The 56,374-nt window shown below is 61.2% G+C and carries 54 protein-coding genes (2 of these 54 only partly in view); 31 read left to right on the plus strand and 23 right to left on the minus strand.

Features of this window, described 5'->3' with window-relative positions:
* From HU722_RS00485 to HU722_RS00500, 4 genes are all read left to right on the plus strand, one after another.
* A protein-coding gene (locus HU722_RS00485; protein WP_186754423.1) for a sbcc family protein crosses the window boundary here: on the plus strand, positions 1–49 show its end. Its footprint begins 4,559 nt before the window's first position; only the last 49 of its 4,608 coding nucleotides appear in the window; the start codon falls outside the window, past its left edge; it ends in the stop codon at positions 47–49.
* Positions 50–121: 72 nt separating this feature from the next.
* The gene (locus tag HU722_RS00490; protein WP_065880307.1) at positions 122–1,114 is read left to right on the plus strand and encodes an AraC family transcriptional regulator; all 993 of its coding nucleotides are present in this window, start codon (positions 122–124) and stop codon (positions 1,112–1,114) included.
* 147 nt (positions 1,115–1,261) lie between these two features.
* Complete coding sequence (locus tag HU722_RS00495; RefSeq protein ID WP_065880308.1) at positions 1,262–2,299, plus strand: histone deacetylase family protein; 1,038 nt, start codon at positions 1,262–1,264, stop codon at positions 2,297–2,299.
* On the plus strand, positions 2,296–3,387 hold the full coding sequence (locus tag HU722_RS00500; protein ID WP_065880309.1) for a polyamine ABC transporter substrate-binding protein: 1,092 nt from the start codon (positions 2,296–2,298) through the stop codon (positions 3,385–3,387). Before HU722_RS00495 ends, HU722_RS00500 begins: the two co-directional genes overlap by 4 nt.
* Here HU722_RS00500 and pdxR read toward each other — a convergent pair whose 3' ends face one another.
* Positions 3,388–4,926: a MocR-like pyridoxine biosynthesis transcription factor PdxR gene (pdxR, locus tag HU722_RS00505; protein ID WP_065880310.1), complete on the minus strand. Its 1,539-nt coding sequence runs from the start codon at positions 4,924–4,926 to the stop codon at positions 3,388–3,390. It lies immediately after the preceding gene.
* 87 nt (positions 4,927–5,013) lie between these two features.
* Here pdxR and HU722_RS00510 point away from each other — a divergent pair, with 87 nt between their 5' ends.
* Genes HU722_RS00510 through HU722_RS00520 form a run of 3 tightly spaced genes read left to right on the plus strand, consistent with a single transcriptional unit; the run spans position 5,014 to position 6,777 of the window.
* Complete coding sequence (locus tag HU722_RS00510) at positions 5,014–5,652, plus strand: FMN-binding negative transcriptional regulator (RefSeq protein ID WP_065875527.1); 639 nt, start codon at positions 5,014–5,016, stop codon at positions 5,650–5,652.
* Positions 5,649–6,095: a GNAT family N-acetyltransferase gene (locus tag HU722_RS00515; RefSeq protein WP_065875528.1), complete on the plus strand. Its 447-nt coding sequence runs from the start codon at positions 5,649–5,651 to the stop codon at positions 6,093–6,095. The genes HU722_RS00510 and HU722_RS00515 overlap by 4 nt, the downstream gene beginning before the upstream one ends.
* A gap of 10 nt (positions 6,096–6,105) precedes the next feature.
* Positions 6,106–6,777, plus strand: coding sequence for a GNAT family N-acetyltransferase (locus tag HU722_RS00520; protein ID WP_065880311.1), 672 nt, complete (start codon positions 6,106–6,108; stop codon positions 6,775–6,777).
* A 303-nt stretch (positions 6,778–7,080) separates the two neighbouring features.
* On the opposite strand, the gene HU722_RS00525 is transcribed toward HU722_RS00520, so the two are convergent.
* Positions 7,081–7,977, minus strand: coding sequence for a homocysteine S-methyltransferase family protein (locus HU722_RS00525; protein WP_065880312.1), 897 nt, complete (start codon positions 7,975–7,977; stop codon positions 7,081–7,083).
* Positions 7,978–8,091: 114 nt separating this feature from the next.
* On the opposite strand from HU722_RS00525, the gene HU722_RS00530 reads away from it, so the two are divergent.
* From HU722_RS00530 to HU722_RS00540, 3 genes are all read left to right on the plus strand, one after another.
* Positions 8,092–8,913, plus strand: coding sequence for an ABC transporter substrate-binding protein (locus HU722_RS00530; RefSeq protein ID WP_065880313.1), 822 nt, complete (start codon positions 8,092–8,094; stop codon positions 8,911–8,913).
* Entirely contained in the window at positions 8,910–9,734 is an 825-nt protein-coding gene (locus tag HU722_RS00535) for an amino acid ABC transporter permease (protein ID WP_065875532.1), read from the plus strand. Before HU722_RS00530 ends, HU722_RS00535 begins: the two co-directional genes overlap by 4 nt.
* 188 nt (positions 9,735–9,922) lie before the next feature.
* Positions 9,923–11,206, plus strand: a complete 1,284-nt coding sequence (locus tag HU722_RS00540; RefSeq protein ID WP_065875533.1) for an autotransporter outer membrane beta-barrel domain-containing protein — start codon at positions 9,923–9,925, stop codon at positions 11,204–11,206.
* A 73-nt stretch (positions 11,207–11,279) separates the two neighbouring features.
* Here the strand turns inward: HU722_RS00540 and oadA are convergent, their stop codons facing one another.
* On the minus strand, positions 11,280–13,088 hold the full coding sequence (gene oadA, locus HU722_RS00545) for a sodium-extruding oxaloacetate decarboxylase subunit alpha (protein ID WP_065875534.1): 1,809 nt from the start codon (positions 13,086–13,088) through the stop codon (positions 11,280–11,282).
* A gap of 11 nt (positions 13,089–13,099) precedes the next feature.
* Complete coding sequence (locus HU722_RS00550) at positions 13,100–14,515, minus strand: acetyl-CoA carboxylase biotin carboxylase subunit (protein ID WP_049710865.1); 1,416 nt, start codon at positions 14,513–14,515, stop codon at positions 13,100–13,102.
* A 195-nt stretch (positions 14,516–14,710) separates the two neighbouring features.
* On the opposite strand from HU722_RS00550, the gene HU722_RS00555 reads away from it, so the two are divergent.
* Positions 14,711–15,685, plus strand: a complete 975-nt coding sequence (locus tag HU722_RS00555; RefSeq protein ID WP_065875535.1) for a LysR family transcriptional regulator — start codon at positions 14,711–14,713, stop codon at positions 15,683–15,685.
* Here HU722_RS00555 and HU722_RS28755 read toward each other — a convergent pair.
* The 3 genes from HU722_RS28755 to HU722_RS00565 form a co-directional block, all read right to left on the minus strand.
* Positions 15,615–15,812 (minus strand): PA3496 family putative envelope integrity protein, encoded by a 198-nt coding sequence (locus HU722_RS28755; protein WP_082224397.1) that lies wholly within the window; start codon positions 15,810–15,812, stop codon positions 15,615–15,617. The two genes, HU722_RS00555 and HU722_RS28755, sit on opposite strands and share 71 nt — an antisense overlap.
* 161 nt (positions 15,813–15,973) lie before the next feature.
* Positions 15,974–16,840, minus strand: coding sequence for a transcriptional regulator HexR (gene hexR / locus HU722_RS00560; protein WP_010168370.1), 867 nt, complete (start codon positions 16,838–16,840; stop codon positions 15,974–15,976).
* A 158-nt stretch (positions 16,841–16,998) separates the two neighbouring features.
* Positions 16,999–19,875 (minus strand): EAL domain-containing protein, encoded by a 2,877-nt coding sequence (locus HU722_RS00565; protein WP_065880316.1) that lies wholly within the window; start codon positions 19,873–19,875, stop codon positions 16,999–17,001.
* A gap of 247 nt (positions 19,876–20,122) precedes the next feature.
* On the opposite strand from HU722_RS00565, the gene uvrD reads away from it, so the two are divergent.
* The 3 genes from uvrD to HU722_RS00580 all read left to right on the plus strand — a co-directional run bounded on the left by uvrD (position 20,123) and on the right by HU722_RS00580 (position 23,909).
* Positions 20,123–22,306 carry a DNA helicase II gene (gene uvrD / locus HU722_RS00570; RefSeq protein WP_065875538.1) on the plus strand — a complete coding sequence of 728 codons (2,184 nt, stop codon included), beginning with the start codon at positions 20,123–20,125 and terminating at the stop codon, positions 22,304–22,306.
* A 189-nt stretch (positions 22,307–22,495) separates the two neighbouring features.
* Positions 22,496–23,365 (plus strand): Tim44 domain-containing protein, encoded by an 870-nt coding sequence (locus tag HU722_RS00575; RefSeq protein WP_065880317.1) that lies wholly within the window; start codon positions 22,496–22,498, stop codon positions 23,363–23,365.
* A 136-nt stretch (positions 23,366–23,501) separates the two neighbouring features.
* Entirely contained in the window at positions 23,502–23,909 is a 408-nt protein-coding gene (locus HU722_RS00580) for an SMI1/KNR4 family protein (protein ID WP_017739032.1), read from the plus strand.
* Positions 23,910–23,927: 18 nt separating this feature from the next.
* On the opposite strand, the gene HU722_RS00585 is transcribed toward HU722_RS00580, so the two are convergent.
* Positions 23,928–25,691 carry a cation:proton antiporter gene (locus HU722_RS00585; RefSeq protein WP_065875539.1) on the minus strand — a complete coding sequence of 588 codons (1,764 nt, stop codon included), beginning with the start codon at positions 25,689–25,691 and terminating at the stop codon, positions 23,928–23,930.
* Positions 25,692–25,980: 289 nt separating this feature from the next.
* On the opposite strand from HU722_RS00585, the gene HU722_RS00590 reads away from it, so the two are divergent.
* The gene (locus tag HU722_RS00590; RefSeq protein ID WP_003177014.1) at positions 25,981–26,466 is read left to right on the plus strand and encodes an acyl-CoA thioesterase; all 486 of its coding nucleotides are present in this window, start codon (positions 25,981–25,983) and stop codon (positions 26,464–26,466) included.
* Positions 26,467–26,469: 3 nt separating this feature from the next.
* On the opposite strand, the gene HU722_RS00595 is transcribed toward HU722_RS00590, so the two are convergent.
* Complete coding sequence (locus HU722_RS00595) at positions 26,470–27,501, minus strand: hypothetical protein (RefSeq protein WP_065880318.1); 1,032 nt, start codon at positions 27,499–27,501, stop codon at positions 26,470–26,472.
* 82 nt (positions 27,502–27,583) lie between these two features.
* Positions 27,584–28,456: a pyridoxal kinase PdxY gene (pdxY, locus tag HU722_RS00600; protein ID WP_049710858.1), complete on the minus strand. Its 873-nt coding sequence runs from the start codon at positions 28,454–28,456 to the stop codon at positions 27,584–27,586.
* A gap of 116 nt (positions 28,457–28,572) precedes the next feature.
* Between pdxY and HU722_RS00605 the strand changes: the two genes are divergently transcribed.
* Positions 28,573–28,968 (plus strand): DUF3301 domain-containing protein, encoded by a 396-nt coding sequence (locus HU722_RS00605; RefSeq protein WP_015886608.1) that lies wholly within the window; start codon positions 28,573–28,575, stop codon positions 28,966–28,968.
* On the opposite strand, the gene HU722_RS00610 is transcribed toward HU722_RS00605, so the two are convergent.
* From HU722_RS00610 to zigA, 3 genes are read right to left on the minus strand one after another with little or no spacing between them, the layout of a single operon-like run.
* Positions 28,962–29,924 (minus strand): CobW family GTP-binding protein, encoded by a 963-nt coding sequence (locus HU722_RS00610; RefSeq protein ID WP_186753150.1) that lies wholly within the window; start codon positions 29,922–29,924, stop codon positions 28,962–28,964. The two genes, HU722_RS00605 and HU722_RS00610, sit on opposite strands and share 7 nt — an antisense overlap.
* Positions 29,925–29,967: 43 nt before the next feature.
* A complete protein-coding gene (locus tag HU722_RS00615) occupies positions 29,968–30,612 on the minus strand; it encodes a DUF1826 domain-containing protein (protein WP_065875542.1) in 645 nt (214 codons plus the stop codon).
* Positions 30,612–31,820, minus strand: coding sequence for a zinc metallochaperone GTPase ZigA (zigA, locus tag HU722_RS00620; RefSeq protein ID WP_065875543.1), 1,209 nt, complete (start codon positions 31,818–31,820; stop codon positions 30,612–30,614). Before zigA ends, HU722_RS00615 begins: the two co-directional genes overlap by 1 nt.
* Before the next feature lie 142 nt (positions 31,821–31,962).
* On the opposite strand from zigA, the gene HU722_RS00625 reads away from it, so the two are divergent.
* A complete protein-coding gene (locus tag HU722_RS00625; RefSeq protein WP_065875544.1) occupies positions 31,963–32,331 on the plus strand; it encodes a glutamine synthetase in 369 nt (122 codons plus the stop codon).
* Here the strand turns inward: HU722_RS00625 and HU722_RS00630 are convergent.
* Positions 32,328–33,530 (minus strand): N-acetylmuramoyl-L-alanine amidase, encoded by a 1,203-nt coding sequence (locus HU722_RS00630; protein WP_065875545.1) that lies wholly within the window; start codon positions 33,528–33,530, stop codon positions 32,328–32,330. The genes HU722_RS00625 and HU722_RS00630 overlap by 4 nt on opposite strands.
* Positions 33,531–33,657: 127 nt before the next feature.
* Between HU722_RS00630 and folE2 the strand changes: the two genes are divergently transcribed.
* From folE2 to HU722_RS00660, 6 genes are read left to right on the plus strand one after another with little or no spacing between them, the layout of a single operon-like run.
* The gene (folE2, locus tag HU722_RS00635) at positions 33,658–34,548 is read left to right on the plus strand and encodes a GTP cyclohydrolase FolE2 (protein ID WP_065875546.1); all 891 of its coding nucleotides are present in this window, start codon (positions 33,658–33,660) and stop codon (positions 34,546–34,548) included.
* Positions 34,545–35,213: a metal ABC transporter ATP-binding protein gene (locus HU722_RS00640; RefSeq protein WP_049710851.1), complete on the plus strand. Its 669-nt coding sequence runs from the start codon at positions 34,545–34,547 to the stop codon at positions 35,211–35,213. Before folE2 ends, HU722_RS00640 begins: the two co-directional genes overlap by 4 nt.
* On the plus strand, positions 35,213–36,079 hold the full coding sequence (locus HU722_RS00645; RefSeq protein ID WP_065880322.1) for a metal ABC transporter permease: 867 nt from the start codon (positions 35,213–35,215) through the stop codon (positions 36,077–36,079). The genes HU722_RS00640 and HU722_RS00645 overlap by 1 nt, the downstream gene beginning before the upstream one ends.
* A gap of 11 nt (positions 36,080–36,090) precedes the next feature.
* A complete protein-coding gene (locus tag HU722_RS00650; protein WP_065875549.1) occupies positions 36,091–36,969 on the plus strand; it encodes a metal ABC transporter substrate-binding protein in 879 nt (292 codons plus the stop codon).
* On the plus strand, positions 36,966–37,526 hold the full coding sequence (locus HU722_RS00655; protein WP_065891390.1) for a gamma carbonic anhydrase family protein: 561 nt from the start codon (positions 36,966–36,968) through the stop codon (positions 37,524–37,526). The genes HU722_RS00650 and HU722_RS00655 overlap by 4 nt, the downstream gene beginning before the upstream one ends.
* A 3-nt stretch (positions 37,527–37,529) precedes the next feature.
* On the plus strand, positions 37,530–38,867 hold the full coding sequence (locus HU722_RS00660) for a dihydroorotase (protein ID WP_065875550.1): 1,338 nt from the start codon (positions 37,530–37,532) through the stop codon (positions 38,865–38,867).
* Here HU722_RS00660 and HU722_RS00665 read toward each other — a convergent pair.
* Entirely contained in the window at positions 38,864–39,385 is a 522-nt protein-coding gene (locus HU722_RS00665) for a DUF3617 domain-containing protein (RefSeq protein ID WP_065875551.1), read from the minus strand. The two genes, HU722_RS00660 and HU722_RS00665, sit on opposite strands and share 4 nt — an antisense overlap.
* Before the next feature lie 130 nt (positions 39,386–39,515).
* Here HU722_RS00665 and cls point away from each other — a divergent pair, with 130 nt between their 5' ends.
* On the plus strand, positions 39,516–40,955 hold the full coding sequence (gene cls / locus HU722_RS00670; RefSeq protein WP_065891296.1) for a cardiolipin synthase: 1,440 nt from the start codon (positions 39,516–39,518) through the stop codon (positions 40,953–40,955).
* 111 nt (positions 40,956–41,066) lie between these two features.
* Complete coding sequence (locus HU722_RS00675; RefSeq protein ID WP_225930662.1) at positions 41,067–41,534, plus strand: hypothetical protein; 468 nt, start codon at positions 41,067–41,069, stop codon at positions 41,532–41,534.
* Here HU722_RS00675 and cfaB read toward each other — a convergent pair.
* From cfaB to hflK (HU722_RS00715), 8 genes are all read right to left on the minus strand, one after another.
* Positions 41,525–42,706 carry a C17 cyclopropane fatty acid synthase CfaB gene (cfaB, locus tag HU722_RS00680; RefSeq protein WP_065891295.1) on the minus strand — a complete coding sequence of 394 codons (1,182 nt, stop codon included), beginning with the start codon at positions 42,704–42,706 and terminating at the stop codon, positions 41,525–41,527. The genes HU722_RS00675 and cfaB overlap by 10 nt on opposite strands.
* 87 nt (positions 42,707–42,793) lie before the next feature.
* Positions 42,794–43,582 (minus strand): HvfC/BufC N-terminal domain-containing protein, encoded by a 789-nt coding sequence (locus tag HU722_RS00685; RefSeq protein ID WP_065891294.1) that lies wholly within the window; start codon positions 43,580–43,582, stop codon positions 42,794–42,796.
* Positions 43,573–44,418 carry an MNIO family bufferin maturase gene (gene bufB / locus HU722_RS00690; protein WP_186753149.1) on the minus strand — a complete coding sequence of 282 codons (846 nt, stop codon included), beginning with the start codon at positions 44,416–44,418 and terminating at the stop codon, positions 43,573–43,575. The genes HU722_RS00685 and bufB overlap by 10 nt, the downstream gene beginning before the upstream one ends.
* A gap of 63 nt (positions 44,419–44,481) precedes the next feature.
* Positions 44,482–44,733, minus strand: a complete 252-nt coding sequence (gene bufA2, locus HU722_RS00695; RefSeq protein WP_065875556.1) for a BufA2 family periplasmic bufferin-type metallophore — start codon at positions 44,731–44,733, stop codon at positions 44,482–44,484.
* A 117-nt stretch (positions 44,734–44,850) separates the two neighbouring features.
* A complete protein-coding gene (locus tag HU722_RS00700) occupies positions 44,851–46,737 on the minus strand; it encodes a cation-translocating P-type ATPase (RefSeq protein ID WP_065891293.1) in 1,887 nt (628 codons plus the stop codon).
* Positions 46,734–47,768: a protease modulator HflK gene (gene hflK, locus HU722_RS00705; RefSeq protein ID WP_065891292.1), complete on the minus strand. Its 1,035-nt coding sequence runs from the start codon at positions 47,766–47,768 to the stop codon at positions 46,734–46,736. Before hflK (HU722_RS00705) ends, HU722_RS00700 begins: the two co-directional genes overlap by 4 nt.
* Positions 47,765–48,745 (minus strand): protease modulator HflC, encoded by a 981-nt coding sequence (hflC, locus tag HU722_RS00710; RefSeq protein ID WP_065891291.1) that lies wholly within the window; start codon positions 48,743–48,745, stop codon positions 47,765–47,767. The genes hflK (HU722_RS00705) and hflC overlap by 4 nt, the downstream gene beginning before the upstream one ends.
* A 12-nt stretch (positions 48,746–48,757) precedes the next feature.
* Positions 48,758–50,662: a protease modulator HflK gene (gene hflK / locus HU722_RS00715; RefSeq protein WP_065891290.1), complete on the minus strand. Its 1,905-nt coding sequence runs from the start codon at positions 50,660–50,662 to the stop codon at positions 48,758–48,760.
* Between the two features lie 246 nt (positions 50,663–50,908).
* On the opposite strand from hflK (HU722_RS00715), the gene HU722_RS00720 reads away from it, so the two are divergent.
* The 6 genes in view from HU722_RS00720 to HU722_RS00745 are tightly spaced (at most 10 nt apart) and all read left to right on the plus strand, a layout consistent with a single transcriptional unit that may run on beyond the window.
* Positions 50,909–51,526 carry a CDP-alcohol phosphatidyltransferase family protein gene (locus HU722_RS00720; RefSeq protein WP_065875561.1) on the plus strand — a complete coding sequence of 206 codons (618 nt, stop codon included), beginning with the start codon at positions 50,909–50,911 and terminating at the stop codon, positions 51,524–51,526.
* Between the two features lie 10 nt (positions 51,527–51,536).
* Positions 51,537–53,291 (plus strand): bifunctional alpha/beta hydrolase/class I SAM-dependent methyltransferase, encoded by a 1,755-nt coding sequence (locus HU722_RS00725; RefSeq protein WP_065891289.1) that lies wholly within the window; start codon positions 51,537–51,539, stop codon positions 53,289–53,291.
* Positions 53,292–53,293: 2 nt separating this feature from the next.
* Positions 53,294–54,592 (plus strand): phosphatase PAP2/dual specificity phosphatase family protein, encoded by a 1,299-nt coding sequence (locus tag HU722_RS00730; protein ID WP_065891288.1) that lies wholly within the window; start codon positions 53,294–53,296, stop codon positions 54,590–54,592.
* Entirely contained in the window at positions 54,582–55,025 is a 444-nt protein-coding gene (locus HU722_RS00735) for a hypothetical protein (protein ID WP_065891287.1), read from the plus strand. Before HU722_RS00730 ends, HU722_RS00735 begins: the two co-directional genes overlap by 11 nt.
* A 9-nt stretch (positions 55,026–55,034) precedes the next feature.
* Positions 55,035–55,655, plus strand: a complete 621-nt coding sequence (locus tag HU722_RS00740) for a lysophospholipid acyltransferase family protein (protein WP_065875565.1) — start codon at positions 55,035–55,037, stop codon at positions 55,653–55,655.
* 1 nt (position 55,656) lies between these two features.
* Positions 55,657–56,374 carry the 5' portion of a phosphatidate cytidylyltransferase gene (locus HU722_RS00745; protein WP_049710831.1) on the plus strand. It continues 215 nt past the right edge of the window, so the window shows 718 of its 933 coding nt (coding positions 1–718); it begins with the start codon at positions 55,657–55,659; the stop codon falls past the right edge of the window.

Below are 56,374 nucleotides of genomic sequence, written 5' to 3' on the forward strand. Positions count from 1 at the left end.
GGCACGCCAGCTGTTTTTCGAGAACACCGAGCTGGCGACTCAACCCTGACCGGCAACCCGCGTCAGGGCACGCGGCACACAACTTGCTCCATTGCCCCCTATACCCCGGCGCCGAGTTCCTATGCTGCATTCACACCTGACCACCCTCAATGCCGTCTCGCTGGTGCTGGCGACCTTCAAGGACCTGGGCTTGCCCAGCGAGGCTCTGCTCGCCGGCAGCGGCATAGGCACCGCAGACTTGAGCCACGCCGACACGCGCATCACCACCTTCCAGGAGATGCAGGTGTGCGCCAACGCCGTGGCGCGCAAACGTGACATTGGCCTGGATCTGGGCCGGCGCATGCATGTGTCAGCCTACGGCATGCTCGGTTACGCCCTGCTCACCTGTGCCACCTTCGGTGACGCTTTGAGGTTGGCGCTACGCTACCCGGCGCTGTTGGGAACACTTTTCGAACTGAGCCTGGAGGCGGATGGGGAATGTATCTGGCTGACCGCCAGCGACTACCGGGAAAACCCGGCCCTGACCGCGTTCAACGTGGAACTGTGCCTGGTGTCGCTCAAGGTGATCTGCGATGACCTGCTAGGAAGGCCCCTGCCGTTGCTGGGCGCACGTTTTGAGTATGCGGCGCCGAACTACCAGGCCCGTTACGCCGAATCATTCGATTGCCGGCTGCAGTTCAATGGGCCGTCCAATGCCTTTGCCTTCAACCGAAGCTGGCTCAATCAACCGCTGCCCCTGGCCGACACCGTCACCCATCGCGCCATGGCTGAGCGTTGCCGTAAACAGAACACCGAATTCACCGGGCGCCAAGCCTGGCTCGGGCGCGTGCGCCACCTACTCGGCGCGCAACTGCATGCGGCGCCGGGCCTGGAAGGGCTGGCCGGGCAGATGAACTGCTCACCACGCACCCTGCGCCGACACTTGCACGCCCTCGGGTGCAGCTACCAGGAACTGCTCGACGAACTGCGCTTCGAGCGCGCCAAGCAATGGCTGGGGGAGGATCAACTGCCGATCTGGCGCATCGCCGAGCAACTGGGTTTCAGTGAGACCGCAAGCTTTCGCCACGCCTTCGTGCGCTGGAGCGGCGTGGCCCCGAGTCACTTCCGCCCTTGATCAGCGCACGGGCGCACAAGCAAGGGGCGAATAACGGACACACCCGTTGGCCACTTCGATCCCCTTTTGGCCGCTCCTGCCGTTCTCTGGAAGCCCGCGCCCCGCAACACTGCCAGCATCCCACTGAGCCTGCGGAGAACAACAACAATGCTGACGATCTATTCCGACGATCACCATTTGCACCACGGCCGCTGTGAACTGATGGATGGGCAACTGATGCCCTGTTTCGAGATGCCGTCGCGTGCCGACCACGTGTTACAACGGGTCAAGGACCGCGAACTCGGCCCGGTGCAGGCGCCGCAGGATTTCGGCCTGGCGCCGCTGCAACGTATCCACAGCCGCGACTACCTGGAATTTTTCAAAGGTGCCTGGGCGCGCTGGACTGAATTCGCCACCGACGGCGATCTGCTGCCGTATACCTGGCCAGCCCGTACGTTGCGCCGGGTATTGCCGACCAGCCTGCACGGCCAACTGGGTTACTACAGCTTCGACGGCGGCGCACCGATCACCGCCGGCACCTGGCAAGCGGCGTACAGCGCGGCGCAGGTGGCGCTGACCGCGCAACAGGCAATCCAGCAAGGCGCACACAGTGCCTTTGCGCTGTGCCGCCCGCCGGGGCATCACGCCGCCAGCGATTTGATGGGCGGTTATTGCTACCTCAACAACGCCGCCATCGCGGCCCAGGCATTTCTCGACCAGGGCCACAAGAAGGTCGCAATCATTGACGTGGACTACCATCACGGCAACGGCACCCAATCGATTTTCTATGAGCGCAGCGACGTGCTGTTCACCTCGATCCACGGCCACCCGGAAGCGGAATTTCCGTTCTTCCTCGGCTATGCCGACGAGCTGGGCGAAGGCGCGGGAGAAGGCTTCAACTTCAACTATCCGCTGCCTGCCGGTTCGGGTTGGGATCAATGGAGCGCGGCGCTGGACGAGGCCTGTAAGGAAACCGAACGCTATGACGCCGACGTCATCGTGGTGTCTCTGGGCGTAGACACGTTCAAGGACGATCCGATCTCCCAGTTCAAACTCGACAGCCCAGACTATTTGGCCATGGGCCGGCGCCTGGCTCGCCTTGGCAAACCCACGCTGTTCGTGATGGAAGGCGGCTACGCGGTGGAAGAAATCGGCATCAACGCCGTCAACGTGCTCGAAGGTTTCGAACAAGGAGCTACCCGATGAAGCTGCTCACTACCCTCGCCTTATGCGCCACGCTCTTGAGCGGCGCGGCCCTGGCCGAAGAAAAAACCCTCAAGGTCTACAACTGGTTCGACTACATCACCCCCAAGGCGCTTGAGGATTTCAAGGCGCAGAACCCGACCATCAAACTGGTCTACGACATCTTCGACACCAACGAAGCCCTGGAAGCCAAGCTGCTCACCGGCAACTCCGGCTATGACGTGGTAGTGCCGTCCAACGTGTTCCTGGCCAAGCAGATCGAAGCCGGTGTGTTCCAGCCCCTCGACCGCAGCCAGTTACCCAACTGGAACCACCTCGACCCCAAGCTGATGAAGCTGATCGAAGCCAACGACCCCGGCAACAAATTCGCCGTGCCCTACATGTACGGCACCATCCTGATCGGCTTCAACCCCGACAAGGTCAAGGCCGCATTGGGGCCGAACGCACCGGTAGACAGTTGGGACCTGATCTTCAAGGAAGAAAACCTCAGCAAGCTCAAGCAATGCGGCGTAGCCTTTCTCGATTCGCCCTCGGAGATCCTGCCACTGGCCTTGCAGCACCTGGGCCTGGACCCCAACAGCAGCAACCCCAAGGACTACGTCAAGGCTGAAGCGCTGCTGATGAAGATCCGCCCCTACATCACCTACTTCCACTCCTCCAAGTACATGGCCGATATCGCCAACGGCGACATCTGCGTGGCCGTGGGTTACTCGGGCAGCTTCTCCCAGGCCGCCAACCGCGCCAAGGAAGCCAAGAATGGTGTGACGGTGGACATGCGCCTGCCTAAAGAAGGCGCGCCGATCTGGTTCGACATGCTCGCTATCCCCAAGGGCGCGCAAAACCCGCAGGACGCCTACACCTTTATCAACTACCTGCTGCAACCCCAGGTGATCGCGCCGGTGAGCGATTTCGTGGGCTACCCCAACCCGAACAAGGATGCGACCGAGTTGGTCGACCCGGCGATTCGCAACAACGCAAACCTGTACCCCACCGAGGCGGCGATGGCCACGCTGTACACCCTCAAACCGCTGGGGCGTGATGCCGAACGCGCGCGGACGCGGGCCTGGACCAAGATCAAATCGGGCACCTGATCAGCATCGCCAGGCCTGGCGCAACCGCGCCAGTGCCGCGGCGATATCGGCTTCGGACACCGCGGCAAACCCCAACACCAGACCAGCGCGTTGGTCCGCAGGCGTGGTCGACTGCGCCAGCCAGTAGCTGCTCAAGCCGTTGACCTCGACATCCACCGCGTGTGCCTGCGCCAGCAATTGCTGCTCGCGGGCCAAGCTGTCGACACGCACCGTCATATGCAGCCCCGCCGCAACGCTGGGCAGTTCTCCCACACCGGGCAGGCCGCTGGGCCAACCCGCCAACAACACATTGCGCCGGCTCAACGCGGCCCGGCGCATGCGGCGAATGTGCCGCTGGAAATGCCCGGCCGCCATGAATTCAGCCATCACCGCCTGGGTGCTGACCTCGGAGTGGCGCATGTCGACGGCGCGGCGCCGGGCGAAGGCGTCTACCAACGCCGGTGGCAATACGAGGTAACCGAGGCGCAACGCCGGAAAGGCCACTTTGCCAAAGGTGCCGACGTAGAGCACCCGCCCGTTGCGGTCCAAGGCGGCCAACGGCGAGAGCGGCGCGCCACTGTAGCGATACTCTCCGTCGTAATCGTCTTCGATGATCCAGCCATCCGTGCGTTCGGCCCAGGCCAGCAATTCCAGGCGCCGCGCCAGGCTCATTACCACGCCCAACGGATACTGATGTGAAGGCGTGACATAGGCCACACGGCAATCCTGCAAGCGGTTGAGCACCTGGCAATCGATGCCCTCGCCGTCCACGGGCACACCGTGCAGCTTCCCGCCGGCCAGGGCGAACGCATGCCCTGCGGCGCGGTAGCCGGGGTTTTCCACCGCCACGCCATCGCCGGGCTCCACCAGCAGCTGTGCACAAAGGCTGATTGCCTGCTGCGCGCCACTGGTGATCACAATTTGTTCAGCTGAACACTGCATGCCCCGTGAACTGCGCAGGTACGCGGCGATCAGGCCACGCAAGCGGTCGTCTCCCGCCGGATCGCCATAACAGAGTTTTGCCAAGTCGGGCTTGCGCCAGAAAGCCCCATTCAGCTTGGCCCATACCTCAAATGGAAACAGATCGAATGCTGGAACACCGACCCGAAACGCCCGTGGCGGCCCGGGAGGCGGCGCCGGTAAATGGTGAGTTTGCACACGCCCCAAAGCGGGCCTGTGGATAACTTCACTGGCGGAATTAACCGGCAAATCCAACCAATTTGTGGATAAGGCTGGGGATAAGCCTGTTGAAAACCCTGTGGATACTTTTGTGGATAGTTTTTTTGCCGTAGGCAATTGAGCGACGTAAGTGCCATCGCCTACTCGGCTTTCAATAAACCCTTCTGCGTACAGCTGATCGTAGGCGCGCACCACGCTATTGCGCGAGATCGACAGTGCAGCCGCCAAGTCACGACTGGCGGGAAGGCGCGTGCCGCTGACCAATCGCCCGTCCAGCACGCGTTGACGCAGCGCTTCATACAGCTGGCGCGTCAGCCCTTGACGGCGATCCAGCTCGATACCGGCAGGGTTGAACGACAACGGCGGCGTAATGGGCGGCATATTGGACCTATGAAATTAGCGCTAGATGGCTCTTACAACGAACCATTAGCCTGCCTAGGATGCAGGCATTCGCCAAGGAAAATTTCTATGTATACGCCCCGTGCCTTTGCCCTCGAAGACTTGTCCGAATTGCAGCAATTGATCCAGCACACCCGCTTGGCGCAGTTGGTGACCGTAGGCGAGCAAGGCCTGCAAGCCAGCCATTTGCCGCTGCTGCTCAACCCCGATGAAGGCCCTGATGGCACACTCTACGGGCACCTGGCTAAGGCCAACCCGCAATGGAAGGACCTGCAAAACGGCAGCGAAGCCCTGGTGATCTTCGCCGGCGCCGAGGCGTATATCAGCCCGTCGTTTTACCCGGCCAAGGCCGAGCACGGCAAAGTCGTGCCCACCTGGAATTACATCGCCGTGCATGCCTACGGCAGGGCCGAGGTGTTTACCGATGCCGAGCGTTTGCTTGGGGTGGTCAGTGCATTGACCGATCGCCATGAAGGCAGCCGCGCTCAGCCGTGGAAAGTCAGCGACGCCCCGGCCGACTACATTGAAGGCATGCTCAAGGCCATTGTCGGCTTTGCGTTGCCGATCGAGCGCCTGATCGGTAAACGCAAACTCAGCCAGAACCGCAGCGCCGCCGACATCGCCGGCGTGCGCGAGGGTCTGGCCGCCAGCGTCGACGTACGCGACCAGACCCTCGCCCGCTTTATCCCCCAAGGAGTCCCAGAATGAGTCAGATCGACATCCGCCAGGTCACCGCCGCTGACCATGGCGCCTGGCTGCCACTGTGGCAGGCGTACCTGAAGTTCTACAACACCGAACTGCCGGACGCCGTCAGCCAAAGCACCTGGCAGCGCCTGATCGACGCCAACGAGCCGACCTATTCCGCACTGGCCTGGCAGGACGGCAAGGCGGTGGGCATGGTCAACTTCATCTACCACCGCTCCAATTGGAGCATCGAAAACGCCTGCTACCTGCAAGACCTGCTCGTAGACCCCGCTCAACGGGGCACCGGCGTGGGCCGCAAGCTGATCGAGTTTGTCTACGCCACCGCCAAGGCTGACGGCTGCTGTAAGGTTCACTGGCTCACCCACGAGACCAACGCCACCGCGATCCAGCTGTACGAACGCATCGCCGAACGCCCTGGTTTCATCCAATTTCGCAAAGGTCTTTAAGGAGCGCAGCATGTCCACTTCCCTCGCCGACTGGAAAGGCGTCCCGGCGCCTACCGTGCAACTGCTTGAAGGGCGTTTTATCCGCCTGGAAAAACTCGACCCGGCGCGCCATGGCGATGACGTGTGGCAAGCCCTTGAAGGCCCCGGTGCCGATCCCAAGCTGTGGGACTATTTACCCTACGGGCCTTTTCCTGAGCGCAGTGCGTTCAATGACTGGTTGAACAACCACGCTCAACACAACGAGCCGTACTTCTTCAGCGTGGTCGACCTCAAGACGGGTCAGGTGCAAGGCATCCTCAGCCTGATGTCCATCGTCCCGGCCCAGGGCCGTATCGAAATCGGCCACGTCACCTTTGGCGCGCCGATGCAGCGCTCACCGAGAAGCACCGAAGCGGTATACCTGCTGGCCAAGTATGCGTTCGAGCAGGGCTATCGTCGGCTGGAATGGAAGTGCAATAACGGCAACGCCCGCTCCAAGTACGCCGCAGAGCGCTTGGGGTTCAGTTTTGAAGGGGTGTTCCGCCAGCACATGGTGGTCAAGGGGCAGAACCGGGATACCGCATGGTATTCGATCATCGATACCGAATGGCCGGCGATTGGGGCGGGGTTTGAGGCCTGGTTGTCCGAGACTAACCAGACAGATTCAGGCCAGGTGAAAAGCCTGGCGCAGTGCCGGGCTTAATACCTACAGGCACTACAAGATAAAGGTGGGAGCTGGCTTGCCTGCGATGGCGGTGGATCAATGGACACATCCATTGCTGAAACACCGCTATCGCAGCATAAGTGTCTACACATTTTCACTGTGATAGTGCGTAGCAGCTGTCGAGCCCCAGCGAGGCTGCGTTTGCGGCCTGTCTGACACACCGCGGACGCAGCCTCGCCGGGGCTCGACAGCTGCTACGCCAGGGTATGACTAAAGATATGTAGATACCTATGGCTATCGCAGGCAAGCCAGCTCCCACACTTTTGATCTGTGTTGTCTTAACTACCCCAGCTTCTGGGCCAACACCGCAATGTGCTCAGGCCCGATCCCGCAGCATCCGCCCAAATGGCTGGCACCGCGAGCCTGCCAGTCCGCTGCCCAATGCAGGTAACCCGGCGGGTCCAGGTCCTCACGCAATGGGTCAAGACCATCGTTGGCCGTAGCTTCCTTGGGCTGCGGCGGGAAGGCATTGGCGTAGGCGCCCACCTCAATCTGCACGCCCAGGCGCTCGAACGTCTGGCGCGCTGCGTCAATGGCATCACCGATCACTTCCGGCTGGCTGCAGTTGAACAACAGCACTTGCACACCCAACTGCGCCGCGGCTTCGGCCGCATCCGCCACCGGTTCGCCGGAGCGCAGGCGCGGTACGTCGTCGGTGTCTTCGTCCTTGAGGGTAAACGACAGCCAGAACGGTTTGCCGTCCTCGGGTAAACCGGCGTGGATCGCACGGGCTTCAACGATCGAGCTCTGGGTTTCCGCCAGCCACACGTCAACAAAAGGCGCGAGACCTCGCACCAACGGTGTCAGCAATTCGGATACGCGCTGGGGCTCGAACAGGTCGGGGCGATACGAACCAAACAGCGGCGGCAGCGAACCTGCCACGCGCACGGCCTTGCCGGATGCGTCTACGGCTCGCCTTGCCAGCTCACCGGCAAGCGCCGCCAGGGCTTCGCCCTCCTCGGCAAACCGCGCCTCGCCGATATGGAACGGCACCACCGCGTAGCTGTTGCTGGTGATCACGTTGGCACCACTCTGAATGTACGCCGCATGCACCGCCTCCACCGCTTGGGGCGCTTCGCTCAAGGCCAACGCTGACCACTCCGGCTGCCGGAACGGCGCGCCACGGCGTTGCAGTTCACGGCCCATGCCGCCATCAAGAATTACTGTTGCTGTGGCCATATGCTTTTTACTCATAAGCTTATGAAAATAACTCACTATGAGAGTCGTTCTTATAACTATTTAATACGTCCAATCCGTTTCATAACAACTCTTTTTTCATTCAGGTACCGATCCATGAAATTGAAACCGCTGCTGGCCTTGGGCCTGACGATGCTGGCCGCTTCAACGCAAGCCTTTGGCGGTGCCACGCTGGACCGTATTGAGAAGAAAAAAGAACTGGTGGGCGTGCTGATGGAAAGCTACCCGCCGTTCTCGTTCCTGAATGAGCAAAACCAACTCGATGGCTTCGACGTCGACGTGGCCAAGGCCGTGGCGCAAAAACTCGGTGTGAAGCTGCGCCTGGAGACGCCCTCCTGGGACGTGATCGCGGCCGGCCGCTGGAGTGGCCGCTACGACATCTGCATCTGCTCCATGACCCCGAGCAAGGCCCGCGCCGAAGTGTTCGACTTCCCGGTGGAGTACTACGCCTCGCCGGCGGTGATCGTGGTCAACGCCAAGGATGATCGCATCCACAGCGCCAAGGACCTGAGCGGCAAGAAAGTCGGCCTGACCAGCGCCTCCAGCTATGAAAGCTACCTGAACAAAAACCTGGTGATTGAAGGCGCCGAAGACACACAGTTGCAGTATCCATTCGACAACGTACAGATCGCGCCCTACGACACCGACAACGTAGCCTTCCAAGACCTCGGCCTGGGCGCCGGCGTGCGCCTGGATGCAATCCTCACCAACCTGGTCACCGCTCAACCGCGCCTGACCGAGGACAAGCGCTTCAAGCTGGCCGGCGAGCCGCTGTACTCCGAGCCCAACTCGGTCGCCATCGAAAAAGGCGACGCTGAATGGGACGCCAAGGTGCGTGAAGTCTTTGCCCAGTTGAAACAGGACGGCACCCTGAGCAAGCTGTCGCAAAAATGGATCGGCGCCGACATCAGCCAATGACTGCGTTTCCCACACCTCCCAAGCTCAAGGAGTCGCGGCTGCAGCGGCTCTTCGGCTTTCGCACGCGGCTTTACCTGACCTGGGCCGCGCTGTTCTGCCTGTTCGCCAGTTTCTTCCTGAGCTTTGACCTGAAGTTCTCGATCATCCTCGACAAGCTGCCCAACCTGGTGGGCGTGCACCTGGCGCCCAACGGCTTCCTGCAAGGCGCGGCGCTGACGCTGTTCTTGTGCCTGTGCTCGATCGGGATATCGTCGGTGCTGGGGTTTGTCACCGCACTGGGACGCTTGTCGAAAAGCGCCGTGGCCTTTGGCATCGCCAGTTTTTATGCATCGTTCTTTCGCGGCACGCCGCTGCTGATCCAGATCCTGCTGATCTACCTCGGCCTGCCGCAACTGGGCCTGGTGCCGGGCGCCATCGTCGCCGGGATCATCGCGTTGTCGCTGAACTACGGCGCTTACTTGAGCGAAATCTTCCGCGCCGGCATCCTCGGTGTCGCCCACGGTCAGCGTGAAGCGGCACTCGCCCTGGGCATGCGTGACAGCGTGATCTTCTGGCACGTCACCCTGCCCCAGGCCATGCGCACCATCATTCCGCCGACCACCAACCAGTTCATCTCGATGCTCAAGGACTCGTCCCTGATCTCGGTGATGGGCGTGTGGGAGGTCATGTTCCTGGCGCAGTCCTATGGCCGCTCGAGCTATCGCTATATCGAGATGCTGACCACGGCGGCGATTATTTACTGGGTGCTGTCGCTGGGCCTGGAGCTGATCCAGGCGCGGATGGAACGGCATTATGGCAAGGGGTATGTGCGCCGTAGTTAAGCTCCAAAAGCTGCATTAACATGCATATTGGTGTGCTTTTAGGAGCGTGATTACGCAATAAAATGCAGACGTCTCTTATCGCCGACCGATAGCGACAACTCCCGCGCACCGCGACTCCGTGGCCTGACAGTTATCCCTCCTTCACGTCGCTAAATTCCCCGCCTCATTCACCAAGAGGTTGGGAATTCATGCCCACTACACTCCGCAGAATCGTACTTGCCTTCAGCCTTATCGCTACGGCCAACCTTCAGCATGCACAGGCGCGCGGCGATATCGAATACATGCCGTACTGGTATCAACCCTACGACGCACCGGCTTTTGAGTCGTTCGGCCTTCCCGAAGTTGAAGCGGCGCCCATCGACGGCTATCTAACTGGACAAGCGACCACCCACAATGGCCGGCAGGTGGCGAAGGTGCTCGAGCCTGCACTGACTCGCCTGCTGGAGTCCGGCGAGCTGAGCTCCGAGCAAATCAAGGCCCTGGAAAAACTCAACGCCGAACTCGCGCAGAAACCCGGTGCGTTCGGCGCGGCGCTTGAGCAACTGGCCGGCAGTCAAAACGCGAACCTGGCGGCAGCAACCCAGAACACCACCCAGCAACTCAGCAGCCGAGTGCTCTCGACCCTGCGCGAATTGCCCACCGACTCTGACGGCCACTTCTGGGTAAAAAACCTTGGCAGCGAAGGCAGTCTCGACAGCCAGCGCGGTACTGCCGGTCTGAATACGGCCAACCAAGGCGTTTTAATGGGCGCAGATTGGTCGGTCGACCCTGCGTGGCGCGTCGGTGTGCTAGGGGCAAAGTCCAGCAGCCATTTCGATACGCAGCGCTTTAACGCAGACCTGGACAGCTGGCATCTGGGCGGTTACGCCGTGCGCCAGGACGGCCCGTTGGCGTTACGCTTGGGGGCGATCTACAGCAGCCATGCGGGGCAGAACAAACGTGGCGTGGATATCCTGGGTTACAAGGACACGCTCAAGGGCAGCTACACCGCCAACAGCCAGAATGTCTTCGGCGAAATGGGCTACCAACTGGGCAGTGGCGACATCAGCATCGAGCCGTTTGCTGGCCTTGGCTACCAGCGCTACAGCCGTGACAGTTTCAAGGAACACGGCGGTCCGGCCGCGCTGAACGTCGATGCGCAAACCCAACAGAACCTGAGCAGCACCTTTGGTCTGCGCCTGGCCAAACTGTTCCGGTTCGACAACCAGATGACCCTCACACCCCATCTGAGTACGCACTGGAAACACCTCTATGGCGACGTCGACAGCCAGGTGCGCCAGTCCTTTCGCCACGGCGGCATTGACGGTTTCACCCTTCAGGGCACGTCCCTCGACCGCAACAGCCTGAACCTGCAGGCTGGGCTCGATCTGGCACTCTCAGCCAACCACACCGTCGGCCTGGCCTACAGCGCGGAAAACGGCACTCAAAGCAGCAGCCAAGGCTTGATAGGCCAGTGGCGGATACGTTTCTAAGCAAACTACAGGCGAAAAAAAAGGGGAGCACCTGCCCCCCCCCGAGGATTAAACGGTCGTGTCGAAGGCTGTGTCAGCCTTCGATTTCAATCAGGATTTCGCCAGGGTTGACCCGGTCGCCCTTGGCGACATGAACGGCGGTCACCTTGCCGGCAATCGCTGCCTGCACTTCGGTTTCCATCTTCATGGCTTCGGTAATCAGTACAGCCTGGCCGGCCTTGACCACGTCGCCTTCCTTGACCAGCACGTCGACGATATTGCCCGGCATCGCGGTGCTGACATGGCCTGGCTCGGTGGCCTGCTTGCGCTTGCTGCTGCCTCCGCTGACAAACTCGTTGAGCGGTTCGAACACCACTTCTTCGGGCATGCCGTCGATGGACAGGTAGAAGTGGCGCTTGCCTTCGGCCTTCACGCCGACACCGGTGATGTCGACGCGGTAGCTCTCGCCGTGCACGTCGATGACGAACTCGGTCGGTACGCCTTCGCCACCGGCACGGGCCACGCCGCCCGCTTCAGGAATCGGCAACAGTACTTCCGGCGCCAGGGTGCCGGCGTCGCGCTCTTCGAGGAACTTGCGGCCGATGTCCGGGAACATGGCGTAGGTCAGCACGTCTTCTTCGGACTTGGCCAGCGCGCCGATTTCGCCACGCAGCTTGGTCATTTCCGGCTTGAGCAAATCGGCCGGGCGTACGTCGATCACCTCTTCGCTGCCGATGGCCTGGCGGCGCAGTTTCTCATTCACGGTGCCCGGCGCCTTGCCGTAGCCGCCTTGCAGGTAGAGCTTCACTTCGTTGGTGATGGTCTTGTAGCGCTCGCCGGCCAACACGTTGAAGAACGCCTGGGTGCCGACGATCTGCGAAGTCGGGGTCACCAGCGGCGGGAAGCCAAGGTCTTCACGCACACGCGGGATTTCGGCCAGCACTTCGCTCATGCGGTTGAGGGCGCCCTGCTCTTTCAACTGGTTGGCCAGGTTGGAAATCATACCGCCTGGCACTTGGTTGACTTGCACACGGGTGTCGACGGCGGTGAATTCGCTTTCGAACTGGTGGTATTTCTTGCGCACGGCGTAGAAGTACAGGCCGATCTCTTGCAGCAGTTCCAGGCTCAAGCCGGTGTCGAACTCACTGCCTTTAAGGGCGGCGACCATCGACTCAGTGCCCGGATGGCTGGTGCCCCAGGCAAAGCTGGAAATGGCGGTGTCGATGTGGTCGGCACCGTTCTCGATGGCCTTGAGTTGGCACATCGCGGCCAAACCAGCCGTGTCGTGGGAGTGGATAAAGATCGGCAGGTTCTGTTCGGCTTTCAGCGCCTTGACCAGTTCGCCGGTGGCGTACGGGGTCAACAGGCCGGCCATGTCCTTGATCGCAATCGAGTCGCAGCCCATGGATTCGAGCTGTTTGGCCTGGGCCACAAACGCTTCGACAGTGTGCACCGGGCTGGTGGTGTAGGCGATAGTGCCCTGGGCATGTTTGCCGGCGGCCTTCACCGCTTCGATGGCCACGCGCAGGTTACGCACGTCGTTCATGGCGTCGAAAATACGGAACACGTCGATGCCATTTACGGCGGCCTTGGCCACGAACGCTCTTACAACGTCATCGCTGTAATGGCGATAGCCCAGCAGGTTCTGGCCACGCAGCAGCATTTGCAGGCGTGTGTTGGGCAACGCGGCACGCAGTTTGCGCAGGCGCTCCCACGGGTCTTCTTTGAGGAAACGTACGCAAGCGTCGAAGGTCGCGCCGCCCCAGACTTCCAGGGACCAGTAGCCGACTTTGTCGAGCTTGTCGCAGATCGGCAGCATGTCATCGGTGCGCATGCGGGTCGCCAGCAACGATTGGTGGGCGTCGCGCAGGATGGTGTCGGTGACAAAGATTTTCTTGCTCATTCTTATATTCCTCACAGGCCTGCGTGGGCGGCGATGGCGGCAGCGATGGCCAGGGCCAGCTCTTCGGGTTTGCGCTTGATCGAGTAGTTGGTCAGTTCAGGGTGGGCTTCAACGAAGCTGGTATTGAACTGGCCGCTGCGGAATTCCGGGTTGCGCAGGATTTCCTGGTAGTAGGCGGCGGTGGTCTTCACGCCTTGCAGGCGCATGTCGTCCAGGGCACGCAGGCCGCGGTCCATGGCTTCTTCCCAGGTCAACGCCCACACCACCAGTTTCAGGCACATGGAGTCGTAGAACGGTGGGATGGTGTAGCCGGTGTAGATCGCCGTGTCGGTGCGCACGCCAGGACCGCCGGGGGCGTAGTAACGGGTGATCTTGCCGAAGCTTGGGAGGAAGTTGTTCTTCGGGTCTTCGGCGTTGATGCGGAACTGCAACGCGAAACCCCGGTGCTGGATGTCTTCCTGTTTCACCGACAGCGGCAACCCGGAGGCGATGCGGATCTGCTCGCGGACGATGTCGATCCCGGTGATTTCTTCGGTGATGGTGTGTTCCACCTGCACCCGGGTGTTCATCTCCATGAAGTACACCTCGCCCTCCGCGAGCAGGAACTCCACGGTGCCGGCGTTCTCGTAACCCACGGCCTTGGCCGCGCGCACCGACAGGTCGCCGATGTAGGCGCGCTGTTCCGGGGTCAACTGAGGGCTTGGGGCGATTTCGATGAGCTTCTGGTTGCGACGCTGGATCGAGCAATCGCGCTCGAACAGGTGCACCACGTTGCCAAAGCTGTCACCGAGGATCTGCGCTTCGATGTGCTTGGGATTGACGATGCATTTTTCCAGGAACACTTCCGCCGAGCCGAACGCCTTGGTGGCTTCGGAGATCACACGGGGGAAGGCTTGTTCAAGTTCTTCGCGGCTGTTGCAACGACGGATACCACGACCGCCACCACCGGAGGTGGCCTTGAGCATCACCGGGTAACCAATACGGTCGCCTTCCGTCAGGGCTTCGGCGATGTCGGCGACGTTGCCTTCGGTGCCGGGCGTGACCGGTACGCCAGCCTTGATCATGCTGCGGCGCGCTTCGGTCTTGTCGCCCATGCGGCGGATCACTTCAGCGGACGGGCCGATGAATTTGATCCCGCGTTCGGCACAGATATCCGCCAGTTCGGCGTTCTCCGACAGGAAGCCATAGCCGGGATGCAGCGCATCACAACCGGTTTCCACCGCCAGGTTCACCAGCTTGCGCGGGTTCAGGTAACCGGCCAGTGGCTCGGCACCAATGCTGTGGGCTTCGTCGGCACGCTTGACGTGCAACGCATGGCGGTCGGCGTCGGAGTAGACCGCGACCGAGCGAATGCCCATCTCGGCGCAGGCACGCACGATTCGTACGGCAATTTCACCACGGTTGGCGATCAGGATCTTTTTTATCACTTGGAAATTCCCTTGAGCCGATTGCTGCGTTCTTCGACCCACTGAAGCTGGGTCGGCGCGTGACCAAATGTTTCATGACAGTCGCGAGACACACACTAAGCCCGTGGAGGGATTAACAAAAATCAATAATTATTGGGTCACGCATAAGTAAAGACTTATAGTTGTGCCGCCGGCTTGGGATGAGGAGAGCGAAAAATGCGTAAGTCATTGATGCGACTGACATTGCGTCAGCTGCAGATCTTTCATGAAGTGTGTGATTTGCGCTCTTACAGCCGCGCCGCCGAGGAAATGTCCCTCACACAGCCCGCCGTGAGCCTACAAATTCGTCAGCTTGAGGAGCTGATCGGCCAGCCGCTGTTCGATTATGTCGGCAAAAAACTCTACATGACCGAGGCCGCTGAAGCGCTGCAACGGGCCAGTCGCGATATCTTCGGACGGCTGGAGAACCTCGATATGCAGCTGTCGGACATGCAGGGCTCGCTGCAGGGCCAACTGAAGCTGGCCGTGGAATCCAGCGCCAAATACTTTGTGCCGCATTTGTTTGCTGCCTTTAAGCGCCAGCACCCTGAGGTGCAGTTGCACCTGACGGTGGTCAACCGTGCCCAGGTGATCCGCCGGCTGTCGGACAACCGCGACGATCTGGTGATCATGTCCATGGTGCCCCAGGACATGGGCCTGGAATTCCTGCCCTTCCTCAACAACCCGATTGTCGCCGTGGCGCCCCTCGACCATCCATTGAGCCTGCAAGGCCCATTGCGCCTGCAAGATCTGGAACCTTACACGCTGCTGCTGCGTGAACCGGGTTCCGGCACGCGGATGGCTTGCGAAGAGTACTTCAAGGAGAAACGCGTGCACTTCACCCAGACGGTGGAGGTAGCCTCGGCCGAGGCGCAGCGCGAATGTGTATGCGCGGGATTGGGCGTGGCCTTGCTGACGCGCCACGCGGTCAACATGGAACTGGCCACCGGCGGGCTCAAGGAGCTGCCGGTGGAAGAGCTGCCGCTGTACCGCAGTTGGTGCCTGGTGCAAGCCAAAGCCAAGCGCCTGTCACCGGTGGCCCATGCGTTCCTGGGCTTTATCCGCAGCGAACGGGTGCAGATCAGCGCGCTGGCTGAGCGCTTCGCTGGGCAGCCGCGGGTGCCTGCCAGTGGAGTTCCGGGTAGTCACTGATGCTCTGGAGCAATTGGCGCTCCTCGCACCGGTCTTCGATTGCGCGACGGAACGCCATGCGGCGTTGGTCTTCCTGCTGACGACGGGTCTTTACGGTGCTGTTGCTGTCTTCGTAGGGCCGGGCCATTTGGAGTCTCCCAATGCGAGTGCGGGGAGTACAGGATGGGCGCAGGGGATGACGGTTTGGCGGCGCGGGGGTTACAGGACGATGAATATTCTATAGCTGACGCAAATCCACTGTGGGAGCAGGCAAGCCAGCTCCCACATTTGACCGAGTGTGACTTTGAATCAATCGTCGAGGGCTTTGACCGACTTAGGCGACAGGCGAAGGCTACGCAAGCTGCGCTTAACACTCTTGAGGTGGTTGACCAGGCTCGGCCCACGCGCCATGGCCACGCCCATTGCCAACACATCAATCACCACCAAGTGGGCGATACGCGAGGTCAGCGGCGTATAAATCTCAGTGTCTTCATGCACATCGATTGCCAGGTTGACCGTAGACAGTTCCGCCAACGGCGTCTGGCTCGGGCACAGGGTGATCAGGGTCGCACCGCTTTCACGCACCAGGTTGGCGGTGATCAGCAGGTCTTTGGAGCGGCCTGACTGGGAAATACAGATGGCGACGTCGGTAGGCTTCAAGGTCACCGCCGACATCGCCTGCATATGCGGGTCACTGTAGGCGGCGGCGGTGAGCAGCAGGCGGAAAAACTTGTGTTGGGCGTCAGCGGCCACTGCGCCCGACGCACCAAAACCGTAGAACTCGACACGCTGGGCCTGGGACATAGCGGTCACGGCCTTTTGCAACTCCACCGGGTCAAGCTTCTCGCGCACTTCCATCAGGGTGTGCAGGGTGGTGTCGAAGATTTTCAGGCTGTAGTCGGCGACGGAATCGTCTTCGTGAATCGCAAATTGCCCGAAGCTGGCACCGGCGGCCAAACTTTGGGCCAGCTTGAGTTTCAAGTCCTGGAACCCGGAGCAACCGATGGCGCGGCAGAAGCGCACGATGGTTGGCTCGCTGATGCCCACGCTGTGGGCCAGGTCAGCCATGGAACTGTGCATCACAGCCGCAGGGTCAAGCAGCACGTGATCGGCAACCTTGAGTTCCGATTTGCGTAACAGGTGGCGCGACTGGGCGATATGTTGCAACAGGTTCAAAGGGCAGGACTCTTGTTATGGGCAGGGCCAAGGATGTAGCAAGCTTGTAGTTATACTACAAGAATTGTCGTTTTGCCCGTCCGAAGCATCACTAAATCGCCCTGCTCCCCTTTGAATCTAAGGGCGGCCAAGTTGTAGCCACAGGGGCGGCCTTGGCGTCACTCAGGAAAATCTGCATTTTTCCGTAACAAATCTGCCAACCCTTCGGCCTGCATCGGCCGGCTGATCAAATAGCCCTGCACTTCGTCACAACGCTCCCCGCGCAGAAAATCCAGCTGCTGTTGATCTTCCACACCTTCGGCCACCACTTTGAGCGCCAACCCGTGGGCCATCGCAATGATTGCCCGGGTGATGGCCGCGTCTTCACGCCCCTGGCCAAGCCCACGGATAAAGCTCTGGTCGATCTTCACGTAGTCCACGGGGATGCGCTTGAGGTAGCTGAGGGACGAATAACCGGTGCCGAAATCATCAATGGCCAACTTCACGCCCAGGTCGCGCAGTTGCTGGAAGGTAGCGATGATGTGTTCAACGCTGTCGAGCAACTGGCTTTCGGTCAGCTCCAACTCAAGGTATTGCGGGTCCAGCCCGGTTTCTTCGAGCACCTGCCGCACCAGGCTGACCACCTTGCCCTGGCGCAACTGATGCACCGACAGGTTCACCGACACGCGGATCGGCGCCAGACCCTGACGCTGCCATTCACAGGCTTGCCAGCAGGCCTCGCGCAGCACGAATTCACCCAGTGGCACGATCAGGCCGGTTTCTTCGGCCAGGCCGATAAAGTCCCCCGGCGGCACCATGCCCCACTGCGGATGCTCCCAGCGGATCAACGCTTCGGCAGCATTCAGCTTACCGGTGGCCAGGCACAGTTTCGGTTGGTAGAACACCGTGAGCTGGCGCTCCTCGATGGCCTTGCGCAGGTGGTTTTCCAGCTGTAAGCGCTCCAGGGTGCTGGCTTGCAGGCTGTCGGTGTAGAACTGGAAATTATTACCGCCCAGATGCTTGGCGTGCTGCATCGCCATGTTCGATTGGCTGACCAGCGCGGAAATTTCACGCGCATTGTCCGGCAACAGGCTGACACCCATCGAAGCACTCACTACCAGCTCATGCCCGTCCACCGTCACCGGCACGCGCAGCTTGGCCAGCAGTCGTGTGGCGACTCGCGCCAGGCTCGACAGGTTGCCATAAGCGTCGAACAACACGGCGAACTCGTCCCCGGACAGGCGTGCGATGGTGTCGGCCTCGGGCAAGGCGTTGATCAGGCGGCGCGCCATTTTCTGCAGCAATTGGTCGGCGACTTCATGGCCCAAACTGTCATTGAGCAGTTTGAAGCGGTCCAGGTTGATATGCAGCAGCGCCAGGCTGCGCCCGCCCTGACGCACGCGCTGATGAGCCTCGCGCAGCCGTTCGCGGAACAGCGAGCGGTTGGCCAGGCCGGTCAATTCGTCATAGTGGGTGAGGTAGCGCATGCGCTCTTCGGACTCACGCCTGGCCGAGAGATCGGCGAAGAAGCCCACGATATGGCTGACTTTCCCCCGGACATCGCGCACCACGTTCAATTGCAGCCACTGCGGGTACAGCTCGCCGTTCTTGCGCGTTTCCACCAGCTCGCCCTGCCAGGTGCCGTGGCTGAGCAGCGCCTGGCGGATCACCGGGAAGTGGCGGCGGGCATCGCGGCTGCTGGGCAGCTCCACGACATTGCGACCGATCATGTCGTCGGTTTCAAAACCGGTCACACGACTGAATGCCTGGTTGACGGCGACCAGCTTGTAGTCTGGGTCAAGAATCACGATCCCTTCGCTGGCCGCCTCGAACACGGTCGACGCCAAGCGCTGTTGCTCCTCCAGGGCCTTGCCGGCGCTGATATCGCGGCGCGTGCCAAGCATGCGCGTGACCCGCCCGCTGGCCGTGCGCTCCACGGCACGGCCACGGTCTTCGATCCATACCCAGTGCCCATCGCCGTGGCGCACGCGGTATTCCACCTGGTAGTCCTCGCTGCGGCCCTTAAGGTGTTCCACCAGGGCGCGCTTGAGCAGCGGCAGGTCTTCGGGATGCAGGCGCGGCTTGAGATGGCCGAGCATCGCCGTGACGTACTCCGGCTCCAGACCGAACAATTCCTTGAGCTGGGTGTGGTGGACTTCGTCGGTTTGCAGGTTCCAGTCCCACAGGCCAAGTTCACTGGCTTGCAGGGCCATGGCCAGGCGCGCTTCGCTTTTATTCAGGGCCAGGCTGGCGGCGTCCAGCTCCTGGCTACGTTGCGCCACGCGGTCCTGCAGGCCGATTTGCGCGTCACGCAGCTCCTGCTCGACCTGGCGGCGCTGTTCGACTTCGCGCACCAAGTCCTGATTGAGTTGTTCGCTGCGCTGCTGCGCCTGTTGCAGGTGCTCGATCAGCGCCTGGTTCTGAAAGCGTCGCAGCAGCCCGCGCTGGATCAGGCGATTGACCTGCCACGCCACCAGGCTCAAGGACGCCAGCAGGATCAGGCCCAGTACACCCCAACCGCGCTGCCGCGGGTCGCCGCTCCAGAACAGGTAGATGATCGCCGGCACCAGGCACGGCAAGGCGAATGACAAAAACGCCGGCAGGCTCACGGCATAGGCCACGCTGGCCGACAGCGTCGCGGCACCGATCAGGCCGAACACCCAGGCCTGCTGCATAAAGCTGTCCGCCGGCACCAGCGCGATGGCGGCGGTGGCCAGGGTCAGGCCGCTGACCGCCGAACCGAGCATGAACATGCGCCGCCATACCGGCTGGGCCTGGCGGCTGGGCATGGCTGAATCAAACGCCGCCACCTGGATCACGCGCATGGCCACCAGGGCCAGCAGCCAGACCAGCCAGATGCTGTCCAACAGGTATTGCTTGGGGTTCCAGAGCAGCCAGGCGCAGACCAGGCCATTGACCAACATCAACAGGGTCGGCAGCAGCGAGCCCTGATACAGCAGGCGTGTGCGCTCGACCGCCATCTCCGTGGCGTAGTGTTTGCGAAGAACCTGCGCAGGCGCCGCCGAGGGGCCAAACAGGTCGGTGCTGAGGGTCATAGGCAGTGTTCTTATAATGGTGAGCCCGAAACGTCGACGGAGCATACACAAGCAAACGCTTGGGCCAAACTGCTCTACGTCATAAAAACGGCACGGTCATGCGCCGCAAACTTCGGGGCCAGACGGCTTGAGCGAGGCGCTGCGCGGGCTGTGGCCATTGACCAACCGGTCATCACCCTGATTGTTTTCCGTCGACCACCCGGCATTGGTATTTGCCCCACTTCCCCGTGGGCCATAGAATGCGCCGATGCGCGATGATCTCTCTCTTTTGCTTAACTCCCTCAACGATGCCCAACGCCAGGCCGTAGCAGCCCCCGTTGGCCGTCAGTTGGTCCTGGCCGGTGCTGGCTCCGGTAAAACCCGAGTGCTGGTGCACCGTATCGCCTGGTTGATCCAGGTCGAGAACGCGTCCCCGCATTCCATCCTGTCGGTGACCTTCACCAACAAGGCCGCTGCCGAGATGCGCCACCGCATCGAGCAGTTGATGGGCATCAGCCCGGCCGGCATGTGGGTAGGCACCTTCCACGGCCTGGCGCACCGCCTGTTGCGCGCGCACTGGCAGGAAGCGGGCCTGGCCCAGACCTTCCAGATCCTCGACAGCGATGACCAGCAACGCTTGGTCAAACGGGTGATTCGCGAACTGGGCCTCGACGAACAGCGTTGGCCGGCGCGCCAGGCGCAATGGTTTATCAACGGCCAGAAAGACGAAGGCCTGCGCCCGCAACATATCCAGGCCAGCGGCGACTTGTTCCTGGCCACCATGCGCAGCATTTATGAAGCCTACGAGGCCGCCTGCGCGCGCGCCGGGGTCATCGACTTCTCCGAGCTGCTGCTGCGCGCCCTCGACCTGTGGCGCGACAACCCAGGCTTGCTGGCCCATTACCAGAAACGCTTCCGACACATTCTGGTGGACGAGTTCCAGGACACCAACGCCGTGCAGTACGCCTGGTTGCGCCTGCTGGCCAAAGGCGGCGACAGCCTGATGGTGGTGGGCGACGACGACCAGTCGATCTACGGCTGGCGTGGCGCGAAAATCGAAAACATCTACCAGTACTCCGAAGACTTCCCGGACGCGGTCACTATCCGCCTGGAGCAGAACTACCGCTCCACCGCCGGGATTCTCAAGGCCGCCAACGCCCTGATCGCCAACAATACCGGGCGGCTGGGCAAGGAGCTGTGGACCGACGGCGGCGAAGGCGAAGCGATCAACCTCTACGCCGCGTTCAACGAGCACGATGAAGCGCGCTATGTGGTGGAAACCATCGAAAGCGCGCTGAAAACTGGGCTGGCGCGCAGCGACATCGCGATTCTTTACCGTTCCAACGCCCAATCGCGGGTATTGGAAGAAGCCTTGCTGCGCGAGCGCATCCCGTACCGCATCTATGGCGGCCAGCGCTTCTTCGAGCGCGCCGAAATCAAGAACGCCATGGCCTACCTGCGTTTGCTGGAAGGCCGTGGCAACGATGCGGCGCTGGAGCGCGTCATCAATATCCCGGCGCGGGGCATCGGCGAGAAAACCGTCGAGGCGATTCGCGAGCACGCTCGCCATGCAGATGTGTCGATGTGGGAAGCCATGCGCTTGCTGATCGCCAATAAAGGCCTGACCGGCCGCGCGGCGGGCGCACTGGGCGTGTTCGTCGAGCTGATCGAGAACCTGTCGGCCAAATGCGCGGAAATGCCGCTGCACCTGATGACTCAGACCGTGATCGAACAGTCCGGCCTGATCGCCTACCACGAAGCGGAAAAAGGCGAGAAAGGCCAGGCCCGGGTAGAAAACCTTGAGGAACTGGTGAGCGCCGCGCGTGCGTTCGAAAACACCGAGGAAGACGAGGAGCTGACCCCGCTCGCCGCATTCCTCGGGCATGCGTCGCTGGAAGCCGGCGACACCCAGGCCGATGAGCATGAAGACAGCATCCAGCTGATGACCTTGCACAGCGCCAAGGGCCTGGAATTCCCGTATGTGTTCCTGGTCGGCATGGAAGAAGGCCTGTTCCCCCACAAGATGAGCCTGGAAGAGCCCGGCCGTCTTGAGGAAGAGCGTCGCCTGGCCTACGTCGGCATCACCCGCGCCATGCAGAACCTGGTGATGACCTACGCTGAAACCCGACGCCTGTATGGCAGCGAGACCTACAACAAGGTGTCACGCTTCGTACGTGAGGTGCCGAAGGGTCTGATTCAGGAAGTGCGCCTCTCCAACAGCGTCAGCCGCCCGTTCGGCGGAGGCCAGCAGCAAAGCGCCAGCAGCCTGTTCGCCGGCTCCGAAATTCCGGAAACCCAGTTCAGCCTTGGCCAGCAGGTCAGGCATTCGGTGTTCGGCGAAGGCGTGATCCTCAACTTCGAAGGCGCGGGTGCCCAGGCGCGGGTGCAGGTGAACTTCGCCGAAGGCAGCAAGTGGCTGATGATGGGTTACGCGAAGCTCGAAGCCATTTGAAACATTTGCCTACATGAAGGTGAGTGGCCCGCCCTTGTTTTTAACAAGCGCGGGCCAATATCTGTAATAAGTCCTACAGACTATTCTGAATCAGTCCTACGCAAAAGCCCGAAACATTATGTCGCTAGCCACTGTCACTACACCTGTGCAACATGGCGCGCGTGCAATCCACAAATGGGAATTCCCTTTATGAAACGTTTTCTTAGCATCGCCATGGCGTTGTGCATCGGCCTGACGATGAGCATCGACGCCAACGCCAAGCGCTTCGGTGGCGGCAAAAGTTCGGGTGCAGCACCGACTCACCAGACCAGCCAAATGGCTCCATCCGCCGGTGCCGGCGGTGCTGCGGCTACCGCAGGCGCAGCCGGTGCTGCGGGCGCTGCTGCCAAGGCTGGCGGTGCTTCGCGCTGGTTAGGCCCTCTGGCCGGTATCGCCGCCGGTGGCCTGCTCGCTTCCATGTTCATGGGCGGCGGCTTCGAGGGCATGCAGATCTTCGACATGCTGATCCTGGCCGTCATCGCCTTTGTGATCTTCCGCTTTATCGCCGCCCGTCGCCGCAAGCAGCAGGAGCACCTGGCTCCAGCCGGCGCGCCGATGCAGCGTGAAGTGTTCAAGCAAAAACCAGCCATGGGTTCGATCTTCGGTGGTTCGGCAGCACCTGCTGCAGCCCGCCCGGTGATCAACGCACCGGCCTGGTTCAACGAAGAACGTTTCGTCGAAGCGGCCCGCAGCCACTTCCAGTCCCTGCAGCAGCACTGGGACGCCAACGAAATGGACAAGATCGCCGAGTTCGTCACCCCGCAACTGCTGGAGTTCCTCAAGCGCGAACGTGCCGACCTGGGCGACGCTTTCCAGTCGACCTACATCGAAGACCTGCGCGTACAGCTGGACGGTGTGGATGATCGCGCCGACAAGACCATCGCCACCCTGACCTTCAGCGGTGTGTCGAAGACCTCGCGCTTCGACCAGGGTGAAGTGTTCAGCGAAAGCTGGAACATGGAACGCCCACAAGGCGACAACCAGCCATGGCTGGTCGCCGGTATCCGTCAGAACGGCTGATCCCTGCACGCTTGAGCACGCAGTCACAAAAAACCCCGGACCTGTCCGGGGTTTTCTATTTCACGGTTGCACTTATAGCGAGCTACTGTATAAAACGCCCCTATAAACCGCGCCATCTAGCAAGAGGATCCCGGCCGTGGAAGAAATCATCGAACAATTGCGTGAAGCCAACGAACCGGTCCCGGTTCCCCTTGAACTGCCTGATGAAGACCAATTGGTGGAAATCGAGGAACAACTGTTCATCGACATCCCGTTTGTCTTCCGTGAATTCCTGCTGACCGTCAGCGACGTGGTGTACGGCAGCCTGGAGCCGGTGACTGTCACCGACCCACAGTCCCACACCTACCTGCCGGACGTGGCGGCAAACGCCTGGGATGCCGGCGTTGATCGCAGCATGATCCCGATCTGCCAGGACGGTGACGACTATTACTGCGTCGAGGAAGACGGCACCGTGGTGCTGTGGTCCGGCGAAGAAGAGCTTGTTACCGAAGAAACCTGGGAATCGGTGTGGCACTGGGCGCGGGACGTCTGGCTGGAAAGCTGAGTCCACACCCAGGCCGGGTCAGTGCTCTGGCGTATCTTTGTGATTATCCAGCGTCTCCAGCAAAGCGACCTGCATCCGCGTATGCACGCGGATGAACCATCGCCAGAGCACGGCCGCCACCGCTGCCGTGACCACGGCGATCAGCACCAGCAACTTGTTGGTCGGCAGAATACTGGCCGACAAGGCTGCCAATAGCAGGAAAATCACCAGCAGCGAGAGGATTGGGATCAGCTCCGCAATCACCCGCCGCACGCGCTGAGTATGCCGCCCGGCCATTTCCGGCTTCACGCTCATCTCCGCCAGCAGCATCGACAGCGCCTTGAGCTTGCGGTACGCCGCAATCAGGAAGGGCAGCGACAGCAACAATGCCCCGCCCCAGATCAACGCCTTCTGCCAGCTTGGATCACTGATCCAACCCTCCAGATACCCGCCGATACGCGCCGCAAAAAAACTGCCGGTAAAGAAGATCGCGACCACCAGCGCCAGGTTCACCCCCACCTGCAGGATGATCTTGCGGATCATCGACGCCAGCATCGCACCCTCGCCCTGTGGCTGAATGCTGCGCAGCCATTCGCCATACATGCCGAACACCCGGCTCATGCGCTTGGGCATGACCGCCGCGATCTTCAATGACAGCGGGTCAGCACCACGGATCAGGTACGGCGTGAGCAAGGTGGTAATCGCCGAAACTGCCACCGCCACGGGATACAGGAAGTCGCTTGTCACCTGCAACGTCATCCCCAACGCCGCGATGATGAAGGAAAACTCGCCAATCTGTGACAGCCCCATACCTACGCGCAGTGAGGTACGGCCGTCATTGCCGGCGATAAACGCCCCCAGGCCGCAAGACAACATCTTGCCCAGCACCACGGCCACGGTGATCACCGCAATCGGCCAGGCGTATTGCAGCAGGATCTGCGGGTCGATCATCAAGCCGATCGCCACAAAGAAGATGGCGCTGAACATGTCGCGAACCGGCTCGATCAAGCGCTCGATCTTAATCAACTGCCGGGATTCGGCCATGATCGCGCCGATCAGGAAGGCGCCCAGCACCATGCTGTATTCCAGCTTGACCACCAGCAAGCAGAACCCGAAACACAGGCCCAGTACGGTGATCAGCAGCATTTCATTGCTGTCGAACTTGGCCACGTAGGCCAGTAAACGCGGGACCAGCAAAATGCCGATGACCAACGCAACGATCATGAACAGCGAAAGCTTGCCGACCGTCGAAAACACCTCGCCGGAGCTGACCGTTCCGCTGACGGCGATGCTCGACAGCAAGGCAATGATGCCGATACCGAGGATGTCTTCCACGATCAGCACGCCAAAAATCAGCTGGGCGAAGCGCTGGTTTTTCATCTTCAGGTCATTGAGCGCCTTGACGATGATGGTGGTGGAGGAAATCGCCAGGATGGCTCCCAGGAATAACGAATCCATGGTGTTCCAGTCGAACCACTGGCCGATTTCGTAGCCGATCCAGATCATCAGGATGATCTCCAGGAAGGCCGCGATAAACGCCGTGGCGCCCACCTTGAACAGCTTGCGCAGGCTGAACTCCAGGCCCAGGCAGAACATCAGGAAGATCACCCCCAGCTCAGCGAGGGTCTTGATGGTGTCTTCGTCGTGGATCAGGCCGAACGGCGGGGTGTGGGGGCCGATAATGAAGCCGGCGACGATGTAGCCCAGCACCACCGGCTGTTTGAGGCGGTGAAACAGGATGGTGACAACCCCTGCCACCAGCATGATCACGGCCAAATCCTGAATAAAGCTGATGGCGTGCATGGCGAGGGGCTCCTTGAGGGTACTGGCGCTTTTCCCACTTCCGCACGCCGTTGAACGGTCGCAGAGAGCGGAAGGAAAAGTCGGCCTTAATCGTAAGAAATGCCCTGAGATGGACTTTTGAAGGTTAACACCGCGACTTCCGGCAGAAAGCCGGTGCAATATATGGAAACAGATCGGTAGAAGCGTGACGGCAAGCCGCCCACCGGCGTCCCGTTAGGGATGGCGCTGCAAAGATTCCAGCACCCGCAGAGGTGCCCCCCAACCAATGCCTACAACCCGTGAGTGTGCTATGGAACCCGGAAACGCCCAGCTGTCGATGACGGTATTGATGACCCCTGACATGGCCAACTTCTCAGGCAATGTCCACGGCGGTACCCTGCTCAAATACCTCGACGAAGTCGCCTACGCCTGTGCGAGCCGTTATGCCGGCCGCTATGTCGTCACGCTGTCGGTAGACCAGGTGATTTTCCGCGAGCCGATCCATGTCGGTGAACTGGTGACGTTCCTCGCGTCGGTCAACTACACCGGCAACACCTCGATGGAGGTGGGCATCAAGGTGGTAACCGAGAACATCCGCGAGCGCTCGGTGCGCCATACCAACAGCTGCTTCTTCACCATGGTGGCCGTGGACGACCAGCGCAAACCGGCCGCCGTACCGCCGCTGCAACCGCATAACAGCGAAGACAAGCGCCGGTTCGTGCAAGCCCAGCAGCGCCGCCAGATCCGCCAGGAGCTGGAAAAGCGCTACCAGGAAATCAAGGCAGACGCGCTGTAGGCATCAGTAGTGCCAGCACTTGTCGAAGTGCGCGCACACATCAAAGCGCTGATCCAACTGCCCCATGCGCGCCAGGTGATGGTTGAGCACTTCAATCATCACTGACTTGCGAGTGTTGGTGTAATAGGCCGTCATCACCTTGTCGTTCGCCGCCACAAGATCGCGCGTAGCGTTGTCCGTCGGGTTCAGCCATTGCTCCAACACGGCGTCCTCGGTGACGCTTAGTCGATAGCGAAAAACCTCTACATAGAGGCCCATCGTCCGCGCCTCTTGCGCCGCCGCCTCTTCATTCAGCAGTGTGAAATTCTGCCGATATTGAGTCCAGTAGGCTTCTGGCAACGTGAACGAGCCCATTGCCGCCTTACGCTTGGCAATCTGCGCTTCAAGCGACGTGGGTGTCGACGGCGGCTCGACGGGTGTGTCCGGGTTCATCATCTTGAACAACTGCACGTTGGTGTCGACGATGGTGTTGATCAGCGCAGCGCGCTTGGGCGTTTCCGGAATCTGCTTGGGGAACATCGGCGTGCTGCCGGCGCACGCTTGCAGCGGGGTTTCGATCATCGGCTGCGGAATGCGCTCGTCTTTACCGTTGAAGCGTTGCAGGCGTTGGAAGGTCGTGATGCAACTGCCCCCCGCCACGTCGAACGTCACTTCATATTCCTTGCCCGCTTCCGGTGTGAAGCTGATCGCCTTGGCACACACATAGCCGCCGCCATTGGTGTTGATGCGCATGAATAGCGGCTTGCCAGGCGCCAGCTTCACTTCCAGCAGGCCACGGGCTTTTTCCGGCGGCGGCACGATCATGCCAACCCGACGCTTGGTGTCGGTCATCAGGGAGTTGTTGAGCATGCCGGTGGTGCGGCCTGCGCAGTGCTGCGCGTCGAAGAAGTCGAGCGTGGAATTTTGGGTATTGGAGACGAATCGCAACTTGGCGGCATCGGGTTCGGTGGCGTCCGGGTAGCTACCGTTGATGCTGCAAGCGCTGAGCAGCGAAACCAGGCTTAGCGCGGAAAAAGCCCGTAGGAAATGCGACATGGTTCTTCCTTGAAAAGCACAGGGGACAAAGAGGCGCCTGATAGTACCGGACGCCCTTTGCCTGGCTCAATCAGGAATGTTCCTACAGGCCGATGGCGGTGGCTTCAAAACGCACCCGAGGATGGGCGATGCGATCCTGGGCGCGCACCAGCTCCAGCTCGTAACTGGCGCAAGCCTGGGTCTCCAGCAGCACTTCATGCACCGCTGCGGCGGTGAACTCAAAGGCGGCCAGCAGGCTATCGCCCAACAACACGCGCGCCAGGAACAGCCCCGAGGTCAAATCGCCAACGCCCACTGGCTGACGCGGAAACGCCAGCAGCGGTCGGCGCAGGTGCCAGCTGCCTTCGGCGGTCACCAGCAGCATCTCGAAACCATCCGGCAGCTTACCGGGGTAATCCAAATGCTTGACCAATACTGCCTTCGGCCCGCGCGCCAGCAACGCTTTGGCCATGGCCAGGCAATCGAACAACGATTGCGGCTTGCGCCCGGCAAAGCTGTCCAGCTCCAACTGGTTGGGGCACAGGAAGTCAGCCATGGCCGCGGCTTCGTCCAGCAGGAAATCGCTGACTTCCTGGGGCACGATGCAGCCTTTCTCCGGATGGCCCATCACCGGGTCGCACAAATACAGGGCTTTGGGGTTGAGGGCCTTGATGCGCGCCACGCCGGTGAGGATCGCCCGGCCCTGGTCCGCGCTGCCGAGGTAGCCGGACAGCACGGCGTCGCAGTTGCCCAGCTCGCCGATCGCGGCAATGCCTTCCACCAGCGCCGGAATCTGCTGCGGCGCCAACACTTCGCCCGCCCACTGGCCATACTGCGTATGGTTAGAGAACTGCACTGTGTTCAATGGCCAGACGTTCACCCCAACCCGCTGCATGGGGAACACGGCGGCGCTGTTTCCGGCGTGGCCAAAGACCACATGAGACTGGATCGCAAGCAGATGAGGTGTGCGTTTCATGCAGGGGATTCCGTCAAGCCGTTGAAATTCTGGGCGCGCAGTATGCGACTAAACACGGCCTATACGACAGACCGGCGACACAGTTAAGCTGCTCTCACTTTGTTGGAGTTCATCGCATGCTGACCCTGGGAAACATCTTCGTGTTGATGCTGCTGGCGACCGGCGCCGCCTGGGTGTGGCACAACCACGGCTTGCGCGAACGGGCGCTGGAGCGGGTCAAGCAGCATTGCGCCAAGCTCGACATCGAACTATTGGACGGCGCGGTGGCGCTCAAACGCATCGGTTTTGTGAAGGATGCCAACGGTCGACGGCGCCTGGCACGTATCTACAATTTCGAATTCACCGTAACCGGGGAAACCCGCCATCCTGGGACGATTACCCAATTTGGTGCCCACAGTGCACAGATCGAACTGGCACCCTACCCGTTCGAGATCAAGACGCCGCTGCCCAGTGCCGAGGTGATCGAATTGAGCCAGTGGCGCCAAGACCACGGCACCAAGAACCGTCAGTGACGGCAGGCCGCCAATGCAGCCTGCAACGCGGCCAAGTCTTGTGGCTCGCTGAAAATCAACTCGATCCGCGAATCACGACGCCACTCACTGGGTTGCCAGGCGAGCGGGCTGTTATCCACAGCGTTGGCGGAAACCCAACCTTCTGCGCTGTGGATAACCAGCTTGGCGCGACGCCATTCAAGGTGTGTGAGCCATTGATACAGCCGCTGCGCATCGAATTGCTGGCTCGGGTGCCAGCGCCAGCCAACACTCCAGTCGCCCTCTTGGGCTTGGCTGAGGCAGATCGGTAACGTGGGATCGCTCCAGATGGCCGGGATTTGCGCGAGGCCTTTTTGCACTGCGAAGTTATCCACAGCGCGGCTCGCGTGTTCGTGCAGGCCTGGCAACTGCTCAAGAGGCAGCTGGGCCTGGCGCGTCCAGTAAAGCGGACATTCCGGTAACAATTGCTCAATCGCCTGGCGCTGTGCGGCGTCCAGCGCTTCATCCTTGTTCAATACCAGCAGTCCTGCATGGGCCAGCGCTTCCTGTTGCGCTGTTGGTAAGGGTTTGCCTGCCGCCAGGGCCTGCGCATCCAACACCATCACGCAAGGCTGAACGGCCAGCACCTCCTGCCACGGCGCTGCGCGCAGTTGCTTGAGCAATTGCGCCGGATGGCCCAGGCCCGACGGTTCGATAAACAGCCGATCAGGCTTGGCCTTGCGCAACAAGCGACCAAGTCCTACCTGAAACGGGGCTCCATTCACACAGCACAGACAGCCTCCGGCGACTTCGCCCAGGGCAATGCCGTCGTCATCCTGAGTGAGCAAGGCGGCGTCCAGGCCGATCTGCCCGAACTCATTGATCAGCACGGCCCAACGCTCGTGTACCGGACGCTGGGCGAGCAGGTGCTTGATGAGGCTGGTCTTGCCGGCGCCCAGGGGCCCGGCAATCACGTGGGTAGGAATGTTCTGCAGCATGAGGGGCATCGTTCGGACCGTGTAGAGCGTTGATCCTACGCGGTTATGCGAGCCAATCCAGTGTCAGGATCAAGCGGCGTTCATCGGCTTTGAGGGCTGGCGAGCGGTGAATCAAACCGTGGCCTTCGTTGCCATGCCATTTGGTGCCCTTGAGCAGGGCGACTTCGCCGCAGTGGATCTGTTCGATACGCTCGCTGGGCTCCGCGTCCGGTTGGCTCAGCTGGCGACGCTCCATCACGCCTTCGCGCAACCACTGGCTGCCGATGCCGGCATAGGTGGTGATCAGCCGCACCGGCACATGATCGACGTGAAAACGCGGGCACATGGCCTTGTCCAACAGTCGCAGCCGCACACCAATGCGCTTGGCACCCAGTAAGCAGGCAAACGCGCTGACCAGCCACGATACATCGGCGACAAAGCCTTCATAGCCTTCAAGATCGCGGCAACTGGACGCCAAGCCCTGCAAGTTGGGCAGGGCGTCTTCGTTGTTGAGCTCGATGACCATGGAATCGGCCAGCGGCTCATTGAGCGCCACCAGCAAGGCGCCGAACTCAGCGATGTGCAGCGGCAATTGGCGCTGCCACAACGCTAGGTTCACGCCGTCTTCGAGAATGTCAGAGAGCGCCAGCGGCGTTTCACCAAAGACCTGGCGAATCACGGGCCGCAGGGGAGTCACCGGGGCCAGCATCAGGCGGCTGCCTCTTCATACCAAGGGCCAAAGGGATCGGCCAGCAGGCGCCAACCTTCGACGCCCAGGGCCATTTCTTCATCGTTGAGCAGGCAGGCGTCCAACTCGACGCGCATCAAGGCGAAATCAATGTTCTGCCCGATAAACACCAGTTCCTGGCGACAATCGCCGGTGCTCAGTTGCCAGTTACCCATGATCGCCGCGACGCTTTCTTCGTCCTGCGGCCACTGGCTTTTCGGCACAAAGCGCCACCAGCGGCCGGCAAAACCATGGCGCATCAAGCCGCCGGCCTGGGACCAACTGCCTGCATCCTGGTGCTTGCTGGCCAGCCAGAAAAAGCCCTTGGAGCGCAGCAGTTTGCCGTTAACCCAGGGCCGGTCGATAAAGTCGAAAAACCGCTGCGGATGAAAGGGGCGGCGCGCACGGTAAGCGGTGGAAGCAATGCCGTACTCTTCGGTTTCCGGCACGTGTTCTCCGCGCAATTCCTGCAACCAGCCCGGGGCTTGGGCGGCGCGTTCAAAGTCGAAACGCCCGGTGTTGAGGATCTTGTGCAGCGGCACTTCGCCCATGACCATCGGGATGATTTCCGCCTGGGCATTAAGACGCTCGAGGATCGCTATCAACTCTTCGCGTTCGCGGCTGCTGATCAGGTCGATCTTGCTGATGAGGATCACGTCGGCGAATTCGATCTGCTCGATCAGCAGGTCGGTGATGGAGCGTTCGTCTTCTTCACCGAGGGTTTCGCCGCGTGAGGCCAGGCTTTCAGCGGCCTGATAGTCGAGCAGGAAGTTCATCCCGTCGACCACGGTAACCATGGTGTCCAGGCGCGCGATGTCGGTCAGGCTTTGTTCGTTTTCATCACGAAAAGTGAAGGTTTCGGCCACGGGCAACGGTTCGGAGATGCCGGTGGATTCGATTAGCAGGTAATCGAACCGACCTTCCTTGGCGAGCTTTCCGACTTCTTCCAGCAAGTCTTCCCGCAAGGTGCAGCAGATGCAGCCGTTGCTCATTTCCACCAGCTTTTCTTCGGCGCGGTTGAGCGTGACGTCGCGCTGGACTTCGCTGCCGTCGATGTTGATTTCGCTCATGTCGTTAACGATCACCGCCACCCGCAGGTTCTCACGGTTGCGAAGGACGTAGTTGAGCAGCGTGCTTTTACCGGCGCCGAGAAAGCCGGACAACACAGTAACGGGGAGACGATTGGGCATCAGGACATTCTCATCAGGCCGCCCGGTCAAGCCAGGCTGTATTTTTATGTTATAGTATAACAATACAAATAAGCCAATCCTGTCTTGCTTGCCACGACGAAGGGCGCAATGCTTGAACACTTTCCCACCCTTGAGAAACCCGATGAAATACTTGGTGTGCGCCCTGTTATTGGTGGCGGTAGGAACTGCCTGCGCCCAAGCGCCGAGCCTGCTGGCCAACTGCACGCGCAGCGCCAACCTGCTGGCCTGCGTCGACCCATTGGGTAACGCCTACAGCGTAGCGACAGTCGGCAGCACCACGTACTTGCGCGGGTACGAGGTAATCGGCAAACGCTATTGGGCACAGACCAACAGCCGATACGGGCAACTGACGTTCTTTACCGGGTTGGCATCGGACGGTGAGGCATGGGTCGGCTACACGCGGCGCGTGGGCTGGACCACCCTCAACCGGTTTTCCAGTTCGGGCGGCGCCAGCGCCAAATTCACCTGCAGCCGCATGACCGGCTGTTAGACCTGACCGTTCTTCTGCTCCTGCACCCACGCCATGTAGCTGTTCATCGGTGGGTTCTTCTGGAAATACTTTTTCAGGCCTTCAAACAGACCATCCGCAACCGCCTGTTGATGGCGCGCGGTAACCAGGCGCGCGCTGTCCCTTGCATTGGAAATAAACCCGGTCTCTACCAGGATCGACGGCACGTCCGGTGACTTGAGCACCGCAAACCCAGCTTGTTCCACGCGCTTCTGATGCAGGCTGGTGATGCCTTCCAAGCTGCCCAAAATCGAACTGCCCAGCTGCAAGCTGGAGGCGATGGTGGCGTTCATCGACATGTCCAGAATCACCCCGGCCAGCATCGGGTCCTTGTCCTTCAGATTGAGCAGACTGGTAGCCCCGAGCAAATCGGCGCCGTTCTCCCGTTGCGCCATGAATCGCGCCGTGGCTGAAGTGGCGCCGCCCTCGGACAAGGCATACACCGAAGCGCCCGATGCGGTGATGCGTGGCGCGGCATCCGCATGCACTGAGATGAACATATCGGCATTGTGCTTGTGGGCGATTTCCACGCGCTTGCGCAGCGGTACGAAGAAGTCGTCGTTGCGCACCAGCTTCACGTCAAAGCCCTTTTCGCGCTTCAAGCGTTTGGCCAACAACTGGGCAATGGACAGCACCACGTCTTTCTCGCGCTGGCCTTTGGAGCCGACGGCGCCTGGGTCCTTGCCACCGTGGCCGGGGTCGACCACCACGATGATGTCGCGCTTGGGGTGCGCCTTATCCACTAACGGCGCAGGTTCGGCGGCGATTTGTCGAGGCGCCTGGGTGGCGCTGGTCAGGTCCAGTACCAGGCGATGACCCTGGCCGTCCTGGGGCGGCAATAGAAAGCTGTTGAGCTGCATCGGCGCCGCCAGGTCCAGCACGATGCGCGTATCGCCTTTGCCGAAATGCCCGGAGCGGATTGAGGTGATCCCGCTGTTCTTCAACGCCAACTGAGTGAAATCACCACTGAGCCCGGCGCCGCTCAGGTCGATGATCACACGCTCCGGTGCGCTCAGGGTAAACGTCTTGTATTGCACCGGGCCGCTGAGGTCGAACACCAGCCGCAGCTTGTCGTCCGAGCGCCACAAGCGGGCGTTGCGTATCTGCGTGGCGTGGGCCGCAAACGGCAGCGTGAAAAGAGGGCTGGCCAAGAGCAGGTTCAGGAGCTGACGTCTGTGCATACGGATACCGCAAATGAAGGAGCGTCCCTACTCGACATGACTGAAAAAAGGCTGGAGCAGAAAAATCATCGTCGACTCAATAGTTATAATATAACATGTCTTTTTATTTCCAACGATGGACCTGCTCATGAATGCGCTGACTCTGCCGGATATCGCCGCGCAGGCTTCACGCCAAGCCTTGCCACTCGATTGGGTGGGCATGTGCGGCATCGCGTTGCCGATCCTGATCAACGGCCAGCACCTGACGGCCACCGCCGACGCTGGCGTGAGCCTGGACGATGGCAACGCCCGTGGCATTCATATGTCACGCCTGTACCTGGCGCTGGAGATGCTCGACCAGCAGTCTCTTACGCCTGCACATCTGCGTAATGTACTGCAGCGTTTTCTCGACAGTCATGAAGGTTTATCTAAGAACGCCTACCTGCGTATCCACACCGATTTTCTGCTGAAACGCGCCGCCCTAGTCAGCCCCTTGGCTGGGTGGAAGCGCTACCCGATCAGCATCGAAGCGCGTCTCGAAAACCAGATGTTCCACGTGGAACTAAAAATTGACGTTACTTATTCCTCGACGTGCCCGTGCTCCGCTGCCCTCGCCAGGCAGTTGATTCAGCAGCAGTTTCTCGAAGATTTCGCCAACACTCCGTTGCGGCACGACGACGTGTTGACCTGGCTCGGCAGCGCCAACGGCATCGTCGCCACGCCCCACAGCCAGCGCAGCAATGCGCAATTGCATGTTCAGCTGCAAGGCGAGCAATTACCTATTACAGAGTTGATCGATAAGGTCGAAGCCGCCCTCGGCACCGCCGTACAAACCGCTGTAAAACGTGCGGACGAACAAGCCTTCGCCCTGGCCAATGGGCAGAACCTGATGTTCTGCGAAGACGCCGCCCGCCGCCTGAACCTCGCCTTGAAACGCTCGGATGCCGTCAAAGCCTTCCACCTGAAAGTGATCCACGCCGAAAGCCTGCACGCGCACGATGCCGTGGCCGAAAGCCGCTGGACGAGAAACCCTGCATGATCACCTGCACCGCTTTGCGCTGGGGCGCCCCAGGCCAACCACTGACGCCCGCCATAAACCTCACCCTGGAAAAAGGCAGCCTGACCGGCATCATCGGGGCCAACGGCACCGGTAAAAGCAGCCTGCTCAAGGTTATCGCCGGCCTGCAAAAACCTCTGGCGGGCAAAGTCAGCGTGGACGTTCCACGCCGTGGCGGCCTGTCGTTCCTGCCCCAACAGCAACAGCTCGACCGCCAGTTCCCCATCAGCCTTCAAGAATTGGTCGCCGCCGGTTTCTGGGGCACTCAACTCTCCCCACAACAACGCAGCCAGCGCCTAGAGGCGGTATTGCAAGACTGGTGCCTCAGCGGCCTGGAGCACCGCCCGCTGATGGCCTTGTCCGGTGGCGAATTGCAGCGCGCCCTGCTCGCCCGTATGAGCCTGGCCGAAGCGCCCGTGTTGCTGCTCGACGAGCCTCACGCCGCCCTCGACGAAGAAGGCCAGGCACTGTGCTGGAAACACATCCACGCCTGGCACGCGCAAGGCCGCACGCTGATCGTCGTCTGCCATGACCTTGCATCCGTGCGCCAGCACACCCAGCAAGTGGTGCACATCAAAAGCACCGGCTGCGTGTTTGGTCCGAGCAAAGAGCTGATCCGCCCGCAGCCTCAGATGCAGGTGGCCTGATGCATTTCGCCGCCCACCTGTGGATGCCATTCGTTGATTTCGTGTTCATGCGTCGCGCCTTGATTGGCGGCCTGGTGCTCGCCTGCAGCACCGCACCGTTGGGCGTGTTTTTGATCCTGCGGCGCATGAGCCTGATCGGTGACGCCGTCGCCCACGGCATTCTGCCCGGCGCCGCGCTTGGGTTCTGGTTTGCCGGCCTCAGCCTGCCCGCCTTGACCATCGGTGGCCTCGGCGCGGGCCTTAGCATGGCTGGACTGTCCGCTTGGATCACCCGCCGCACCGGCCTGCGCGAAGACGCCAGCCTCGCCGCCCTCTACCCCATCTCGCTCGCCGCCGGCGTGCTGATCCTCGGCATCGCCGGCAAGCGCCTGGACCTGCTGCACCTGCTGTTCGGCTCCGCCTTGGCCGTGGACCAAACCACCCTCACTGGCATGCTCTGGGTCACAGGTTTCAGCGTGAGCGTCATGGCTGTGATCTACAAGCCGCTGCTGCTGGACACCCTCGACCCGCTGTTCCTGCAAACCATCAGTCGCCTCGGCCCCCTGGCTCACGGGCTGTTCCTGACCCTGGTGGTGCTGAACCTGGTGATCGGCTTCCAGGCCATCGGCGCCTTGATGGTGGTGGGCCTGATGATGTTGCCGGCCATCGCTTCACGTTTCTGGAGCCGGCGCCTGCCCGTGCTGATCGCAGTATCGGCAGTACTGGGATGCGTGTCGGTGTGGCTGGGTTTGTTGCTGTCGTTCTACTACTCGTTGCCCAGCGGCCCGGCCATCGTGCTGGTGGCGGGTGCCGGGTATCTGCTGTCCGTGGTTTTCGGTCCGGTGCACGGCTTGCTGCGCCGCCCGCCTTTGCTGTCATCCCAATGAGGTGTTTCCCGATGCGCGCTCTATTCGTGCTGTTCAGTCTCGTCTTGTCGTTATCGACGGCTCAGGCCGCAGACAAGCTTCAGGTGGTTACCAGCTTCAGCATCCTCGATGACATCACTCACCAGATCGGTGGCGATCACATCCAGATCAGCAACATGGTCGGCCCCGACGCCGACGCCCATACCTATGAGCCAACGCCGGACGATGCTAAAGCGCTGCTCACGGCCAGAGTCATCATCAAGAACGGCCTCGGCTTCGAGCCTTGGCTGGACCGCCTGGTGACGAGCACCGAAACCAAAGCCACCGTAGTCACTGCCAGCAAAGGCGTGATCTCTCACACCATGGATGAAGACGGCGAAACCATTCCCGACCCACACGCCTGGCATAACCTGGCCAATGCCGAAATCTACGTGAACAACATCACCAAGGCGCTGATCGCTGCCGACCCCGCCAACAAGGCCGACTATCAGCGCAACAGCCAAACCTACCTAAAAGAAATCTACCGCCTGCTCGCCGAGGCCAAGACCAAGTTCGGCGCGCTGCCACCCGGTAACCGCCGCATCGTCACCTCACACGACGCCTTCGGTTACCTGGGCCAGGCTTACGGTATCGAGTTCCTCGCCCCCCAAGGCCTGTCCACCGAACGTGAGCCGTCCGCTGCCGAAGTGGCCGCGCTGATCACGCAGATCCGCAAAGACAACGTCAAAGCCGTGTTCATGGAAAACATCAAGGATTCGCGCCTGCTCAAGCAGATCGCTGATGAAAGCGGCGCGCAGATCGGCGGCACGTTGTACTCCGACGCCCTCGCCGCGGAAGGCCCGGCCAGCACCTTCACAGGACTGTTCGAATACAACCTCAACACCCTGTGCGCCGCGTTGGGCAAGCCATGATCCGCAAGAACCCGTCGGGCGATCTGCCCGTGATTGCCGAATCCGCCTATGTCGACAAGACCGCGATCATCTGCGGCAAAGTCATCATTGGCGAGAACGTCTTCGTCGGCCCCTACGCCGTGATCCGTGCCGACGAAGTCGACGCCAGCGGCGCCATGGACCCGATCACCATCAGTGCCAACTCCAACATCCAGGACGGCGTGGTCATCCATTCCAAGTCCGGCGCGGCGGTGACCATCGGAGAATTTACTTCCATCGCCCACCGTTCCATCGTCCACGGCCCGTGCAGCGTTGGCGACCGCGTGTTCATCGGTTTCAACAGCGTGCTGTTCAACTGCGCCGTGGGCGACGGCTGCGTGGTGCGCCATAACTCGGTGGTCGACGGGCGCGACTTGCCCGCCGCGTTCTACGTGCCCTCCACCACCCGCATCGGGCCCACCACCGACCTGTCGCAATTCCCGCCGGTGAGTGTCAGTGCCTCGGAGTTCTCCGAAGACGTGGCACGCACCAATGTCGATCTGGTGCGCGGCTACAAAGCCCTGCAAAACGAGTTCTGAACCATGAGCCGCCTGCTGATCCGCAACGCCCGCCTGGTGAATGAAGGGCAGGCATTCGACGCCGATGTCTTTGTTGCCAATGGTCGTATCGAGAAGATCGCCAGCAGCATCGAAGGCTGCAACGCGCCCGTGGCCATCGACGCCCAGGGCCAGTGGCTGCTGCCGGGCATGATTGATGACCAAGTGCATTTTCGCGACCCCGGGGCACCGGACAAAGGCAGCTTCTACAGCGAATCCCGCGCCGCGGTGGCCGGTGGCATCACCAGCTTCATGGACATGCCCAACACCAGCCCGGCTACCCTGAACCTTGATGCCCTGGCCGATAAAAAACGCCGCGCCGCCCTGCACTCGGTGGCCAACTATGGCTTTCACTTCGGCGTGAGCAACGACAACCTCGACACCGTCGCCGCGCTCGACCCGCGGGAGGTGGCCGGGGTCAAAGTGTTCATGGGCGCCTCGACCGGCAACATGTTGGTGGACGATCCACGCATCCTGGAACGTCTGTTCGCCGAAGTGCCGACCATTCTGTTGGCCCATTGCGAGCACACGCCGAGCATCCAGGCCAACGAGCTGCGCCTGCGCGAACGCTTCGGCGAGCACATCCCCGCCGTCGCGCACCCGCTGATCCGCGATGCCGAGGCGTGCTATCGCTCCTCATCTTTTGCGGTGGAATTGGCCAAGCGTCATGGCACCCGCCTGCACGTATTGCACCTGACCAGCGCCCGTGAGCTGGCGCTATTCGAAGACAAGCCACTGGCCGAAAAACGCATCACCGCCGAAGTCTGCCTGCATCATCTGCTGTTCGATGACCGCGACTATCACCGCCTCGGCCACCAGATCAAATGCAACCCGGCGATCAAGACCCGCGCCGACCGCGACGCCTTACGCCAAGCGTTGTTGAGTGATCGTCTGGATGTGATCGGCAGCGACCACGCACCGCATACCTGGGCGCAAAAACAGCTGGGATATCGCGAAGCGCCGTCAGGGCTGCCGTTGGTGCAGCACGCCTTGCCGGCATTACTGGAGTTGGTTGCGGACGGGCTGCTGCCCATCACCACCTTGGTAGCGAAGACCAGCCACCGGGTCGCCGACCTGTTTGCCATCCCGGACCGAGGTTATCTACGCGAAGGGTATTGGGCCGATCTGGTACTGATCAAACCAGAGCCCGAGGGAAAGCCCGTCAGCAGCCAGCCGATCCTGGCCCGCTGCGGCTGGACGCCCTTCGCTGAACGCAGCTTTCGCCACAGCGTCAGCACCACCCTGGTATCCGGCCACCTGGCCTGGCACAACGGCCAAGTGGTCGATAGCTGTCAGGGTTTACCCCTGCATTTTCTGCGTTAAGCGCGGGGCTTGACCGTACCGCAATCGGTACCCAGCCACTGGGCATGGCTGTCCAGGCTGCCCTTCTGCTGGATGCCAGTGGCATTGAAGGTGCCGTTGACGGTGGTGGTGAATTCCTTCTGACTCTGGAACGTCGCCACGCCCGTGCCCTGGGCTTTCGGGCAACTGAAGCGGAATTTCCACTGGTTGCCGGTCTTGTCGGTCACTTCCTGTTTGCAGCCCGATTGCGGGTCGGTCAGGGGGATCGAATCGGAGGCCACCTGTGCCGGTGTAAGGCACACCTGCACACCTTTACCGGCCATGGTGATGCCTTGTTTTTCGAGCATGGCGCGCTGTTCGGGGGTCATCTGTTGCTTGAGTTGACCGAGGATCAGCGACAAGTCCGGCAGGTCCTGGTTATCGACTTTCATATTGCTGGTGGTCAATTCCCACAAGCCCGGCGCCAGCATCTGCGCCTGCGCTGCCACGGGCAGCGACAAACCAACAACCATGGCCAAACCTAGCAGACGAGCATTCATCGGGTAACTCCTGGGCAATTGTGGGCGTTAGACGCCGCAAAAGCGCCAGTGTTGCACGGCAAATAAAATAGCGACATTCGTGACCAGACATGGTCTGTTAGGCATTGGATTGCCTGGAGTACCGTCGTCCATGGATTTCTTTGGCCCGCATCTGCTTGCCTACTTCATTGCCACGCTGCACTTTCTCGGGACCCTCGCCGCGATTCATGCGGTGCTGACCGTCAGGACCGCCCAAGGCTCGATCGCCTGGGCCTTGTCGCTGATGTTCATGCCTTACCTCACGCTGATCCCTTACCTGATCTTTGGTCGCAGCACGTTCGATGCTTACATCCAGGCGCGTCGCCAGGCCAACCAGGAAATGCACAAGGCAATCACCGCACTCAATTGGCGCCCGTGGGTCGAGGAGGCACTTGCTGCGCGTAACTCCAGCGCCTACGCCTCGCTGCGCGCCATGCCCAAGCTGGGCCGCATGCCGTGCCTGGCCAATAATGAGGTGCGTCTGCTGGTGAACGGCGACGCGACCTTCAGCGCGATTTTTGAAGCCATCCGAAACGCGAAAACCGCCGTGCTGTTCCAGTTTTTCATTATTCATGACGACGAACTGGGCCGCCAATTGCACACCTTGTTGAACAAAAAAGCCGCTCAGGGCATAGCCGTTTACGTGCTGTACGACCGTATCGGCAGCCACGCCCTGCCCCATCGCTATGTGCAATCACTGCGTGAAGCCGGCGTGCATATCAAAGCATTCGCCACGCGCAGCGGCTGGCTTAATCGCTTCCAGGTCAACTTCCGTAACCATCGCAAGATCGTGGTGGTGGACGGCATCACCGGGTTTGTGGGCGGGCATAACGTCGGCGATGAGTACTTGGGCAAAAAACCGCCGCTGGCGCCGTGGCGTGATACGCATGTGCAGGTCACCGGCCCGGTGGTGGCGTGCTTGCAGGAGTCATTTGCCGAAGACTGGTTCTGGGCCGCGCGAGAACTGCCGCCATTGATTCTGCCGGACGCCTACCCCGAGGACGGCGTGCTCTGCCAATTACTCGCCAGCGGCCCCGCCGATCCTTATGAAACCTGCTCACTGTTTTTCGTAGAAGCCATTCACGCAGCCACCCAACGCGTGTGGATCACCAGCCCGTACTTTGTGCCCGATGAGGCGGTATTCGCCGCCCTGCGCCTGGCGGTTCTGCGGGGTGTGGATGTGCGCCTGTTGCTGCCGTCACGGCCCGATCACCGCATCGTTTACGCCGCGTCCAGCCTTTATGCGGCCGAAGCCGTGCGCGCCGGGGTGCGCGTGTTCCGCTACACGCCAGGTTTTCTGCATCAGAAGGTGGTGCTGGTGGACAGCGAAATCAGCGCCATCGGCAGTGCCAACATGGACAACCGCTCGTTCCGGTTGAATTTCGAAGTGATGCTGCTGACGGTCGACGAAGCGTTCGCTAAACAAGTCGAGCACATGCTGCTGGACGACTTCGCCCTGGCCCATGAGGTCAGCCAGGAAGAAAGCCGCGAGACCCGACGCCTGCAACAGCTGGGTATGCGGGTGGCGCGGCTGATTTCGCCCATATTGTAGGCAGCACGGCCGATTTACGACTGATTTGTCGATAGCCGACCAGTGACATCTTCATTCGTGCAGCACCTGCTCTAGGCTCAAATCTGTCACTTCCGACAATTGGAGCTAATCATGGCACCCTCATTGATGGACCAACCCCAACGACCCACTCAGACGGCCATCTCGATAGAGGTAGATATCGGCGCCCCCACCTACATTATCTACCTGCGGTACGAGGTGCTTTACGACGCCAAACCCTTTGAGGACGCCGTCGTGTATCTCTACGACAACGGCGTCTACAAAATCATTTCCCCCGGTGAAAACCACTACGGTGTCTATGTCATCAAGGGAGAAATCAGTGGGGAACGATGGGAGATAACCTTCCTTTCCATCCCTCATCCAGACTGGGGTGGCAACGTGGCGCGGCATGACCTCACCTTCAACAGAACCAGCAAAGTATTCGGACAGCAGGCTTATCTGCAAGTTGATCCAGACATTCCCAAGCAGCACGGCAGGTTCCACGTGACGTCAAACAACGTCATCGACCCGCGCCCGCTCACCTGGGATAACATCCCTCACCCGAAACTCGATCAGCGATAAATATCCTCGCGCGTCCACGGCAGTTCATGGCTGCCATCTGCATGGGGCTTGGTTGCAAGGATTTGATGCAGATTTATCCAGCCCCGCGCAAACGCATACGCGCAACCAGCCAGGTACAACCGCCAAATGCGCAACGCTTGCTCCGGCACCATCCTCGCCGCCGCTTCCAAGTTGTCTTCCAGGCGCTCGCTCCAATGGTCCAGCGTGCGGGCGTAGTGCAGGCGCAGGCTCTCGACGTCGACCACTTCCAGCCCGACTTCACTGATTTCGGCGGTCATCATCGCCAGGTGCGGCAGCTCGCCGTTGGGGAACACATAACGCTCGATAAACTCCCCCGCGCCACGGCCCACAGGGCGACCGTCGGTGTGCTTGGCGGTAATGCCGTGGTTCATCACCAGGCCGCCTTCACGCACGGCGCCGTACAACGTCTTGCAATACTCCGCCAGATTGGCGTGGCCGACGTGTTCAAACATGCCCACGCTGACCACCTTGTCGAAACGACCGTCTTGCGGCAGGTCGCGGTAGTCGAGCAGTTGCAGGTCCACCTGATCTCCCAGGCCCTCGGCGTTCACCCGCTCGCGGGCCAGTGCCAACTGCTCTTTACTCAAGGTGATGCCAAACACCTTGACCCCGAACTCCCGCGCGGCAAAACGCGCCAAGCCGCCCCAGCCACAACCGACGTCCAGCAAGTACTCGCCGGCCTGCAACCGCAATTTGCGGCACAAGTGGCGGAATTTGTCTTGTTGGGCCTGATCGATGGATTCGCTGCCGGTTTCGAAATACCCGCAGGAGTACGCCATGTCCTGGTCCAGCCACAGCTGGTAGAACGCGTTGGACAAGTCGTAATGGTAGGAAATAGCGGCTGCGTCAGTGGCCTTATCGTGAATCGAGCGCACCGGACGGGTTTCATCGTCGTGCACCAGCGCGTGACTCAGTTCATCACACACCCGGATCACTTCGGCAATAGAGCCTTCCAGCTCCAGCTTGCCTTCGATAAAGGCTTCGCCCAGTAAGTTGAGCGTGGGATGGGTCAATTGGCTGACAACCGCGGGGTCCTTCACCACGATGGTCACACTGGGCTCGGGGCCCAAGTTGAATTCATGGCCATCCCAGAGTCGCAGACGCAGCGGTAGCTGAAGATTCTGTAAGGCCGGTGGAAGTTGCGCGAGCATGAGTAGTCCCCCCTTGTTTCAGACGTCTGGCTTGAGGGTAGACCATCCGAAGACAAAGTAGGAGGCTATCGATTTGATAGCGCTCGCCTATAAGGCCCGGCGCTCGAGCAAGCCGTCCTGAACCCATTGTTTAAGCCACGTGACGGCCTGCAACGGTGCACCCTCTGCGTAACTGACTGCCAACGCTGCGCACAGTTCGGCAAAGGTCCAGCCGGTGGTCGCCATTCCCGCCAGGGCACAGGCTTCTTCAGGTTCCAGGCTACGGTAATGGCAAACATTCTGATGGCGCCACACCAGGCAGATCTGTGCCGGGCTCAACGCCTGGCTGTCGGGAAAATCCGACTCGTCCTTGCTGGCGCGCCAGATCGCCACGCTATTGAAATGACACAGCACTTGTTGCACCGATGGCGCCAGGGTGACCTGCAACACTGGCCATTCTTCAGGTGGCAACAACGCCATATCGTTCAGCGTCAGCGCTTCGCCCTGCGGTGCATCAAAGGCCAGGGTAAACGCCCACTCCAACCGCGCCAGTTCCGCCAGCGGCGCACTTTGTGCCGCCACCAAATGCTCAAGGATAAACCCAGGGAAACGCTGACCCAGCCAGCGCAGGCTGTAATGGGCCGATGGGTAACGGCGCACATAGGCCTGGGTCAGCGAGGCGAATTCATCATCGCCCAACCAATAATGGATAGCGCGGAAGTCATGCCGCAAAACTTCCTGCAGCCGCGCGATATAGGCGTTGTGGTAAATCGCCAGGCCCGTGTCCACATCCAGCGTCGGCCCACCCAGCAAACTGGCGGCGAAGCCACTGCTGGCGGTCGGTGTTTCGGCTAACAGGTGCTGTTCGAAGGCCAGCTGCCAATCGGTCAGGCGCATAAATGCCTCCCGGCCAGGGCCTTAGCGCCCAACTCACGGGCCTTGCTTAATTCGGTGAGCAGCTCTTCAAAGGGTGGGAAATGGTCGTCGCGCTCCAGTAGCGTCGACACAGGCCCCAGGTGCTCAAGCGTCTGTTGATAAAGCGCCCACACCGGGTCACACACAGGATGGTCATGGGTGTCGACCACGTAGTCGCCGTAGTCCATATGCCCCGCCAGGTGCAGCTGGCGGATGCTCTCAGGTGGCAGGTTACGAATAAACGTCCAAGCGTCGAAGCCATGATTGCGCGAGCTGACATACACATTGTTGACGTCCAGCAACAACTGGCACCCCGACAAGTGAGCCAACGCGTTGAGGAACTCCCACTCGGTGAATTCGTCGGCCTTGGAGCGCACATAACTGGAGACATTTTCCAGCACCAGAGGGCGTTGCAACACGTCCTGTACTTGGCGCACGCGGGCAGCGACGTGGTAGAGGCTTTCTTCGGTGTAAGGCAGCGGCAGCAAGTCATGTAACTGGTGGGCGCTGCCGCGGCTCCAGCACAGGTGATCGGAAATCCATGCCGGCTGGATACGCTCGGCGAGCTGTTTGATTTGCTTCAGGTAATCGGTATCGAGGGCATGGGGCCCGCCGATGGACAAGGACACGCCGTGCATCACCAGGGCATAGCGCTCGGCTATCGCATCCAGGTAGTACAAGGCTTTACCGCCCTGGACCAGATAATTCTCGGAGATCACTTCAAACCAATCCACGGGCGGCGACTGTTCAAGAATCTGCGGGTAGTACTCACTGCGTAAACCCAGGCCGTAACCGAGGCTCGCAAGGGGGGTAGGCATAAGACACTCCTGGGAAAGTGTCCGCAGCGGACGGTAAACCGCTGCGGTAGCACTCGGCTGCGATTACTCGCCGACTTTGCCGCCAGCGGCGTCACAGGCAGCCTTGGTCATGGCCTTGAAACCATGACCCTTGCAGGAGCCCTGCCCTTTGCAGGCATTTTCAGCGGTCTTGCAGTCGTTCATGCCTTTGCAGGAAGTTACGCCGTAGCAATGAACAGTAGCGTCGGCGGCCTGTGCCTGGGTGGCGACACCGGCAAACATAGTGGCGGCAGCGAAAGCCAGGGCAGCACCGGAAACGGCATTTTTGATGTTCATTTTGTAGTCCTCAGGGATCAGTGTGGGTGTCGGTCTGAACGGATTGTTCAGTCTCGACACACCACTAGAGCGAGGTCCCCCATCGGCGTTACAGCGCCTTTCAACTATTTCTGAAGATTATTCTTCAAGCTTCAACAGGGGTTCCTGAAACCGCAACAAACGCCCGGCATTTCCAAGTACCAGCAACGTGCTGAGGTTATGCAGCACCGCCGCAATCATCGCGCCCGCCGCACCCAGCCAACCGAACGCCGCAAACACGACGATGGCCAAGGTCCAGCCCAAGCCGATGATCACATTGACCTGCAACGTCTGCCGGCACTGGCGACTTAAGCGCACACAAGTACCCAGGCGCCGCAGGTCGCTGCCGATCAGCACCACGTCAGCCGATGCCAGCGCAATATCCGCGCCGCCCGCGCCCATGGCCACGCCGACCACACCGGCCTTGAGCGCCAGGGAATCATTGATGCCGTCGCCCACCACCATCGGGCGAAAACCGCTGCCGATTTCCCCCAGCACGCGGTTGAGCTTGTCTTCCGGCAGGGCCTGGGCTTCGACGTCGCTGATGCCCACCTCCAGCGCGAGGCTGTCGGCCACGCTTTGGCGATCGCCCGTGAGCAGCAGTTGCCGACCGAGGCCGAGCTCGCGCAGCTCTTGCAGGGCTTGGCGTGCTTCCGGTTTGACACTGTCGGCCAGCAGCAGCCAGGCCAGAAATTGCCCGTTCAGCGCCAGCCCGGCGATCGGGCCATCGTGGTTCGGCACAGCCGTGGTGACAACGCCCAGTTGCTCGAATAACTCTGGCCGGCCCAAGGCCGCTTCGCCCTGCTGGGTTTGCGCCACGACGCCCAGCCCCTGGCGTTCGCGAATGTCCGTCAACACGTGCATCTGGTCCTGCGTCGCCAACCCCGCCAACGCCCGGCTGACCGGGTGGCTGCTGGCCGAGCCCAGGCTGGCCGCCAGGTTCAACACCACCTGCCGATCCGGCGCCGTGGTTTCGATGGATTGCAGACGCAAGGTGCCAAAGGTCAGGGTGCCGGTCTTGTCGACCACCAGTGAAGTCAGGTCCGCCAACTCCTCCAGAAACGCCGAGCTGCGAATCAGAATCCCATGCCGCGCCGCCACCGCAATTCCGGCAATCGCCGTGGCCGGCGCCGACAGCACCAGCGCACATGGACATGCCGCCACCAGCACGGCGAGCATCGCCTGGGCGTCATTGGTCACAAACCAGGTCACCGCCGCCAGCAACAACACCAACACCATATAGCTGCCGGCATAGCGCTCCAGCAGCCGCGTAATCGGTGGCTTGGAACGCTCGGCGTTCTGCATCAGCGCGATGACTTTGCCTAAGGTGGATTCGTTACCGGTGCGGGTCACCTCAAGGCGCAGCAGGCCGTCGAGGTTGATCGCGCCGCCAAACACCAGCACCCCTGCGCTGGCTTCCAACGGTACCGACTCACCGGTAATCGGCGCCGTGTCCAGGCTCGCCTGGCCCGACAGCACCACGCCATCGGCGGGCACCCGATCACCCGCGCGCACCTCGACGACATCGCCAGTGTTCAGCGTGCCGTTATCCACTTCAACAATGCTGCCGTCAGCCTGCACCCGCCGCGCATGGCTGCGGGTCAGTTTGCCCAGGGCATGGATCGCTTCCTGTGAGCCGATTACGCTGCGTTCTTCCAGCACGTGGCCGAAAATCATGATGATCGGCAACAGCGCGGCGGTCAGCAGATCCCCCGTAGCCCAAGCACCGAGCATGGCCAGGGCGATCAGTTGGTCGGTGATGCCATGCAGGCTGGGGAACCGCAGGCTGTACCAGGCCGAACGCATCACCGGCACGGCCACCAGCAAGGACGCCACGCCCAGCAGCAATTGGCTCACACCGTTCTGGTCCGGTGCCAGCCAGCGCCATACCAGGCCCAGTATCAGCAAGCCCAAGGCCAACATGGCCAGGGTCAATTGCCGGGCGGCGCTGCGCTGTTCGGCGGAGGTCAGCATGAGCACGCTCATTGTTCGGCTCCCTGGATGATCAAGCGGGAGTCGTCTTTTGGATCGACCGTGGTCACGGAACCGGCCTGGCCGAGAATCTTCGGCAGACGTTCACGGTACAGGCGCAACAACAGGCCCGGGTCTTTCACCTGGGCCAGGCTGGCGACGGTTGCGGTTCGCGCCTGGGCATTGGCCAGGCGTTCGCTGGCCTGGGCGTGGGCAACTTGCACCAGGCGATCAGCTTGTTGGGTTGCATTTTGGGTGAGCTTTTCGGCTTCGGTGCGAGCGTTGGCCACGGCTTTATCGGCTTGTTGACTGGCAGTGAGGACGGCATTGAAGGCATTCACCGCCGGGCCCGGCAGGCTCGATTGCACATCGACGCGGGTCACTGCGATGCCCAATCCCAAGCCTGTGGAAGCCAGCTCCGTGAGGCGCTTATTGATGCCTTGCACCAGATCGCCGCGCAGCCGCTCACGGCGCTCGGCGGCGCCATTGTCGGTACCGATCAGTTCGGGGCGCGCCACCAAAATCGTGTCCAGGTCACGCGCGGCCGTCAGGGCCACGGCGCTGCGGGTCACCAGCCGATCCAAAGCCGGCAACACATGGTCGCCCTGCAACACAAAGGCGTAAGGTTCAGTGACTTTGTAGAACACCCGCACATCCAGCTGCACCACACCGGCATCGCCGGTCAGCAGGTAGCCGGAGCCGGCCAGCGCATCACTCAACGGCGTGGCGAAGCTGGCCACGCGGTCGGCCTGGATCGCCGCGTCGGAACGCAGCAGGTTCTCCACCCGACGTTCGATCACCCGGTCGGCGGCCGGCAACAGCACCACCTGCTCGAACGGCTGCGGCCACGCCAACAGCAACCCGGCATTCTGGATACGGTCGAGGGCGCCAAAGTGCAGCACCACGGCGCGGTTCTGCGGGTCGATCTGGCGCACATTGGAAAACGCCCAAGCCAACGCCGCCAACACGGTCACCGCGTACAACGCCAGGAAGGTCAGACGCCCGGCTTGGATCCATGGGCTGTCCGGACTGGCACGCTCGGTCATGGCTGAACGTCCTTCGGCCCGTCCACCAAGGCGCGGAACGGGGCGGCATCGGTGCGCAGGATGATCTTGGTCCCCGGCGTGACCACGGTGCCCAAGGTATCCAGCGAGCGCAGCAGGTTATACAGCTGGGGATTACCGGCGTAGGCGCGGCCATAAATCTGCGCGGCTTCGACCCGCGACTGCGCTTCGATATCGGCGGCTTTTACCGTGGCATCGGCCTGTACGATGCGCGCATCGCGCTCGGCGGCAGAACGGATCTGCGCCGCTTCGCGCTTGCCCACAGCGGTGCGTTCGGTGGCGATGGTTTCACGCTCGGCGCGCATGCGGTCGACAGTGGCGGTGAGGGTCACCGACGGCAGGGTCAGCCGCTCGATCCCCACTTGGGCCACGCGCACGCCGTAAGTGGTGAGTAATTGTTGATCAATCTGCTGGCGCAACTGCGCTTCGAAATCGGCAATGCGCACCTGGCTGGCATCGGTGTTGATCAGGCTGGACAAGTCGAAACTGGCCGCCGTGGTTTCCAGCGCCGACCCCACAAAGGTACGGATCTGTCGCGCCGCTTCATCCGGCTGGTTCTGCACGGCGCGCATAAAGCGCTGCACATTCTCGGCGTCACCCTGCACCTGCCACGCCACATAGGCCTGCACGATGATGCGCAGACCATCACGGGTGCCCACATCCTGCAACCCGCTGGAGGTGGTGCGCAGGCGCAAGTCCACCGGGATCGCTGCTTCGAACGGCGCCGGCCAGCGCCAGCCAAGGCCCGGTTCCAGCAGCACCCGCGATGGGTTGCCGAAACGGGTAATCACCGTGGCCTCGCCGGAGCGCACCTGCACCAGGCTGGCGGCCGCGACCGCAAACAGCACCAGCAACAGCGCCCAGGCCATGCGCCGCCATGGGAATGGGCCGGCGGCTTGCTCGCTACCGTGATGATGGTGGTGATGGCCGTGATGATGATCGTGAGAATGAGCGCTCAACAGACAAACTCCTTATTGAACGGCTTTACGCGGCACCGAGGGATCGGCCGGCAAGGTAAAAGAACGCAGATCGATCGTCGGCGCGCCATCGGCGCCCAAGCGATGATCCAGAATTAACAGCTTGGCGTGAGCCAGGCCCTGGCTGAGTTGGCCCAAATACTGTTCCAGCACGAACGCCTGGCCGGCCGTGGCGTAGGCCTTTTGTTCGGCGATAAAACGCAGGTCGGCCGCTTGGGCGCCCGCATTCACTTCGCGTGCAGTGGCCTGGGCCTGGTCGCGCGCGGTGCTGGCCTGGAGCAAGGCCTGGTTGGTTTGTTCGCTGGCCGCGCCGCGTTCGCGAGAGATCAACGCTTGGGCGCCAATTTGTGCGGCTTGCACGCCGTGATAGGCGTTGGCGGCACCGGCCGGTGGGTGGATCGCCTCGACCACGGTGGCGAGGATTTCCACGCCGCTGTCGAGCTTTTGCAGGTCCGCCTGCACCGCGCGGCCGATCTCGTCGGCCAGGCTGGTGCGTTGTTCACCGAGCAGTTCATCGAGGGTGCGCGAGGCAAAGTCGTGCACCAGGATGCGGCTGGCGGTGCTGCGGATCAGGGTCGGCACATCCGCACTGTTATAGGTGGCGGCAAGCGCGGCCTGGTCGGTGAGGCCAATGCGGTAGACAAAACGCACATCCATATTGACGATCTGGAAGCTCTGTTTGTCGCCGCTGCTGCTGGCGATCACTTGGGATTTGTCATTCACATGGCTGGCATCCCACAAGCGGTTGGCGATCAGCGGCGGTGGGCCTTCGGCGGGGGCGAGTTCCGGGGCGGCGGCTTCACTGACGCTGGTGGCCAGCTCATGCACCACACCATTTTCAACGCTTATTACGCGGCCCAACGGCCATGGCAAACCCGCATGCAGGCCAGGGCCGAAGACCTGCACCGGTTTGCCGAAGCGCTCATAAATCCCACGCCCTTGCAGCGGCACTTCGTGCACGCCGGTCAGCCCCCAGCCTACCGCCAGCACCACCAACAGCACCGGCAGAAACGCGCGACGCATGTAGGTAAACGCCCAGATCTGGCGCAAATCGATACCGAATCGGTTGTGCAACTCGTGCTGCAACGCAAGCAAGGGTTGTGGCGGCCAGCGCAGCAGCCCCGCGATAAAACTTTGCGCCATCAGGCGGGGTTCGAGGCGTGGCTGACGCGGGCTAAACAGTGACAGCACTGCTCTTAAAAGAAACTCCAGCGAGACCAGCGCCGGCAGCAGGCCGATCAACACGGCCAACCTAAGGGGCCAGACGGAATTCGCCCCTGCGAACAGCAGGCAAATCGCACTGATCACCAGGCAAATAATCGCCACTCGGCTTAGCTGCGCCAGTTGCGCGGCTTCCGGCCACTGCGCAGCGGTTTCCTGGGCCAGACGACGTTCGAACACCAGCAGGCCAAATGCCAAGGCCAGCGCCAGCGCCGCACCGATGCTTGCCGATTGACCGACCGGCGCGGCGGGCAAGGCCAGGTTCCAGAACTCGATAACGCTGACCAGTGCCAGCAGCGACCAACCGCCAAGCCACAGCACCGGCGCGCCGATCTGCTTGCCAAAACGCTCTGCAAGGCGCGCGTACCGGCCGGTGTCTTCAACCGGTTCTTCAACCGCCGGCGCTTCCAACGCCTGGGCGCGCCAATCCGCCACCCACCATGCCGATTGCAAACCAGCCACCAGCAGCAGCAACGCCGACGTACCGTTGATCAACACCACCGGCCAAATCGACAGCGGCGCAAACAGCGCGACAAACAGCGCCAGCACCCAGCCGGCAACGGCCAGCACCGTCAGGCTGATACCGGCTTGGCGCAATCGACGGGCATGGAACAGCCCCTGTTGAAACCGCGGAAGGCCTTCCACCGAAGCGCCGTCAGCTTCCAGATCCATTTGCATCCACTTAGCGTCCGCATGTACACAATTCGTTACGATATAACACGACGCGTGAAATTTTTGTTCGAAAACCGGCAGTTTCAGTACACCCTAAATTCTTGTGGATGCGGGCTTGTGTGGAACATTGTTGTGTTCAAGATCGTGACTAAACCCCCATAAACACGCGCCATCACTGGTGCACGCCACGATTAATCGGCACACTCCAGAACAGTTTTTCGCGGGTCAACGGACAAGGAAGCGTCACCCCTTATGATTTCGATCTATCAGCTCAAGCCGCGCTTTCAAAACCTGCTGCGCCCGCTGGTGCAGCGCCTCTACGACAACGGCACCACCGCCAACCAGATCACCGTTTTGGCCGGCGTGATTTCGCTGCTGGTCGGCCTGTTGATCGCCAGCTTTGCCCAACACCTGTGGCTGTTTGCGCTGATCCCGCTGTGGATGATCCTGCGCATGGCCCTCAATGCCATCGACGGCATGCTCGCCCGCGAATTCGGCCAGCAGTCGCGCCTGGGCGCCTACCTCAATGAACTGTGCGACGTAATCGCCGACAGCGCGTTGATCCTGCCGTTTGCGTTGATCCCCGGCGTAAGCCTGGCGCCGGTGTTGCTGGTGGCTTTGCTCGCAGTGTTCAGCGAATACGCCGGAGTGCTTGGGCCGATGGTGGGCGCATCGCGCCGCTATGACGGGCCGATGGGCAAGAGTGATCGAGCGTTTGTATTGGGCGTACTGGCCACCGGCGTGGCGCTGGGCTGGCTGGGCGCGGGTTGGGTCGATGCAGTGATGTGGCTGGTCGCTGCCCTGCTCGCCTACACCCTGGTCAACCGCGTGCGCCAAGGTCTTAAAGAAACGACATCCCCTTCTGCATAAGGATTTTGCGATGCGCGAACAGCAAGAGCACACCTTCAGTACCCACGATGGCGTCGAACTTTTCTACCGGCACTGGCCCGCTACCGCTGCGTTTGGCGAGGAGCCGCGCAAGGCGATCGTGCTGTTCCATCGCGGCCACGAGCATTCGGGGCGCATCGCCCATCTGGTGGATGAACTGGACCTGCCGCAATTCGACTTTTTCGCCTGGGATGCCCGTGGCCACGGCCAATCGCCCGGCGAGCGCGGTGACAGCCCGAGCTTCGCCACCAGCGCCCGCGATGTGCAGACGTTCTGCGATCACATCGGCGCCACCTATGGCATCGAAGAAGAAAACTTCGCCGTCATCGCCCAAAGCGTCGGCGCGGTGATTGCCGCGACCTGGGTGCACGATTACGCACCGAAGATCCGCGCCCTGGTACTTGCGTCCCCGGCGTTCAAGGTCAAGCTCTACGTGCCATTCGCCCGGCCGGGCCTGGCGCTGATGCGCAAGTTTCGTGGCAACTTTTTCGTCAACAGTTACGTCAAGGCCAAGTTCCTCAGCCATGACCCGGAACGCGTGGCGTCCTACGACAGTGACCCGCTGATCACCAAGGCCATTTCGGTGAATGTGCTGCTCGGCCTGTACGAAGCGGCCGACCGTGTTGTAGCCGATGCCCAGGCGATCCAGGTGCCGACCCAATTGCTGATCTCGGGCTCCGACTTTGTGGTGCACCGCAAACCCCAGCAGCAATTTTTCGATCGTCTCGGCAGCCTGAAAAAAGAGCTGCATATCCTTCCCGGTTTTTTCCACGACACGCTCGGCGAACGCGACCGCGCTACCGCCGTGAGCAGCGCCAAGCGCTTTATCCTGCAGAACTTCGAACACCCGCTGGACCGCGCCTCGTTACTCGACGCCGACAAAATCGGCGCCACCTGCGCCGAATCTGAATCCCTTGCAGCGCCTCTGCCGCGCAACTCCTTGCGCGATTTGTACTGGCGCATGACCCGCGCCAGCATGGGCCTGGGCAAAAACCTGTCGGATGGGGTGAAACTGGGTTTCGACACGGGCTTCGACTCCGGCAGCACCCTGGACTACGTGTACCGCAACACGCCCACCGGCAAGGGCGGGCTGGGGCGCATGATCGATACCAACTACCTCAACTCCATCGGCTGGCGTGGCATTCGCCAGCGCAAGCTGAACGTCGAGGAACTGCTGCGCCTGGCCATGGCCAAGTTACGCGCGGATGGTCGCGAAGTGCGCATCGTGGATATCGCCGCCGGTCATGGTCGCTACATCCTGGAAGCCCTGCAGGGCGTTTCGCCGCTGCCGGAATCGATCCTGCTGCGCGACTACAGCGACATCAACGTGCGCGACGGTGGCGCCTTGATTCGCGAGAAGGGCCTGGGGGATATCGCGCAGTTCGTCAAAGGCGATGCATTTGATCGCCTCGACCTGGCCGCGCTGGACCCCAAGCCGACGCTGGCAGTGGTGTCTGGGCTGTATGAGTTGTTTGCCGATAACGGCATGGTCGGCGGTTCGCTGGCCGGCCTGGCAGAAGCGATGGAGCCCGGCGGTTACCTGGTGTACACCGGCCAACCGTGGCACCCGCAGCTGGAACTGATCGCGCGTGCGCTGACCAGCCACCGCCAGGGCCAGGCCTGGGTGATGCGCCGCCGCAGCCAGGCGGAAATGGATCAGTTGGTCGAGGCTGCGGGCTTTCGCAAGATCACCCAGCGTGTGGATGAGTGGGGCATCTTTACCGTGTCCCTGGCACAGAAGATCTAAGCATGCGCGAACCCGGTTTATTGAAACCCGCAGTGTTGTGGCTGCTGCTGTTGGCGCCGCTGTTCTTCAGCACCTACGGCTTTGCCACCTGGGTCACCAGCCAGCGCAGCGACGTCGGCACGCTGGTGTTCGGCTGGGAAACCCATATGCCGTTTTGGGCTTGGACCATCGTGCCCTACTGGACCATTGACCTGCTGTATGGGTTCTCACTCCTGCTGCCCAATACCCGCCACGAGTTGAAACAACATGCGTTGCGGCTGCTGAGTGCGCAGGTGATTGCCGTGAGCTGCTTTCTGATCTGGCCGCTGCGCTTTACCTTCGAGCGGCCGGAACTGGATGGCGTATTCGGCTGGCTATTTGCGGTGCTGGCCGGGTTCGACAAACCGTTCAACCAGGCACCTTCGCTGCATATCGCGCTGCTGGTAATCCTGTGGGTCATGTTCCAGCGCCACACCCACCGGTTCTGGCGGTGGGTGGTGCATGGTTGGTTCGCGTTGATCGGTATTTCGGTACTGACCACTTATCAACATCACTTTATTGACTTACCCACAGGCGCCCTCGCGGGGTGGATTTGCGTGTGGTTGTGGCCGGTTGAACACCCGAGCCCATTGTTGAATGCCCGGCTAACGCGCGACCCCAAGCGCTGGCGGTTGAGCGTGCGTTACGGCGTGGGCGCTCTGCTGTTGGCAGTGCTTGCCTTTGTACTCGGCGGTGGCTGGCTGTGGATACTCTGGCCGGCGGTTTCTCTCGCGTTGATCAAAACCAATTATTTAGTACTGGGCGCTTCCGGCTTTCAGAAACGCGCAGATGGCCAATTAACCCCCGCCGCGCGCTGGCTATACGCGCCCTACCTGGCAGCTGCCTGGATCAACTCACGCCTGTGGACACGCAAACATCCACAACCCGATTTGATTGTGGATAACGTCTGGCTTGGGCGCATTCCTACGACAAGTGAGCAGGCGCCCTTCATGGCCATCGTCGATCTCTGCGCCGAATTGCCGATTAATCCACAGGGGCGCGCCTATCAGTCCATTCCCGTGCTGGACCTTATCGCACCGACACCCGACGAATGCCGACAAGCCGCACACGCCATCGAACGCTTGCGCGCCAGCGGCCCATTGCTGGTGTGCTGCGCCCTTGGCTATTCGCGCAGCGCCACCGCCGTCGCCGCCTGGCTGTTGCATACCCGACGTGCCGCGACGGTAGAGGATGCGCTGACTATCATTCGTACAGCGCGGGCCGAAGTGGTCCTGCACCCTGCTCACCGAGAAGCGTTGGAGGGTTTTTCCCATGCCCGCTGATATGGAACTCCAGGTCGTCGCCAGCCTGCTGCGTCGCGGCCGTTCGCTGGATCAGTTATCCACAGGCCTGACGCTGGTCGGCGTATTATTCGGCTTGGCTCAACTGTTGATGGCGAGTATTTCGCCGATTTGCCTGCTGCTGAGCCTGTGGATGATTATCCTCGGGCTGCTGCAAAAGTACTGGGCGCTGCGTGTGGCGTTTGACGCTGACCTCTTCGCCCTGCTGGCGCGCGACATCGAGCGCACCGCCGACCTCGACCAGGCCCTGCAAACCCTCGGCCTGCAGTCGCCCAAACGCGCTGGCCGGCCCTGGACCGAGCGCCGTCGCGGCGCGCTCAAACTGCTGCGCAAACAAGCCTGGCTGCTCGGTGCGCAAGCGCTGCTGACCCTGGCCGTGATCCTCGCCAGCCCTTGGCTGCCTTTCGCCGGATAAGGAATCCCCATGTTCGAACCCGTGGTCGCCACGCTGATTACCTCCATGGCCCGCACCGTCACTGGCGCCCGCAGCCTGTGGCTCGGTTGCGCGCCGGTGCCGGTGCAACGCATCTATTTCGCCAACCACAGCAGCCACGGCGACTTTGTGCTGCTGTGGGCCTCGTTACCGCAAAACCTGCGCAAATTCACGCGCCCGGTAGCTGGCAGCGATTACTGGAATAAAAGCGCCTTGCGCCGCTACATCATCAACCGCGTGTTCAACGGCGTGCTGATCGACCGCGAACGCAAAGACCCTGTGGATAACCCATTGCAGCCCATGCTCAATGCCCTGGAAGGCGGCGACTCGCTGATCATCTTCCCCGAAGGCACGCGCAATCTTGAGGATGGACTGTTGCCGTTCAAAAGCGGCCTGTACCACCTGGCAAAAAGTTACCCACAGGCCGAACTGGTTCCTGTGTGGATCGCCAACCTGAACCGTGTAATGCCCAAAGGTCGCGTATTGCCGCTGCCATTGTTGTGCACCACCAGCTTCGGCGCGCCGCTGCAACTGGAAGAAGGTGAAGACAAAGTCGCCTTCCTCGCCCGTACTCGCGATGCTCTGCTCGCCCTTGCCCCGGAGCATTCCTGAGATGGATAGCCAAACCCTGATGTTGTTCGGCGGCATCGGCGCGATCCTGGTGCTCGCCTCGCTGATCGGCCTGATCCTCAAACTGCGTACCCGTGGCAGCCCGAACGCGGTGATCGACAACCTCAACGCGCGCATCAACGCCTGGTGGGTGATGGTGGTGGTCATCGGTGTCGCCTTTTGGCTCGGCACCGGCGCGGTGATCCTGCTGTTCTACGCCGTGTCGTTCTACGCCCTGCGCGAATTCCTCACGCTCACGCCCACCCGCCGCAGCGACTACCCGGCACTGGTCGCCGCGTTCTACCTGGCGTTGCCCCTGCAATACCTGCTGATTTATTCTGACTGGTACGGGTTGTTCTCGATCTTCATCCCGGTGTATGTGTTCCTGCTGTTGCCGATCCTCGCCTCGCTGGGCGGCGACAGCACGCACTTCCTTGAGCGCGCGTCGAAGGTGCAATGGGGCCTGATGATCGCGGTGTTCTGCGTATCCTTCGTGCCCGCCTTGCTCACCCTCGACATCCCCGGCTACGAAGGCCGCAACCTCTTGTTGATTGCCTACCTGGTGATCGTGGTGCAACTGTCAGACGTGCTGCAGTACGTGTGCGGCAAGCTGTTCGGCAAACACAAGATCGCGCCTAACTTGTCACCGTCGAAAACGGTGGAAGGGTTTGTCGGCGGCATCCTCTTGTCATCCCTGATCGGCGCGGCACTGTGGTGGACCA

This window comes from Pseudomonas tritici (genome assembly GCF_014268275.3).
GTDB classification, from domain to species: Bacteria; Pseudomonadota; Gammaproteobacteria; order Pseudomonadales; family Pseudomonadaceae; genus Aquipseudomonas; species Aquipseudomonas tritici.

Coding starts and splice junctions, on each gene's coding strand:
- HU722_RS00490 (WP_065880307.1), top strand. CDS start 122: ATGCTGCATTCACACCTGACCACCCTCAATGCCGTCTCGCTGGTGCTG.
- HU722_RS00495 (WP_065880308.1), top strand. CDS start 1,262: ATGCTGACGATCTATTCCGACGATCACCATTTGCACCACGGCCGCTGT.
- HU722_RS00500 (WP_065880309.1), top strand. CDS start 2,296: ATGAAGCTGCTCACTACCCTCGCCTTATGCGCCACGCTCTTGAGCGGC.
- pdxR (WP_065880310.1), bottom strand. CDS start 4,926: ATGCCGCCCATTACGCCGCCGTTGTCGTTCAACCCTGCCGGTATCGAG.
- HU722_RS00510 (WP_065875527.1), top strand. CDS start 5,014: ATGTATACGCCCCGTGCCTTTGCCCTCGAAGACTTGTCCGAATTGCAG.
- HU722_RS00515 (WP_065875528.1), top strand. CDS start 5,649: ATGAGTCAGATCGACATCCGCCAGGTCACCGCCGCTGACCATGGCGCC.
- HU722_RS00520 (WP_065880311.1), top strand. CDS start 6,106: ATGTCCACTTCCCTCGCCGACTGGAAAGGCGTCCCGGCGCCTACCGTG.
- HU722_RS00525 (WP_065880312.1), bottom strand. CDS start 7,977: ATGGCCACAGCAACAGTAATTCTTGATGGCGGCATGGGCCGTGAACTG.
- HU722_RS00530 (WP_065880313.1), top strand. CDS start 8,092: ATGAAATTGAAACCGCTGCTGGCCTTGGGCCTGACGATGCTGGCCGCT.
- HU722_RS00535 (WP_065875532.1), top strand. CDS start 8,910: ATGACTGCGTTTCCCACACCTCCCAAGCTCAAGGAGTCGCGGCTGCAG.
- HU722_RS00540 (WP_065875533.1), top strand. CDS start 9,923: ATGCCCACTACACTCCGCAGAATCGTACTTGCCTTCAGCCTTATCGCT.
- oadA (WP_065875534.1), bottom strand. CDS start 13,088: ATGAGCAAGAAAATCTTTGTCACCGACACCATCCTGCGCGACGCCCAC.
- HU722_RS00555 (WP_065875535.1), top strand. CDS start 14,711: ATGCGTAAGTCATTGATGCGACTGACATTGCGTCAGCTGCAGATCTTT.
- HU722_RS28755 (WP_082224397.1), bottom strand. CDS start 15,812: ATGGCCCGGCCCTACGAAGACAGCAACAGCACCGTAAAGACCCGTCGT.
- HU722_RS00565 (WP_065880316.1), bottom strand. CDS start 19,875: ATGACCCTCAGCACCGACCTGTTTGGCCCCTCGGCGGCGCCTGCGCAG.
- uvrD (WP_065875538.1), top strand. CDS start 20,123: ATGCGCGATGATCTCTCTCTTTTGCTTAACTCCCTCAACGATGCCCAA.
- HU722_RS00575 (WP_065880317.1), top strand. CDS start 22,496: ATGAAACGTTTTCTTAGCATCGCCATGGCGTTGTGCATCGGCCTGACG.
- HU722_RS00585 (WP_065875539.1), bottom strand. CDS start 25,691: ATGCACGCCATCAGCTTTATTCAGGATTTGGCCGTGATCATGCTGGTG.
- HU722_RS00590 (WP_003177014.1), top strand. CDS start 25,981: ATGGAACCCGGAAACGCCCAGCTGTCGATGACGGTATTGATGACCCCT.
- HU722_RS00595 (WP_065880318.1), bottom strand. CDS start 27,501: ATGTCGCATTTCCTACGGGCTTTTTCCGCGCTAAGCCTGGTTTCGCTG.
- pdxY (WP_049710858.1), bottom strand. CDS start 28,456: ATGAAACGCACACCTCATCTGCTTGCGATCCAGTCTCATGTGGTCTTT.
- HU722_RS00605 (WP_015886608.1), top strand. CDS start 28,573: ATGCTGACCCTGGGAAACATCTTCGTGTTGATGCTGCTGGCGACCGGC.
- HU722_RS00610 (WP_186753150.1), bottom strand. CDS start 29,924: ATGCTGCAGAACATTCCTACCCACGTGATTGCCGGGCCCCTGGGCGCC.
- HU722_RS00615 (WP_065875542.1), bottom strand. CDS start 30,612: ATGCTGGCCCCGGTGACTCCCCTGCGGCCCGTGATTCGCCAGGTCTTT.
- zigA (WP_065875543.1), bottom strand. CDS start 31,820: ATGCCCAATCGTCTCCCCGTTACTGTGTTGTCCGGCTTTCTCGGCGCC.
- HU722_RS00625 (WP_065875544.1), top strand. CDS start 31,963: ATGAAATACTTGGTGTGCGCCCTGTTATTGGTGGCGGTAGGAACTGCC.
- HU722_RS00630 (WP_065875545.1), bottom strand. CDS start 33,530: ATGCACAGACGTCAGCTCCTGAACCTGCTCTTGGCCAGCCCTCTTTTC.
- folE2 (WP_065875546.1), top strand. CDS start 33,658: ATGAATGCGCTGACTCTGCCGGATATCGCCGCGCAGGCTTCACGCCAA.
- HU722_RS00640 (WP_049710851.1), top strand. CDS start 34,545: ATGATCACCTGCACCGCTTTGCGCTGGGGCGCCCCAGGCCAACCACTG.
- HU722_RS00645 (WP_065880322.1), top strand. CDS start 35,213: ATGCATTTCGCCGCCCACCTGTGGATGCCATTCGTTGATTTCGTGTTC.
- HU722_RS00650 (WP_065875549.1), top strand. CDS start 36,091: ATGCGCGCTCTATTCGTGCTGTTCAGTCTCGTCTTGTCGTTATCGACG.
- HU722_RS00655 (WP_065891390.1), top strand. CDS start 36,966: ATGATCCGCAAGAACCCGTCGGGCGATCTGCCCGTGATTGCCGAATCC.
- HU722_RS00660 (WP_065875550.1), top strand. CDS start 37,530: ATGAGCCGCCTGCTGATCCGCAACGCCCGCCTGGTGAATGAAGGGCAG.
- HU722_RS00665 (WP_065875551.1), bottom strand. CDS start 39,385: ATGAATGCTCGTCTGCTAGGTTTGGCCATGGTTGTTGGTTTGTCGCTG.
- cls (WP_065891296.1), top strand. CDS start 39,516: ATGGATTTCTTTGGCCCGCATCTGCTTGCCTACTTCATTGCCACGCTG.
- HU722_RS00675 (WP_225930662.1), top strand. CDS start 41,067: ATGGCACCCTCATTGATGGACCAACCCCAACGACCCACTCAGACGGCC.
- cfaB (WP_065891295.1), bottom strand. CDS start 42,706: ATGCTCGCGCAACTTCCACCGGCCTTACAGAATCTTCAGCTACCGCTG.
- HU722_RS00685 (WP_065891294.1), bottom strand. CDS start 43,582: ATGCGCCTGACCGATTGGCAGCTGGCCTTCGAACAGCACCTGTTAGCC.
- bufB (WP_186753149.1), bottom strand. CDS start 44,418: ATGCCTACCCCCCTTGCGAGCCTCGGTTACGGCCTGGGTTTACGCAGT.
- bufA2 (WP_065875556.1), bottom strand. CDS start 44,733: ATGAACATCAAAAATGCCGTTTCCGGTGCTGCCCTGGCTTTCGCTGCC.
- HU722_RS00700 (WP_065891293.1), bottom strand. CDS start 46,737: ATGAGCGTGCTCATGCTGACCTCCGCCGAACAGCGCAGCGCCGCCCGG.
- hflK (WP_065891292.1), bottom strand. CDS start 47,768: ATGACCGAGCGTGCCAGTCCGGACAGCCCATGGATCCAAGCCGGGCGT.
- hflK (WP_065891290.1), bottom strand. CDS start 50,662: ATGCAAATGGATCTGGAAGCTGACGGCGCTTCGGTGGAAGGCCTTCCG.
- HU722_RS00720 (WP_065875561.1), top strand. CDS start 50,909: ATGATTTCGATCTATCAGCTCAAGCCGCGCTTTCAAAACCTGCTGCGC.
- HU722_RS00725 (WP_065891289.1), top strand. CDS start 51,537: ATGCGCGAACAGCAAGAGCACACCTTCAGTACCCACGATGGCGTCGAA.
- HU722_RS00730 (WP_065891288.1), top strand. CDS start 53,294: ATGCGCGAACCCGGTTTATTGAAACCCGCAGTGTTGTGGCTGCTGCTG.
- HU722_RS00735 (WP_065891287.1), top strand. CDS start 54,582: ATGCCCGCTGATATGGAACTCCAGGTCGTCGCCAGCCTGCTGCGTCGC.
- HU722_RS00740 (WP_065875565.1), top strand. CDS start 55,035: ATGTTCGAACCCGTGGTCGCCACGCTGATTACCTCCATGGCCCGCACC.